Consider the following 57,671-nt stretch of genomic DNA (forward strand, 5'->3'; position numbering starts at 1 on the left):
TTTGCGTACGCGTACCAGTTGCTTATGGATTGGTCGTCATCGACTCTGAAACAAACCCCGCCGATCTTCTGATCGTCCGGTACAGGATACCCGCTTGCGGTGGATTGCCCATATGCACTGTCCAATGCAAAACCGCCCACCGTCAGCCCCCATACAACCGGTAAGAACGACAAAAACAAATTTTCTCTATCCATCAGACCCGCCATAATTCATCTCCTTCTCGATGCGTTGCCAAAATTTCAGCAGAGTATTTGAGAAACCCTCTGACAATCAGCCAACGCCTTCATCTTCTCAGGCCATCCAAACCTTCTACAGCAAATCGTCAAATTGTACTTATGCATCACTTAGACCCGACAGAGTGTGCCGGCCAAAGCATAGATGATAGAAAGATACCATCATGCCTTATTCTGCAACTAGGATGCCAAGAAAGTCCCCGAGTAGCTTCCTGGTTTCAACGAATTACGGCAGCTGCAATTACGGAAAGTTGGAACTTCGTGACATTCTACCTCAGCAGGTAGAATTAACGCAGTAAAGATTTTGATGCACTTAAAACCGTCCGTGAGATTTCACTACAACAAACCGGACATTTATTGCTTTTCCGCCGTTTACTCTCAAACGCGTGCCAACGAGGGGAGGGGTTCTTATTGTTGAAGAGAGTGAGAACTAAGATGAAAGTAAACCAGAAGTGCCGGGGAATTGTTTGCGAACGGTGGATATGTTGGACGTCTGCGTTCGAGAAGTGAAGCCTGCCCAATCTTCAATGCCGAGAGCGGGAATCGAACTCGTACGAGGGGTTAAGCCTCGTCCCGACTATGTCGGGATGCGTCTACCCGAACGTGTTCGGCATTTGTTCATCGCTTTCAATCACTATCTCGATCTCATCCAGGATCTCGCACTCGCAGATCATTTCTTCGGATCGTTGAGTTGGATGCAGAAAGCATTGCAAGTTTAGTGGCTGCAAACTGGATATTTCCCCCTGATCTTCAGTGCCGAGAGCGGGAATCGAACCCGCACGAGGGGTTAAGCCTCGCTGGATTTTGAGTCCAGTGCGTCTACCAGTTCCGCCATCTCGGCGCATCCATGCGCCAAAACGTTCTGACACTCAGGCGCGAGTGAAAATATAACACGTGGAGGCCATTTGTAAAAGAATGTTCCGGGGACTTTCCGGCTAAAGGGCTTATTTTCTTCTCAGCGCCATCATAGTAAGGTCGTCATGTATGTGAGACTGGCCTCTAAATGTCGCTAGATCTTTCAAACATGCGGAGATAATTTCTGTAATCGGTAGGGAGGATTTCTCTGCTAGGAGTTTTATGAGTCGGTCTTCGCCATATTGCTCGCTCGACCCGTTCGGGGTTTCCGAGAGCCCATCCGTGAAAAGCACAAGGCTCTCTCCGGATTCAAGCCTGGTCTTTTGTGAATCATACTGTCCACTGCAAAAAATTCCGAGCGGCAAATTCGAAGATGGAATTCTCTCCGTTTTGTGTTTATGAACAATTATTGGAGAGGGGTGGCCGGCATTACAGATTTCTATTTCACCCGAACTTTCTGCGAGCCCGCACACGAGTGTAGCAAAGTGAGTTATGAGGCTGCCTTCACAGAAAACCCTATTTGCGCGCGAAAGAATTTGAGCGAGCGGCATGCGTGTCGCAGTAAGAGTTCTGAATGTCGCATGAAGCTGCGACATCAACATCGACGCAGCCACACCTTTGCCGCTGACATCACCGACCATGAAGAAGAAGGAATCGCGGCTGTTTTCGGGTATGACGATATCACAATAATCGCCGCTGACAGGGCCTGCCGCTTCGTAATTATATGCGCTGTCCCACCCCGGAAGGGCCAGGTCCCTTTTCGGCAGCAATGCTGCTTGTATCTCATGGGCCAGATCGAGGTCGCGCTCAAGCGTTCTTTGCTCCATTTCCGTCAGATGAGCGAGACAGTTCCTCACCAAAGGATCGGCAATTAATCGATCGATTTCAATAGTGTCTCTGCAAGTCTCACAAAAGCCGTAAGTCCCGGCGCCGATTTTTTCGAGTGCGAGATCTACCTCACGTAAGAGATGCATAAGCTGTCGTGCGTCAGGAGATTCAGCTATCGCTTCCCTCAGCTTTTCCTTACGGTCCTGCAGCTGCTGCAGGATCATGCTTTCTATCGGGCTTGCCATTGGTATTCTCCTCTCTAACGCTTTCTCCGTTACCTGTCCGATTTATTTTTCTATTGCCTAGTACGAAACAGTGCCCCGAAAGGTACAGCAGAAAGTCGCTTTACTCGGATGCGAGAAGTTTTTTGATCTCTTGAACGAGATCGTTCCGCGGAATTTCTCTCTGAACCTCTCTGCTCTTCTTCAGCCATTCTTCGCGTTTTGCTGCATCTTTGCTTGCCTCTGCACCGGCGGTCAAGTCTTTAATCGTTACCGTTCCTTTTTCGAATTCGTTCGAGCCGATGATGATTGCAAATCCTGCTCCAACCTTGTCCGCGTATTGAAGCTGCTTTCTCAGACCTTTCTCTGTCCCTAGATATAAATCCGTTTTGATCCCTGCTTCCCGAAGTTCGTTCGCTATTCTGAGATAGTCCGTAAATCTATCCTGTTCCATGATGGTTATGACTACATCGACGAAGTTGTTGTCCGACTTATCGTCTATAGCGGTAAGAAGTCTGTCGATGCCGATCGAGAATCCTACGGCGGGTAAATCCACGTTCGTGAAACGTTTCACAAGGTTATCGTAACGTCCGCCTCCGGCTATGCTTCCAAACTGCGGCTTGTTTTTAAGGTTCACTTCGAATACGGGCCCGGTGTAATAATCAAGCCCACGGGCTATTGTCGGATCAAGCATAACAACTTCACTCCCGATGCCGAGCACGTTCAGAAAGTCGTCAAGACTTTGTAAGTCCTCACAGCTTTCTTTGCCGAGAAGCTCAGAGATTTTCGCGAGCACTTCCTTGCGATTACCCTTTGGGAGTGCCAGATAATTTTCTATCTTCTTCACATTTAAATTGGTCAGCCCGAGTCCCGGAATAAAATCACCGGATGAATCATATCTTCCTTTCGTCAGTTCGAGCTCGACGTTTTGCATGCCAATCTTATTCAGTTTATCAAGCACGCGGAAGATATCTTTCGCTTTTTTTCCGCCGGCAGGATCCCCGACCGACGAAATGCCGCTGTATGCGATCACTGCATTCAAGACCTTCCTGCTGTTGACACCTACGATGAACCCACCGACTCCGATTTCCCGGAGAGCCATAACTACAGCCGAGATGACCTCCGCTTCCGCAAGCTGACTGGAAGTCCCGACCACATCGATGTCGAATTGTGTAAACTCGCGAAAGCGTCCGGGATCGGGTTTGTCTGCCCGCCAGACCGAGCCCACCTGATAACGCTTGAAAGGTTTCGGCAAGTCGTTGTACTGTGCCACGATGCGGGCAAGCGGAACAGTCAGGTCGAACCGGAGGGCGGCTTCTTGTTCCTCGGGACTCTTCAATCTGAAAATTTGTTTCGTGTTCTCTTCACCGTATTCGCCCAGCAATATTTCCAAATATTCGAGTCCCGGTGTTTCGAGAGGTAAGAAACCGAAGCTCTCGTAAACCATCTTTATTATTGAGATGATTTCGTTTTTCTTCCGGGCATATCGCGGCATTAAATCGCGGAAGCCCTTGACATTTTGTGGTTCTATTTTTTCCATGATATGATTTTTAATGATGGTAAAAAGGGGTTCAATGAAATAAACCCACATCGCGTTTCTACTTAATTTACAAACAAAAGGTGAAAAATCTGAGATTGTTTCCTCCATCTAATGGGTTTGGATGGATGGTTTTCTATTTGACCTGCGGTTCAATTGGCAATGCCGATCTCGGTTCACTATCGGTGGGCCGGTGGCGAGGAAGGTCTACATTTCTTAGAAATGTTTCGTAATTTGTCATTTAAGCATGGAGGTTCATTTTCAAATGAAAAATAAAATGAAAGACGTGGTTTGCCTAACAATCGTTTTTCTTTTCTCTTTTCGCCCCAATGTTTTACCCCAAGGTTTCGATCATTTTCTCAACTATGTGAATTCTCTGCCAGATTCCAATCGTGCCTCCGTGGTGGATAGCTTTCTGTTGGTGACGAGATTGTTTCCTGTCATCGAAAATGACACGGTCGTCCACTTCATCTATTGCGGTTCGGCTGGCAAGGTTAATGTCCCTGGCGATATGAACGGCTGGCAGCCTAAAGCTTCGCCGATGACGCACGTCGGCGGAACGAACATGTGGTACCTCACTCAGTCTTATCCGCGAGATGCGAGATTGGAATACAAGTACATCATCAACGATACGAACTGGATTCTTGATCCACTGAACCCCCATCAGGCAATCGAAGGTCTGGGCCCAAACTCCGAACTAAGAATGCCCGGGTACGTTTCGCCGCCTGAGATAGAGTACTACTCTGATATTCCGCATGGCTCTGTGGTCGACACGATGTGGCACAGTACCAACTTGTCGAATTCGAGGAAGATCGTGATTTATCTTCCACACGGATATGGGACTTCGTCAGACAGTTTTCCGGCGGTCTACTTTCAGGACGGCGCGGAGGCTATCTCTTTGGAGAAAGCTGAAAACGTGATGGACTACCTGGCATTTCATAAAATAATACCTCCGGTAATCGCGGTGTTCGTTCCCTTCGTGAACCGTGCCCCGGAATACGCCGGAAAAGACGTCGAAGCATACATGAAATTTTTCGTGGAGGAACTCGTCCCGTTTGTAGATTCGAATTACCGTACGGTCAGGAAACCACAGGGAAGAGCAGTGATTGGGGCATCGTTCGGCGGAAATATTTCGCTCCGGCTCGGTTCCACTTATCCGGACATCTTCGGCAACGTCGGTGCGCAATCGAGCTACGTCGATTCTGTGAATTCATTGCGCTTCAGGTCGGGAAGCAAACTCGGTCTGAAGATTTATCTGGATCTAGGTACTTACGACATTCCGTATTTGATACCGATGGTTCATGATTTCGTTCGCGTCATGGAGGCGCGCGGATATGATTACGAATTTCACGAGTATCATGAAGGGCATAGCTGGGGAAGCTGGCGTGCACACCTGGGGAATGAGCTGAAATTCTTTCACGGAATCAAGACTGGAATGATAGAAAACTATTTGGATTCAGGTCGAACATGCACATTGGAGCAGCCGGGGCCATTTAAACCGTCTGGCAAGGTCGTTTTTTCATTGACAAAAGCACAGAAGGTCAGCGTCACACTGTTCAATGCTAATGGAAAGGAAGTGCGCTCTCTGTTTTCAGGATCACTTTCTGCCGGAGATCATGTGATCCAATTTTCCAAAGAGGAATTGCAGAGAGGTGTATATTTTTACCGCGTTCAGACGGAGGATGGAAATTTTACGAAGAAATTGATCATAGTTAAGTGAGATCTAACTTTTGAGTTGTCACTGCACTCTCGTGACAATAAAAGGCCATTCGCGCCTTTTGTATGCCCTCGCAAAGTAAATTGCCAACCCTGCCACGAAAATAATTAATGCATATCGGATTTCATTTGTGAAGTTTCTCCGCGAGATGAGGAGAAACAGAAATCCCGTTATTGAAATCAATGCGGGAACCGGATAGAGCCACATCTTGAACGGGCGAGGAGCTCCGGGATTTTTCCATCGCCACGCGATGAATCCGGCCGTCTGCGAAAGGAATTGAATCAGTATTCTGATGACGACGAGTGCTGCGATCACATCTGCAAGGCGGAGAAAACAAAATAACGCAGCAACAGCTCCGAGCGTTAGAAGCGAAACGTAAGGGAAGTCGTCTTTCTCGTGTATTTTTGCGAATGCTCCGAAGAAATTTCCATCTCGTGCAGCGGCAAACGGAATCCGCGAGTAGCCGAGCAGTAGTGAAAACACAGAAGCGAACGCCGTCCACATGATCAGGAAGGTTGCAGCCATTCCCGCCCAGCTTCCGTACAGCCGCTCCATCATGGCGGAGATGAGATAACGTCCTTCTCCGGTTCCTTTCACCAGTTCGCGCCACGGGACCACTCCGATGATACTTATGTTCATGACGATGTAGATAAATGCGACGAGGGCAATGGAGATTATGATTGTGCGGGGGATTGTCTTGGCCGGTTCCTTCACCTCATCCCCGAGGAAGCAGACGTTGTAATACCCCCAGTAATCGTAGACCGAAATGAGCATAGCCGAGCCGAGTCCGAGGAAGAATTCTTTGGAAAGAGAAAACGCTCCTTGTGGAAAGTCGAACGCGACGCGCCGGTCGAAGTGCGTGATGCCTGCAAATATGACCCACATTACCGCTGCCATCACAACTACCCATAGTAGCCGAGACAGCTTATTTATTACCGTGATCTTTCGGTAGAGAAGAAGAACTGCGAGAAGCAGAGCAGCAATTGCGATGATGGTGAACGCACGGATGTCAAAACTCGCCGTGAGCGTCCCGGCAAATGGGATGCTGATTACTTTATCAATGGAAAAGAAAACACGGTTTAACCCCGGCAAAAAGTAAGTGGAATACTCTGCGAGTCCGATGCACCCCGAGGCAATTGAGAGCGGCGCACTGAAGACGAGCTGCCAGATAAAGATGAAAGACATCATTCTCCCGAACTTCCCGTAGATTTCACTTAGGTATCGGTACGTTCCTCCAGAGCTCGGCATCGCAGCACCGAGTTCTGCCCATACCATCCCGTCGCACATCGCTAACAATGCGCCGAGAATCCATCCTAGCATTGCTTGTGGTCCACCCATCGCGGAAATGATGAGCGGTATAGTGATAAACGGTCCCACTCCGATCATATCGATCATGTTCAGGGAGATGGCGCCGGAAAGTGTCAGCCCTCTTAGGAGATGAGGATTTTCGATCTTTGCTTGGGACAAGTCAATTGTGGTTCAATTGTCAAAACTCAATAGTCAAAATACAATTCAATTATCAGAACCAAATTAAGCGGTTTAATGTCTATATCTGGGCGCCGTGCGCTTCCCGCCGATGCCTTTGACAAACACTAGTTGCCATTTCTAGGCTGCGATATTAGATTGAACAACAATTTCATCCCGCCCTCGTTTAATATTTTTACCTGTCTGTAAAGTGCAAGCGAGGTATAAGTATAAGTTCCCTTCCCATATTTTGCCTGGAGGAGAGAGGTTGACGGCACTGTTTCATCCTCGTCGCTCATCGCAAGAAGCCGTTCATATTTGCCGGAGGTTTTCGTCGTGTCTCCGTCGGGCAGATAAATATTTCTTTCCTGCACCCATCCGTTCCAATCGGAAGGGAGGATCTGGTTTGGCGAATGGAACAGTTTATTCGAGGGATCCAAAACTGTAACCGGCTGTGTCTCTTCGGTCACTCGCTCTTTCGTGATATTGATCGGATAAGGAGCAAAGGCGTGTCCGTTCCATTCGGGGGGTCTGTTGTAGAAGCACACGACATTCCCTCCATTGTTCACGTAGTCGAGAATCCTATCGTTGTATTCAACAAGGTCATGCCGATAGAGATATGCGCGTATGTCGAGGACTATCGACGTGAATTTGGTTAGGTTTTCTGCTGCCAGGCTGGAAGAGTCCAGGACTTGATATCTTATACCGAAGGCATCGAGAGTTTCCTGCAGAGTGTTGTCGTAAGTATTCACGAGCCCGATATTGTCCGAGGTGTCATATTTTGCTCTGACCCGTCTGAGGACGGCGACGTCCCTTTGGAACCTTAATCCGGACGACCTTCGTCTAGGATGAGGTAAGGCAGCAAAGATGAGTGAGTCGTCTGCCCTTTTGGTTTCAGGAAGTTTCAGTGTCACCTTAAGATGATATCTTTCCGAGTTAGGAAGGACAAAACGCTTTATCATTATGTTATGCCTGCCGAAGTAGACATATAGAGTTATCGGAAGCGGGGCGTTAGTGCGATTGAAGGTCTCCAAATCATACGACCTATTCCTGCCATGAGGATTGACGCTTGACAACAGAGAATATTTCGGTGAGACGTAAAAGGAAAACGGCTTCAGATCGGAAGTAAAAATGCTCGGAACCGGGAATGTTTTTCTTTCGGATGGCAGTATCCCTGAAAATAAATCGTGTGGATCGTACGGATATTTCTTATAACTGCGTACCAGCTCATAAACCGACTTTCTAAAGACCGTCGGCAGGTTGACAAAGTCCAATTGATCCATTCCTTGCGTGCGATGTTTCTTCAATGCATCCCACGCGACTTGTTGAATGGTCTCGTTGTCATATTTCGTATCGACAGGAATAGTCACAAGTGAATCTTTTTTCAGTTCGGTTTCTCTCAGCACACGGAAAAATAATTTTTTCACTTGCCAAACAGTTACTCCGTGCCGGAGTTGCTCCGGATGGTACGTCGGGTCAGCTGCTTTCTCGAAGGCTTCGTACGCAGTGATGCCGACGGCTTGATGGTTCCCGTGCTGCCGGTCCGGCAATGTCGTAATTGTATCGTGATTTGTTATAATCACATCCGGCCTCAATGAGCGTATCATGTAAACGATTCTGGAAAGCACGGAATCTTTCCCGCCCCACATGCGAAAAGTTTCCTTTGCCGTCTTTGAAAAACCGAAATCGGGGAAGTTCAAAAAATAAACCTGTGTTCCCAAGACTTTTGACGCGGCGAGAGTCTCTTCCGTACGCATTTCTGCGAGTTCTTTGTAAAGCTCGGAACCGATTACGTTTTGCCCGCCTTCACCGCGGGTGTAAAAGATGCTGTACGCCTTTACATTTTTGATGTGAGTGTAATATGCAAGAGTCGCACCATTTTCGTCGTCGGGATGAGCGGACAGGCACATGAGCACGAAGCCGGAACCTTGTTGTACGGGTTCTGATCGGTACGTAATCCCGGTCTTGCTTGTCGCAGAAGACGAAATGACTCCGGTGACAAGCAGGAACACAAAGTAACTGACTATTCGGTCGTCTTTGAAGAAATTCTTCGCTCTCATGCCGATTTCACGACTATTTCCAAATGTCCCATGAAATTTTTCTAAGTTAAGATATTGCACATGTGTTTCCAACATTTTTCTGCTTATAAAAGTTTTGCAGGGTACTTATATTTCATCTGTTATACAACTGATACTTGGTGTGCCACAAAGACGAGTAGGAAAAATGTCAAGATTCAAGCTGATGCCCCCAAAAATGGCGAACAAAATCTTTTTCTTTTTCTTGATGGCACTGGTGAGTCCTTCCCGTGCGCAGACCTATCTCGGGGACTTTAGATCTTTTGTCGTTTCAGGCCGAACCATCATGGTACAGGCGGATACTTCCGCCGTGAAGTTCATATTCTATAAGCCCAACATAGTTCGAGTCGATTTCATGCCGAGCCTGACGACTACATTTGATACTTCACTCGTAGTTATCGTGGATACTACCATACCAGCGAACTATTTTGTCGCAGATAGTGATTCAACCTTTACGATAAAGAGTTCTTCTTTACAAATCGTGTGTCGAAAATTTCCTCTTCGGGTTGGGTTTTATTCGGCAGGCGGAGAGTCTTTGGTCAAAGAACCAGCCTCAGGTGGAGCGGGTTCCTCTAAGTCAAAGAGGATTGCGAATTTTTTCGTGAAGCCATCCGAGCACTTTTATGGTACGGGCGAGCGGGGGATGAGCCTCGACCTTCGGGGCCAGGCATTCGACAATTACAATGAACAGCATGGTGGTTACGGGTCGCCGGTTCCCCCGACAATGAATGTGAACATCCCGTTTATGATTTCAAGCGGCAACTATGGGATTTATTTTGATGACACATATAGGGGACATTTCGACGTCGGCAATTCGAACCCAAATGTTTTTACGTATACTGCCGACGGCGGGGAACTTTCCTATTACTTCATCTGCGATTCCACAATGAAGGACGTGCTGGCCGATTACACATGGCTTACCGGTCGACCGCCGCTTCTTCCCAGATGGGCTTACGGCTACATCCAATCGAAGTACGGTTACAGGAATGATACGGATGCATCTCAGATGATCCAGCGAATGAGAAATGACAGCATTCCGTGCGACGCGATAGTGCTGGATTTATACTGGTTTCAAAACATGGGAGACTTATCATGGAACACCGGTTCGTGGCCAAATCCAAATCAAACAACTGAAAACTTCTTGTCCCAGGGGTTTAAAACTATTGTCATCACGGAGCCTTATATCACACAGCCTTCGTTGAATTTTTCAGAGGCAAATAATCTCGGCTACCTTGCAAAGAGTTCCGCCGATCAAAGCTACATTTTGGGCAACTGGTGGTCATGCGGCTGCAACGCGGGTCTGCTCGATATAACAAACCCCGCGGCCCGGGCTTGGTGGTGGGGAAAATACAACTCGATTTTTCAGACGGGAGTGTCCGGGCTCTGGACGGACCTTGGTGAACCCGAGAGAGATTATGGCGATATGAAATTTTACACCGGATCGGATTCCATGGTTCACAATATCTACGATTTTCTCTGGGCCAAGACTTTGTTTGAAGGGTTTAATAACTCATTTTCAAATCTGCGCATGTTCAATCTTACTCGTTCGGGATATGCCGGGATTCAGAGATTTGGTGTTGTAACATGGTCGGGCGATGTCTCAAAGACTTTCGGCGGGCTTGCTGTGCAGCTTCCGCTCCTCCTAAACATGGGCATGTCAGGAATTGTTTATCACAATTCGGACATCGGAGGATTTGATAACGGAAGTACGACTCCGGAGCTATATGCCCGCTGGATGGAATTCGGTGCCTTCTGTCCGGTGATGAGGGCGCACGGATACGATGGCGATAATGGTACAGAGCCATGGTCATTCGGAACCCAAACGGAAGAAATAGTTAGAAACATCATAAAGCTCCGCTATTGCCTTCTCCCCTATAACTACACCGCGGCGAATGAAGCCTACACGACGGGAATGCCGATGGCACGGCCGCTCGTTCTCGAGTATTCCAACGATCCGAATGTTTATAACGAAAGCTCTGCTTACTTATGGGGAGACGATTTTCTTGTTGCGCCTGTGGTTCAATCCGGACAAACAACACAGATGCTTTATTTGCCTCAAGGGAAATGGGTGGAGTACTGGACAGATAAAGTTTATAACGGGGGCACAACCGTCACAACAAGCGCTCCATTGAATGAAGTGCCGCTGTTTGTGAAAGCAGGAAGCATCATACCGATGCAGCCGGCGGTAAACTATGTTGATGAGTTTCCGTCCGACACCATGGATCTTGCGATTTACCCTGATCCTGATAACGCTTCAACATTCTCTCTCTACGAAGATGATGGGAAAACTCTGGCTTACCAAAAGGGTGCGTTTGCGACGACCCATTTCAGCGAAGCGATAACGGATGGCAGCCGCACCATGGAGATAACTGTAGGCAGTTCTATCGGGGACTACAATGGCAAGCCGGCAGATCGCGTTTATGTGTGCGCGATACACAAGGCATCTAATGTCCCTGCCGATGTGCGGTTCTTTAATGTGTCGTCTGGAGCGAATTACAGATTGGACCTGCTCGTCTCCAGAGGTTCTTTGGATGCCGTTCCTTCCGGGTATTTCTATGATACGTTGTCCCAGGTTTTATATGTGAAGATTCCTGCTAATGCCGACAGTACGTACTCTGTCTTAATCGACAGCGTCGACATAACCGGCATAAGGAAAAATCCGAGCCCAGCATCGGGCTATGAGCTTGAACAGAATTATCCTAATCCATTCAATCCTACTACGGCGATCGGGTACCAGATTTCATCAGCCGCGGGCGAACGTATTACTCTGAAAGTTTACGATGTGCTTGGAAGAGAAATAAAGACTCTTGTAAATGAAGTTGAGAAGAAGGGAAGATACGTTGTGGAGTTCGATGGTAGCGCGCTTTCGAGCGGAGTTTATTTTTACAGGCTGAGCGCGGAACACTTCGTCCGGACAAAAGCGATGGTTTTGTTGAAATAGAATCGTGTGATGCAAGCCACAGAATGAAACTTGCTTCTGCTATTTGGAGTCCATAACTTCTGGTGCCAATAGGTTCATTATTCAGTCGGCATGAATGATTTGGAGGCTTCGAGAAATGTGAGAATATTTTTTGCGTTGTTGTTCTTCGAGTCAATTCGTCAGGGAAAGGTGAGTGGTCCAACGCGGATTGATAAAATGTTTTACGTCTGATCTTTTGAAAGTCGAGAAATGTCAGGGCGGCAAAATATCCTTCTTCAAGTAGCCCTTCAGCATGTCGGCAGAGTTTTTATAGATCGCCGGCCTGTTATGGCCATTTGGGAACGTGTATACATAATCCATCAATAAGTTAGGAGATATGACAATGAAAAATCCATCCAAATATTTCTTTCTTTTCATCCTGTTCATAATACAGAATGGCTACGGGCAACAGAAACAAACCTTGCCGGTTGTCGGGAAGTCGATACCGACTGTTTCGTTTTTTGTCGCGGCGGACTATTTTGCTCCGAAATTTGAAGATGTGGATGCGGTATTCCGGACGATCGAGAGAAATTACGCGCTTCCTGCCGGAAGTGATTTCAAAGACTATTATTCCGTGCTTGCCGGAATCAGATTTGCTCCTGTCCCGCAACATTCGATCCAGTTGGAATTCGGTGGAAGTCTTTTCAGATCGAGTCCAAGCGGATCCCTTGGTGAAGGTCGCTCGGCAAGTTTCATACATATGTACTACGCCGGCGGAACCTATCTATACAGTTTTCCTGTCGGTGCTGTAGACATTCTTCTTGGTTGCGGCCTGGGTTACGTGGGTTTGAATGCCGAGCGAACTTATCAAGGCCAATCCGGGGTTGCACAGGTGAATGCCGGTTTGACTCAAGCGCACGCACAGGTGGAGGTCGAATACATTGACGCTTCCGGCTTCTCGGTGGCGTTGGACGGTGGCTATTCTTTTGCGACGACTCTGTTTCCACAGCGTGCAGAAATTGATTTTACAATCAAAGGAATATACGCAGGAGTAAAAATAGGCATTCCACTCATAAAAACATTCTGAGCACGACTTTTCATTTAATCGAATCACCAAAAATATTGGAGGCTATATCATGGTTAAGCATTATTTATCACTTTTAAAACTGATTGTTCTGATTGTGATTGTCTCGATGGCGGGATGCAGCAAGAATTCTTCTACGCCACTATCTCCATCCGGACAAACCACCCAGCCGAAGGGAACTATCACAGGTCTTATTCGGAACTGGGTTACAAATGAGCCGGTGCCTCTTGCAAAGGTGTCGATTGGATATGATGGTACGGTTCAATCAACCACCTCCGACAGTGCGGGACAATTTTCTTTTTCCGGTGTCCCGGCAGGACAGTATCAGGTCGCGGGCGCCGGGGCGATATTCTCCGGTTCTTATACCGTAACGATTTCGATGGCCAAATATAATTCTTCGCAGAAGGATTCGACAAAAAAATACCGGGATTATTACTATAGAACGGCAACAATTTCGTTTACCTCTCTTATAAAGGGCGACTCTTCAGCAGTAGATGATATGGTGGGAGCCATGCTGCTCAACATATCTTATCTGAATACGACGGTGAAAGGAGAGGTAGTGAATCAAAACATGGAGCCTGTCTCGGGTGCTTTGGTCTCATTGTGGGATGAAAGTGTGAATCCAGGAGTTGTCATGGCTCAAACCTCAACGGCTGCGGATGGATCATATCAATTCATAAATGTGGATAACGGCTTGACGGTTAACATAAAGTCGATCAGCTCAGACGGCTCTCTGCAGGGACAGCTTCCTGGCAATCTCACACTTCCTCCGAACGTAACGACCGATCCTCTTCGCGTCGAAGTTTCTGCGGAACGGATCATGCTCGTACCATCTGACGACACAAGTCCGTTCGTCATCGGAATAAGCCCGGAGAATAACTTTGATATTTCTCCGACTAATCTTCAGATTGTCTACACATTCTCGGAGCCGATCAAACAAACCGTGTATACGGAGGTTGACGCTTCAACTCCGATCGGCAACCATACGATGCTTGATGACATAGTGCTGAACTTCGTCGGGATGAAGAAAACAGATGCCGCAGTCAATTTTTCAATGCAGTGGGATCCGACACATAGCCAGCTCACGATTTCGCCTCAAGGCCTCGTTGGCTCGGCACGGTACAGTCTCGACATGACTACAGTATTTAACTCTGGAAAGATTACCGATGCCGCCGGTAATGTGCTGGTCAATAATCCGCAGATCATCGGCGATTTCGAGGTTCTTAACTTCACCACGAGCGGCGGTTCGCCTATGCCGGCTGTGCCGGCTGTCTCTCGTCGATACGTACCAGGTTATTTCGGTAATCTCGATTACGATGGAGGAGCCGTTGGCCTGGAGTGGAGCTATGATGTAAACGCAAGAAGCTATAACGTTTACAGGAGCGTAAATGGAAGTCCTTACCAGCTGGATGCAAATGACGTCTATGCAATTCAATTCTCGGAAAATATCGGTTCGCTCGTTGTGCCGCTTGGTGCGACCAACCCTCTGAGTGCAGGCTCGGTCAGTTATAAAGTGACCGCCGTCAGTAAAGATCTCGTTGAGACTCAGGCGAGCGCCGTCGTCACGGTTACTGATAATGTTAATCCGAGATTGCTCAACGCGACAGTTGCTCCTGCCGGCGGCACGAACAACTGGATTTACACGTTGAGCTTTTCGGAACCATTAGACGTCTCCGAGGCGGAAAAAGTCAGTAGTTATTCGATCGTGAATACAGGCACGGTTACTTTCACGAAGACTGCCGCGAACTACGTCGGTTATTCAGGCGGCAACTACGTTGTTGAGCTTTCCGTAACCACGAGCGCAGCACTACCGGTTGGTTATACCATAGATGCAGTGGGGGTGATAGATCTTGCTGGCAACGCTATGGACCAAACAGCACACAGTTATACATTCTGATCTAATCATGTATGAACCTTGCGAAGGTTTTGAACCTTCGCAAGGTTGCTTGAAATCCATGAGGCGGTACTCCTTCAATTGGTTGTATTGATTCTATTCCCGGGAGCTTTGCTTCAAGCAAGATACGGTTTGCTTTTTTTGCACAACGGGAGTTAGATTGCTGAAGAAGCTAAAGGGAGGTTGATATGAAAAAAGCAAAACGACTCCACATGGACGTGGCAGTTCATTTCGCTATTGGGCTTATTTGTATGCTTGCCTTTTTGTTCGCAGGCTGCTATGTCGCCGAACAGGTTGTCCAGTTGAACAATCTAAGTGTTGACGGACAGGTGCACCAGGTTCCGATTCGTGTTAATGATAACGATATGTCGGGGCATTTACGTCTAACTCCGGTCTTCGAGCTTATGCCTAAAAGAAACCTGGATGGTGTCCTGCAAATTGGAACGAACAAGGAAATCTCCAGTCTCCCTCAGTATGATACGACAACCAACCTTCGATGGAACTTCCCCTCTTACGTGGCGGGCCTGAGTGCTGACTACGGCCTGTCGAAAATTATCTCATTCTCCGCCGGAGGGAATTATTCCCAGGTTGACGGGAAACATTTTTTTGAGTGGGACCTCGGGCTTGGATTATGCTTCGATGGAGAAAATAGCGGCGGTCGACTTGAGGCGGGACTTCAGTGGGAAAATATCTGGTACCGAGCGACTTTCGACAAGTACGAAGTCGATCATTACATTTTCGGTGGAGAAGACAGTGTCAAGTATTTGTATTCCTTCAGCTCGAATGGCAACCGCTCGAATGTCAACTTTTACGTGAATCTTACTTTGAACACGAAGTTCCATAGCTCGCCCGTGAATGGATTTGTGAGAATAGGGTACGGCTCGACATCACTCGTTGATAACGATGTGCTTTCGGGGCAGGAGCAGGGAGATGTTTCGCAATCGGTAAGCTTCATCAGTCTTACGCCGGGTCTCTTTCTCGACATCGGAGAGTGGAACCGAATAGTGCTAGGATGCCAATTTATTTCTCCGAGTTCGTTGAATACATCCAATCCGGAATGGCTCATCTCTCCCATGATCCAACTTGATTTCACGTTCTGAAAATTCAGATTGGAGGATCGGAGGAAAATCCGGCCGCAGAAGAGTGCGAATAATGGCGGAGTGACCTCCGTTGCAATGCGGTCGAGCGGCTGCTGCCGTCTTGAGACTGTGGCTCAGTTTTGGAGTGATCCACAGTGCTAATTCTACATGAAGTTACTTCTGCACTCTCGCGTTGTGTTTTTCGCGATAGATATGGCGGCCGGCCCGATTCTGCATGCGATTCAGTTGCGCCTTATTTCTTGGAGTCAGTTTGCCGCCGTGTTCCGCTTTGTCCATTTGCTTTGTTCTCTGGATTCGGGCTTGTTGCCGCTCGAGGTTTCGAGTTTCGCCCTTTGTCAGCTGGCCACTTTTCACGCCCTGCCTGATCCGCTTTTGCTGATTGATTTGCCGTTGTGCCACCTTAGGTCTTACCGGTGGTTGAGTCGTTTGTTCCTGTGCCATGGAGATGCCGGAGATTGCCAATGCCACAAAAATGGCAGTGATGAGGGTTTTCATCGTCGTCATCCTTTCTTTACGTGTCGTATGAACAAGTTTTGATATATCGGGTTGAGCATCCATATTGTTTGGTCATAATTTTCGACAGCAACACTGTATGGTGAGTTTAAGCTTGAAATGCCTTTATGTAGAAATAAATTTTTATTAACCTTTCATTCACAAAGACAAAGAGCTGCAAAACGTTGATATTTGAAACTTGTAAATGAATACCGTTAATTTTATAATTTATTGATGAATCTCCTTTCAATCGAAACATCCTGCGACGAGTGTTCAGCAGCCGTCTTGGTCGATAGTGCACTTAAGTCGGTTATAATATCGTCACAGCTTGTTCACAACGAATACGGCGGCGTCGTGCCTGAGCTTGCTTCGCGCGCTCACATTGAAATGATTGTTCCAGTTGTCGAGGAAGCGTTGAAGAAATCTTCCATTTCCAAGAATGAGATCGATGCAGTCGCGGTAACTTACGGCCCCGGGCTCGCCGGCTCGCTCATCGTCGGACTGAGTTTTGCGAAATCGTTTGCTGCATCTCGGGGAATTCCCGTCGTCGGCGTGAATCATATAGAAGGACATTTGTACTCAAGTTTCCTCGAAAATGATAAACCGCAATTTCCGTTTCTGGCTTTGATTGTCAGCGGTGGTCACACGATGCTGGTACACGTGAAGGAGCCATACTCACACGAGCTTCTCGGACAAACGCGGGATGATGCGGCGGGCGAAGCCTATGATAAAGTGGCAAAACTCCTTGGACTCGGATATCCCGGTGGACCTGTTATAGATAAACTCGCTAAGGAGGGGAATCCAGAGGCGTTCAAGTTTCCCCGCGCTTTTATTAACGATGACTCTTTCGAGTTCAGCTTCTCCGGCCTTAAGACGAGCGTCCTTTATCTCCTTCGAGATTCTCAGAATGCATCCCGTCCGGAGAAGTATAAGCAGACCCGAAGGACAGTCGGAGGCGACGGTGCTGATGAGAGGTTCATTCGAGACATTTGTGCTTCGTTTCAACGCGCCGTCGTCGATGTCCTTGTCGAGAAGGCCATCGCAGCCGCCGTAAAATTTTCAGTGAGGTCGATAACTGTCGCCGGCGGGGTTGCGGCAAACAGTGAGCTTCGCGGGACGATGGCAGAGCGTGCGCACTCGATCGGAGCGAAAGTTTTTTTCCCGCGCCCTTTGTACTGCACGGACAATGCCGCCATGATTGGGATTGCAGCGCACTTTAAGTACAAGAAGTTTGGAATTATTTCAGACTTTATGTTGAAGCCCGTGCCAAATCTTACATTTTCGTCCGAGTTATCCCTTTAAGAAAGTTGTTGAGTTGAATAGAATAAAGAAGGTTATTGGATTCATTGCACAGGACGGAAAACATAAGAAAATTCTCAGCGCATACGTCATGCCCGGATTTCCGACTCGCGATTCAACTGCTGAAGTCTTGAGATCGGCGGAGAAAGCCGGCGTTGATTTTGTCGAGATTGGTGTTCCGTTCAGCGATCCCCTTGCCGACGGTCCGGTAATACAGAAGGCTTCCCAAGCTGCAATCGAGAACGGAATGTCGCCTGAAAAAATCGTCGATTTCGTAAGGACTTTTAGAAAAGAATCCGAACTTCCTCTGATTCTGATGGGATACGTGAATTCTTTCCTGAACGGCATCGGAAGGAGTTTCCCGGAAAAGCTGAAGTCTGCCGGAATCGACGGCGTTATCATCCCCGATCTTTCCCTGGAAGAATCCGACATGGTGAGGAAAGATATTGAGGATGCCGGACTGAGTCTCGTTTTGCTGGCCGCACCGACATCGACGGACGAGAGAATTGTGAAGATCAGCGAGGCATCGACGGATTTTGTCTATTGCGTCTCGGTCACGGGAGTGACGGGGGCAAGAAAGAATCTTGTGAGCAGCGATGTTACGGATTTCTTGAAACGCGTTCGGAAATTTTCTCGGAAGCCTTTCGTGGTCGGATTCGGCATATCGACTCCCGATACTGCAAGGGACATATCGAAATATTCTGACGGCATCGTGGTCGGTTCTGCGTTGCTGCAGAAAATTTCCTCGTCGTCTCAGTGCGGGGAAACAGCTTATGAGTTTCTAAAAAGTCTGCGGACGGCGATTGACGAAGAATGAATGACATGAAATCGCTTCGGGAGAAGATCGATCGACTCGACAAGCGGATCGTCAAGCTTCTCAACAGACGAGCTAAATACGCGGACGAGATCGGAAAGGTAAAGGAGAAATTGGGCCTTGAGGTATATTCTCCTGAAAGAGAAAAGCAGGTAATCGAAAATGTAAGCATCGAAAACCCGGGTCCACTTACCGATGAGGCCATCAAGCGTGTTTATGAGAGAATCATAGACGAGTCCCGTCGACTGGAGCGCGAAAGTGCCGGGGAACGGCGGATTTCCCTGCAGACAAATAATTCAAGGAGATTTTTTTTATGGTCCATGTTCCACCGTGAAAAGCCTTGATCTGACAGAAAGAAGCAAATTATTCGCATTCGCCGCGACTATGGTCGCTGCCTTTGTCATGGTATGGATAATAATCTTCGTAATGCCGTACCACCATGAGCGTGGAAGGGGGACGATCATAACGATCGAGAGGGGCATGAGCGCAGACAGAGTCTACACAAAGCTTGTTCAATCCAGCACAATTACGAATAAATTTGTCTTCAAAATTGTAGCTAAGATTTTTGCCGTGGAACACAGGATCAAGGCCGGCAAGTATCTCTTCGTCGGTTTTTTTTCCGACTATGACGTCATGAAGATAATCGCATCGGGCAAGAGCAACCTCCTTGTGACAGTGACGATCCCGGAAGGACTTACGATACGTCAGATTGCATCCGTTTACCAGCGTGAGATTGGAATTGATTCGACCGCTTTTGCGGATCTGGCTCTTGACGACTCTTCTTCCTCGGCATTGGGTATCCCGTCGAAAACCTTAGAGGGTTATCTCTTTCCGCAGACTTATGACTTCTACTATGACACCGACCCGAAGGAAATACTGGAACGGATGGTCGACGAGTTCGATATTTTTTTCGACGACTCTTTGAGAGAGAGGGCGGCTCAAATGGGATTGAGAATCTCGGAAGTGATGAAGATGGCATCGATAATCGAAGATGAGGCGCGCGTCGATTCTGAAAGGGCAATCATAGCAAGCGTGTATTATAATCGTTTAAAGAAGCATATACCGCTGGAAGCCGATCCGACGATCCAGTACGCTCTCGGGGAACGGAAGAGAGTTTATTACAAGGATTTGAAAATAAATTCGCCCTACAACTCCTATGAAAAAATCGGCTTGCCGCCGACGCCGATATGCAACCCCGGACAAAAATCTATTATCGCGGCGCTATATCCAGCGCGGACGGATTATCTATACTTCGTTTCGAACGGACACGGCGGCCATAAGTTCAGCAGTACATACGATCAGCATCTCCGGGCAGTGCGGGCATACAAAAGAATTCGAGCACACTAGCTACCGCCATAAAATGCCGCTCTCAGTTTTGAAACTGCGATTAAAACAGGTAATCGGGTCATTTCGAGCCCCCTCGGTTTTGAAATTCCTCGCTCCTGATTTCCTCATAGGAGTTTTTATGGCAGTATCAAATTGGAATTATCCGGACAAGAGTTTTATGCTGAAGGTCGGGGCCGTTGCCTGTTCGATTGCCTTGTTTACCTTGACGGCTGTGACGAAGAAATTGTTTTTCACCGGCGGCGACGTAGAGAATTTTTATTTTGTTTTGCCGACAACCGCATCCAGGTTTGCTTCCCTTTCATCTGTTATTCTCCTCAATCTCGTTGTGGTCCTTTCCGTCATAGTTCTCCCGGTGCTTCTTGTTTTTCATCCGTTGAATTTTCTTGGCGATGCAATTCTTATCGGGATATCTTCTTCATGTTACTCCGCCACATTTTATTTTGTTGTTTTATTCGTAGTGGCACTGCTCCCGAGAAGGATTGCCGATCCGGCGTTGATGATTTTCCAGGTATTGATGGCATTGATTCTTTTGGCGGTGTTCCAGCTTCCCATCTATGACGTCCTATTTAGTACTACAAACTTCTTGTCTCTGACTCCTTGCATCTTGTTCCTGGTTTCTTGTCTCCTGTTTCTTCTTTTCCCGTTGCAGGAGAAACTAATCTCTAATTTGAAGGAATATGAATCCGATTCGGGCATGAATCTGCCGGCGATTGTTGAAAGACTCAGAAACGCACTTTTCATTAGGAGTTCGGAAGAGGAGGCAGGTTTTCTTTTTTTTCTCTCCAACATCGTAAGAGGTCAGTCATTTAGACTTTCGACGATTGCAACGGCCGCCACACCGGTGATGGTCGCGATCTTCTGGGTGCTTCGTGGTTTTCGTTTTGTAAATTTCGGGGAGCCGACCGGGTTCTTGACGCCGGAATATGCCGCGCCAATAGCTTCTCTTGTCGGTTCCGGCATCGTGGTGCATTATTTTCTGTCGCAGAATTTATTGAGCTCAAAAGACCACGACGCCGCTTGGCTTTTTAAAGTAAATCCGTTGTTCTGCAGCGGCAAGTTTGTGCTGGGAGTCCGTAAATCGTATCTAACCATCGTCCACGTCCCGATGAGCATCGGAATTTTCCTGGTAATTATTCAGGGAAATTCGTTTCTGGAGTCCGCAGTTGTCGCGCTGACATTTTATTTTTTGACTCATATAGCCGCAACCGTTTTTTCAATCACGCAGAAGAATCTGCCGTTCACGCTGCCATTCACTCGGATCAGCTCGGAGAGTATAGCCGATCTGATTTTCATGCTTCTTTATTCGACTCTCGTGACGTTTATTCTGCTTGTTTCTTACGAAAAAATCGGGAATCTTTTGATGCTGAATCTTTTTGCGTTTATCTTAGTAAGTGTCATTGAGTTTTCATCGGTGAGATTCACCAATAGCAGAGTTGAGCTTGTCTAAAAACAAATCGAATGTCCCGTTCGCAGGGAAGAAAATGATCGTGGGCGTAACGGGAGCAAGCGGTGCAATCTATGCTCTTCATACACTCCGTGCGCTCCTTACAAAAGGAATCGAAGTACACATCGTCTTTTCCGACTACGGAGCCTACGTCATTGAGAGCGAAACGGATTTTTCACTGAAGACGGGGGACATGCTTGAATCCTTCAGGGCAAAATACGGCGATGAGGTAATGAGCGGCAGCATTGTGAAATACAGCAACAAGGATCTTGCCGCGACAATTTCGAGCGGTTCGTTCAAGACAGATGGAATGGTTGTTGTGCCGTGTTCCATGAAGACTCTGGCGGGAGTTGCGCAGGGTGTCGCAGGAAACCTGATCGAGCGTGCAGCCGATGTCACTTTGAAAGAGGGCAGGAAACTCGTGCTTGTTCCCCGCGAGACTCCGTTGAACAAGATTCACCTGAAAAACATGTTAGCCGCAGCAGATGCAGGAGCGCATATACTTCCCGCAATGCCTGCATTTTACCAGAAACCGACCTCGATAGAAGAACTCGCAGATTTCATAGCGGCCAGGATTCTTGCGTTGTTTGATATTGAAACGGAACTTTTCGAGCCTTGGCAAAAGTAAATCGATCTACCAATCTCTCGTCAGCCGTTCTCTATGGATTCTCGATTTCTTTTTTTCTCATCATCCTCGCGGGTTGCGCAGGTCAGATCGGCCCCTCCGGCGGCCCGATAGACAAAACGCCGCCACAAATTGTTTATTCATCGCCTTCGCAAAAACAATTGAACTTCAATTCGGACGAATTAGAAATTCGTTTTGATAAATATATGTCCGAACGGGCAGTGGAGAATGCAATCTATTTTCCTCCGTTCAGCTCGAAAGAGATCGACTTTGACTGGTCGGGCAAAGAATTGACGATCAAACTCCGCAAGCCGCTGGAAAAGGACCGAACATATATTTTAACGATTGGCGCCGGAGCACAGGACACCAGAAATAATTCTATTGGCAAGGCGGTCAACCTTGTGTTCTCCACAGGCTCAAAGGTTGACACCGGCATCATAAGCGGCACCGTTTTTTTTACAGGTAAAGCTCAAGCGTACACCGTCGCGGCGTTCTCAGTCACCGACAGCATCGACACACTCAGACCTTCCATGAATCTGGCAAAATACGTCACGCAGTCCGACGACAGCGGAAGATACATCATGCAAGGTCTGGCCGCCGGTAAGTATCGGTTGGTATGTTTCGACGACCAAATGAGAAACTTTACCTACGCAATTCAAATGGATAATTACGCGTCGGCGACTCACGACATCGAAATGACAGATAGCCTCCAGAGTATCACCGACATGAATTTCATGCCTGCGACTGAGGATACATCTCGTCCTCAGTTGTATAGCGCCGACCTCGCGAAAGACGGAACACTGTTATTGAAGTTCAGCGAGATGTTGGACTCTTCCTCTATATCACCGCGGTATTTCTACGTGCGCGACTCCGTCACTGCTGAAGATTTCCCGGTTGATTACGCGGCCCGGCGAGAAGATAACAAGCTCAATGTCACTCTCGGTCTGGCAAAGCCGCTTCCTCTAAAACGCACCTATCTTGTAACGGCCACCGAAAACATAAGAGATCTTCAATCGAACAAAATCTCACCGGAGAACAACCCAGTCGTTCTGAAACCCGACAGTGCAACGGTCAGGGTGCCGCAATATTACTTCAATTTTTCCGATTCCGTTCGAGATGTCAATCCTCATGATACCCTGTTCTGCCAGATCATGTCGCCCGCAATTTCTCATTCCACTTCTGATACTCCTTTTGTGTCGCTGGTTGATAGTACGGGAAGTTTAGTTCCCGCCGGAATTTTCCGCCAATCCGAATCGGTCTTTAAAATTTCGCTCCAGGATCTCAAGTCTCTTGGATGGTACAGCGCGGAGATAAGGTATCGTTTCGCCGGATCGGAGAAAGACTCCGTAATGGCACGCAGTTTCAGGATGATAGATTTTGCGACACTTGGCGACATAGAAGGAGAAATCATCCCGGCAGGGAAAAAGGTTGTCGTCCTTGCCGCAAGCGCCGATGGAAAGAAGTATGTGACTCTCGCTGGACCGGACGGTAAATTCCATATCGGTGAAGTTCCCGCGGCAACTTTTACGTTGGGCGCGTACGTTCAGCACAATAATGGAATCGATTATTACAGCGGTAAAAGTTTCCCGTACAAATTTGCAGAGCCGTTCGGTGTCTATCCTGATCCGGTCAAAGTCAGAGCGAGGTGGACATCCGAGGGTGTGAAAATTAGGTTGTTTTAGCTCGGGCCAAGGGCGATTGATTTTCAAGCGTTTGAGCCGTAAATTTATTCAAAGTTGAGGTGACGATTTGTTTACGTTATTAGTTGTTTTGGAAATTTTCATTGCCGTCCTTTTAATGGCTGTTGTGTTGATGCAGGCTAGCAAAGGAGGAGGGTTGGCCGGCGGTTTCGGAGGTGCGAGCGCTGGTTTTGGAAACATGTTTGGAGTACGCAAGACAGCAGACGTTTTGTCAAGGATGACCACGATACTTGGTACCGTCTTCATCGTTCTTGCCCTCTTCATAAACTTGTTTTTCCTGCCGAACAAAGTTTCAAATCAGCAAAAGAGTTTCCTGCAGACTCAAGGACAACGGAGCTTACCTCCCGCGCAGCAGGTGCCGCAAGTTCCAGTCGAATCAGCTCCACAGCCGCAAAAGTGATTTTACTCCTCCTGAACGCGTCCTGAGGATAAGATATGCCCGATTCTCCTCTTATATTGCTTGTCGATGACGAGCAGGCAAATTTGGAATTATTCTCGACAATACTCACTGAAGAGGGTTACCGGGTATTGTCCGCTGCCAGAGGGGATGACGCTCTTCATCTCTTGGAAACCAGCAAACCTGATCTCATAATAAGCGACATCTACATGCCCGAGATGGGCGGATTCGAGTTTTATGAAAAGGTGCAGAAGGTACAGGAGCTTAGATCGGTTCCATTCATTTTCCTCAGCGCACTCTCCGATTGGCAGCATGTTCGTGAAGGAAAAGAATTGGGTGCAGATGATTATCTGACGAAACCCGTTGACATCGACGAGCTTGTAACGACCGTAAAGGGAAAGCTCAAACGCGCCGCTTCTCTTCGAAGTGCCATGCAGAGCGAGTTTGAAACCTTGAAGGAGCAGATTCTATCTACGTTGTCTCACGAATTGAATACACCGCTCACATATATCATCGGCTTTTCAGAGATCATAGGCAACAGCGAGTCGCCGATCCCCATGGACGAATTAAAGGAGTTTGCCGGCCTGATTCGACAGGGTGGCGACAGGTTGAAAAATTTTGTCGATGATTTTCTTGAGGCGGTTCAAATCGATTCGGGCAAGACGGCAGAATATTATTCAAGAAGCAAGAAAGAATTCAACCTCTCGGAATCTATTACGCTCCTTTCCAGGGAATACGCGATGGTCGCCACTGAAAAAAACGTTCAGTTCCAATCCGATGTGCCGGATGAGCTTCGCGTGATGGGGTCCGAGACTCTGATCCGTGATGCAATCGGCCGCATACTTTCCAATGCGGTAAAGTTCACATCTGAAGGCAATGTCAAGGTGTGTGCCCGCCCGGACGGAAACATTGTTCAGCTCGAGATTGCCGATACGGGAGTGGGAATTCCTGAAAAGGAATTGCCCAGAGTTTGCGAGAAATTTTATCAAGTCAACAAGGACAAGCAGCAGCAGCAGGGTGCGGGACTCGGCCTCTATATCGCCAACAACCTCGCGAAGATAAATCATTGCGAATTGGCCATTTCGTCGATTGAAGGCGTGGGAACCAAGGTTACCTTAGACATCCCGGCCCGGTAATCATGGCACGGTCGTGGTTCCTCATCACGAGCCTTTTTTTCCTTGTACCATCATTTAATATTTGCGCTTCCGTAATATCTGATGAACCTGATTCAACCTCCCCTTTCATAGTCAATAGAATTATCATCGAAGGAAACACGTTAACAAAGTCCTACGTCATTTTAAGGGAACTGCCTTTCAAAGAAGGGGACTCCGTGACTGCCGCCGATCTTGATTTTGCTAGGGAGCGAATTTACAGTACGGGACTCTTTACGAGAGTTCTCACGCAGCCGGAACCAGTTTCGAAAGACCACACCGACCTGCTGATCTACGTCGAAGAAAGGTGGTATGTCTGGCCGTATCCGATTGTCGGATTTCGCGACCAGGTTATAAGCTGGAATAAATTGTACGCCGGTCTCGGAGTGGTCGATCTCAATTTTCGCGGGATGGCGGAAAGACTTGAAGGAATGTTTGCGCTGGGCTACGATCCGTTCGCCGCAATTACTTACAGCAGCCCATCGATGGGCCGGGACAAAGAATATCTGCTGTGGCTGGGGGCAAGCTACTCTCATGGGAGAAACATCGGCCTCGGGTCGTCCTATTCCGCGGGACAATTTGATGATTCATTCGGAGATTTCTACATCGGGGTCGGAAAGCGACTCGATCTTTATTCAATCTTGTCCGTCGGGGTTGCGTATAACTATGTTGCAAGAAATACCGATGATTCAAACAGTGTGGCTCTCTCGCTGAACGGGAAGGACGTTTTTGCGTCTATCCAGTTCGAATACTATTACGATTCCCGTGATCTCAAAACTTACGCATCGCAGGGAACCTACGTTGATGTGACTTTCGAGAAATACGGATTAGGCGAGAGCATCGTGAATTTCGGCAGAGTCTCTTTTGACGTCCGCCAGTATCTCCCACTTTCTGACTTTCTGACCCTGGCAGCAAGAGTACACTCGAGTTTGGCCGAAGGGGCGGACATTCCGAGATACAATCATGTTTTTTTCGGTTATGGCGAAAGGATTCGGGGGATGTTCAACTCAGTCATGGAAGGTGAAAGCATTTTGGGAAGTAATCTGGAAGTGCGAATTCCTATCGTGAAGAAAACGTATATCGAGCTTTCGTGGCTTCCCATCAGAGAATTTGCATCGAATAGGATCGCTCTTTATTGGAATTTTCTTGCCGATGCAGGGGAGACTTCTGACAAACATTTGAACATGGGATGGAATAATGCGGTATATGGCTACGGCGTCGGCTTAACACTTCTGCTGCCGTACGATACGATTTTCCAGGTTGATTTTGCCAGGGGCAGCGACCGGCATCTCGAATGGATATTCGCATTTGGAGAAACCATTTAATGGAGCAATATATTTTTGAAACAAGAAATCGGGCCAGAAATCCGGATGGTGATGATATCATCACCATGATTGGAGACGAACATTTCCACCTTTCCCGAGTGCTGCGTGCGAGGGCCGGCGAAACAATTTTAGCTACCGATGGTGAAGGAACCACATGCCTTTGCGTTATTCAGCAAATCGGGAAAGTCAGCTCAATATGCAAAGTGATTGAAGAACATCGCAATTTCAATTTATCCGCACGCGAATTCTATATCGGAATCGCTGCATTGAAGCCTGTTTCTAAATTGGAGCTTGCAGTTGAAAAATGCACGGAACTTGGCTCGCGAGGTTTCTTGTTATTTAATTCTGAGCGAAGCGAGAAAGTAAATCTCCGTCGCGAAAGAATGGCGGCCATTGTAAAAGCGGCAGTCAAGCAGTCACTTCAGAGTAAAATCCCTGAGTTGGCGATCGTAAGAAATTTGGAAGAAGCTGCGTCGCAATGCCATGTTCATAGAGAGAAATTTGTTCTCCACGAAAAATCGGACAAAATGATGACCGAATATTTGCCGGAGGTCAAGAAAGGCCGCTCGGTAATCGTGCTTGTCGGACCGGAAGGTGGATTCTCAGAAAAAGAGATCGGTTTTTTGACCGAAAATGGTTTTAAAAGTTTTTCGCTTGGTAAATCGCGCTTGAGATCCGAAACTGCCGCGATAAAGGCAGCCTCTCTCCTTGCCGTGTATTAGTGAAGATCATAGATTAAGGTTTAAAATGAAATTACCGTGCTTTGAGTTTTTTTCCTTCGGTCTTTATGCATATTACACGCCTTTGGTTCTCGGACCTCTTCGGCAAAAATTGATTTTGAGAGATGACACAGGAACTGATTCATAATCGGCAGGATATAAAGGATCCGAGCTCCCACGAAAGAGATATTCTCGACGCGCCGCTTCATCGCGACATCCGCGAGCTTGGTGCAATCCTCGGCAAAGTATTGATCGAGCAGGAAGGGAAAGACTTCTTCGATCTCGAGGAGCGGCTTCGTTTACTTACAAAGTCTCTTCGTTCCGAGTATCTGCCGGACACGAAGTGCGAGATCGATGCGCTCATAGACTCGCTTGATCTGGACAAGGCCGGCAAGATCGTGCGTGCATTCCTCTATTATTTCCTCTTGAGCAACACGGCCGACGAGATTCACCGCATCAGGAGACAGCGGGTGCATGCTATCACGGACGGGACTCCCCAGCGCGGCTCGATGGAAGAGGCGATCATGGAGTTAAGAAATTCCGGTTGCTCGATCTATTTTGTGCGCGAGATTCTCGATTCGATGAATGTTATTCCCGTCTTCACCGCACACCCTACCGAGGCTACACGCCAGACAATTCTGAGGAAAATTCTAAACATAAGCGATCTCCTTCTGCGGCGGGAAACATCAACCTTGACTCCGGACGAGCTTGCCGAATTGCGGAAACAGCTGCATGCGGAGATAACGATGCTCTGGCAGACCAACGAAATACGGATGAACAAGGTTACGGTGAACGACGAGATAAGGCGCGGCTTGTTTTTCTTCAGAGAAATTTTATATGACACGACGCCGGTTTTTTATGACAGACTGAATCAAATTCTGAAAAAAGCATTCGATGCCGAAATCACTTCTCCCGTCATACTGAAATTTGGATCATGGATTGGCGGCGACAGAGACGGGCATCCTTATGTAACCTCGGAAGTCACAAGGAATGCCTTCGAAATGCAGAAGAAGCAGATACTTTCACTCTACATGAAGGATATCGACCGGCTGTTCGACACGATGAGCACCTCGACGCGTCTCGTCGGGGCTTCGGAGGAGATGATTAGATCGTTCAACAATGATAAGGAAATCCTTTCTGACCAGGTACGCGAAGAAGACCTGAGAGACCAGTCTGAAATTTATCGTGTAAAAGCTTTCTTGATTTATCACAAGTTGAATAATACTCTGGAAGGAAGAAACAAAGGATATAATTCTGTAAGCGAATTCATCCGCGATCTCGAGGTGATGTACGAAAGTCTTTTGTCCAATAAGGGAGAGGTAATTGCCGGGTCGAAGGTATTGCCGATTATTTATAAGGCCAAAACCTTTGGATTTCACCTTGCCACGCTCGACATTAGGCAGAACGCTCACGTTCTCTTCAAAGCCGTGTCCGAATTGTTTGCTGCTTCGGAAGTGGCGCGTGAATTTGCGAATCTGAATGAAGCGAGCCGCTCGAAAATTCTTACCAGAGAAATATTGAATGCAAGGCCTATCGTAAATTCCAACCTGGCGCTGAGCGCAGACACGAAAGAGGTGTTCGCGGAATTTGAGTCCATGGGATTCGGTAAGGATTGCGCCGGCGATGAAGCGTGCACGGACTATATTGTGAGCATGAGTTCTTCGGTCAGTGACGTTCTGACTCCGCTTCTTTTTGCAAAAGAAGGCGGTCTCGTTAAGGTGCGGGACGGGAAAGTGGTACAGTCCCGCATCGACCTCCTTCCATTATTTGAAACGATCGACGATTTGAAATCTGCTCATATTGTTCTCGCGGAGCTGTTTAAGAACGAAGCTTACAGACAGCACGTCGCGCTTCGCGGTATGGTGCAGAAAATCATGATCGGCTATTCTGACAGTAACAAAGACGGCGGCATAGTTACTTCCAATTTTGAATTAATAAAAGCGCAGATAAACTTGAAGAAGGTTTGCGATAGGTATGGAATCAAGCTTGTCCTTTTCCATGGACGCGGGGGGAGTGTCTCACGAGGCGGAGGTCCGTTGAATCAGGCAATACTATCACAACCTATTGGCACGATTGAAGGAGAAATCAAGATTACCGAACAGGGCGAGATGATTTTCGTAAAATACGCCATGCCTGAGATTGCATTGCGGCACATCGAGTTGACAACCTCCGCGGTTCTTCTTTCGACGGCAAAGTATAAGTCCGGAGTGCACAATTCCAGCAAGAAATATGTGTCTGTCTTTGAAACAATTTCAGAAATCGCGATCAGGCATTACCGTGAGCTGATCACTGACCCGGGATTCCCGGAATACTTTCGACAGGCAACACCCATTGATGTTATCGAGCGCATTGAAATCGGCTCGCGTCCACCTTCGCGGGACGACAGCGCGGATTTGAAAAATCTTCGCGCGATTCCGTGGGTATTTGCATGGACACAGAACAGGCACCTTATCTCAGGATGGTACGGTTTTGGGCATGCACTTGAAAAGGCCGTCCAAGATGGTACAACCAGCTGGGATGCGTTGAGCAAGATGTACAACGAGTGGGAATTCTTCAAAGCATTAACCGACAACGTTGAGATGGTCTTGATGAAATCGGATATGATTATCAGCAGGGAATATATTCGTCTTTGCGGGAACAAGGAAACTGCCGAGAAGCTTTTCGGATTGATAAGTGAAGAGTACAAGAGATCAGTGAGAGCAGTTCTCAATATTACGGGCGAGGAAAACCTTCTGGATTCTAATCCATCACTTCAGAGATCTCTCAGGCTTAGAGATGCCTATATCGACCCGATAAGTTTGGTACAGATAAAATTCTTAAAGATGTTCCGCGAAGAAAAATCAGAAGGAAGAAACCGTCAGGAAATACTCGACCTGCTCAGGTCAACGGTGAATGGGATCGCAGCCGGGATGAGGAATACGGGGTAAGGAAGTAAACCTTGCGAAGGTCACAAAACCTTCGCAAGGTTAGATATTTATTTCGTGCCTGTATCGCTCTCCAGGGGTTCCACTTTATCAACAGCCAAAAGATCCATTCCACCCTTCTTGAAGACCGTTCCGGTGACCTTCACTTGCTTCGCAGCATACTGAACCAATGATGAGTTTGCGCTCTTATGGTTAGACATCATGCAGAGGTAAACATGGCCGCTTTTGTCCAGTATCCCGACCGGCAGGCCACTGTTGATGCACATCTGCGCACAGTCGGCATGATCGGCACCGTGCTGGCCTTTGGTCATGTAACATGCCATGTCGACCACTTCACCTTGGATGGTGGTTGTTGCATTGGCACCCTTGTCTTTTTCTGTCGACATTCCCTTCATGTCTTTCATGTTGTCCTGCGCAAAGCTTAACGTAGCCGTTGCGAGAATTGCACTGAAGACGAAGGCAGCGATTTTTATGTATCTCATTGTTCTCCCTCCATACTATTTATTGTTATTCGATTTCGTTTCATCTCTTGAATCTCCGGCGAATGAATGTTTGCAAAATGCTTCAGCGTCAAAAGAGCGTTTAGTGCTGCGCTTTATCGAAGCGCGACGAAGCTTCTTTCCAGTTGATATTTTTCATGAACGCCGTGATGTAGTCGCCGCGTTTCAAACCATAATCAATCATGTAAGCGTGTTCAAACACATCAAGCACAACTATAGGGGTACAGCCTGCAAGGTGGCCCATGTCGTGTTCGTTTATCCAATCATTGTAAAGGGACCCGTTTGATCCGTCTAAATAGAGCAATGTCCAACCTATTCCTCTCATGCTCCCGGCAGCTTTGAAGTCGACCTCCCAATTGGCGAAGCTCCCGAACTGTTTTTCGATCACGCCGTGAAGCGAAGTCTTGTTCCCGAGCGCTTCTTTGCCGCCGAGGTTGTCGAAATAAAATTCATGTAGTCTCATGCCGTTGAATTCCCAACCAAACCTTCTTTTCAACTCTGCATACTCCGGCGTCCCTGTCTTGCCATCCTTGAGCATTTGCGAAAGAGTGTCAGCCAGCTTGTTTGTGTTTGTAACGTACCCTTGATAAAGCGTGAAGTGGTTCTCAAGCAGCTGCTTCGAGAAACCCTCCATGCCGATTAAGTGACTATAAGTCTTAGCCTGATACGGCATTTGTTACTCCTTTCCTGTGAAGTAGTGTTCCATGATATGAAATATTGAAGGGTAAGAAATGAAAAATGAATTCACCTTTTGCTCCACCATATTTTTCGCCTCGGATGAATGCATCTGCCTGCGGCGAAAAGTAGCTTAAGCGTTGAATGAATGTCCGCAGCCACAGCTCCGTGTCGCGTTCGGGTTGTCGAATGTGAATCCTTTGCCTGTCAGGCCTTCCTGGTAATCGAGGAGGATACCCGAAAGGTACGGGAGGCTTCGTTCATCCACGAATACTCTTACCCCGTTGGCATCGAAGACGCGATCAGTCTCCGACGCTTTCTCGTCGAATCCGAGAACATATGTAAATCCGCTGCACCCTCCGCCTTTGACACCCATTCTCAAACCGAAAGTGTCAGGGATTTTGTTTTCCGTCATGACTTTTTTTATTTCGCCCGCGGCTTTGTCTGAGATTCTTATTTCCTGTTGAAGAGTTTCTACGTCGACCATTTCATTTCTCCTGTTCCGAAGGAGTCCTTCGGAAAATCTATTTGTAAACGAAAATTTTACTGCTGTAGAAAAGGTTTTCCCGGCGTCTTTGCTCGAAATTCGGGATAATTTAAAGTCCAAGTTCCGTTCGAGATATATTTAAAAAGGCCGTCCAAAACCATCTCATTAATTAACGTTTCGGCAAGGGTTTCAAGTTCCACATCGGCGACCTTGAAGTGATTCTCTACCAGATAGTATTTCAGCGCGTATTTTATATCGAGATAGAAAACGTTGGAAAGATGAAATATTGGGAATTTTGACCGGAAAAATTGCAGGAATCCCCTCCTGTTCATTTTCACGAATTCAAGTGCTGTCATGGAACCTCTCTTGCTAAAGATAAATTCTCCCCGTTTGGAAATCCAGTGAAAGCTCCTTGAAAATTTCTTGCCAACCATCTAATGTGTCCCAACATGCGCCGACGGGTTATTCAAACCATGGAACAGAATATCGTGAAATCAATTCGACGGACACTATGTAAGATTCAAGATTTTGTCGTATTCTCTTTTCCAAATCAATGTCCGCGGAAGGTGGACTCCTTCAAAGAAAGGGATGTATCATGAGACGGAAGAAAATTGTGATACTGGGTGCCGCAGGAAGGGACTTCCACAACTTCAATACTGTTTTCAGAGACGAAGAGGAATATGAGGTCGTTGCGTTCACGGCGACACAGATTCCGAATATTGCCGGCCGCAAGTACCCGGCGGAGCTTGCGGGAAAGTTGTATCCCGGGGGTATCCCGATCTTCCCGGAATCTCAGCTGCCTCTTCTGATAAAAGATAACGGAGTCGAACAGGCCGTTTTTTCTTACTCGGATGTCTCATTTGATTATGTTATGTCCAAGGCATCGGAAGTCATGTCGTTCGGTGCCGACTTTAGACTCCTTGGCGTAAGAGAAACAATGCTCGAAAGCAAAGTACCCGTAGTTGCTGTTGTCGCGGTCAGAACCGGCGCAGGCAAAAGCCAGACGTCTCGAAAAGTCTGTGCCATCTTGAGAGAGAACGGACTTCGTGTCGTTGCGGTTCGCCATCCAATGCCTTACGGGAACTTAGTTAAGCAGAGAGTTCAACGTTACGCGAAGATTGCCGATCTGAAAAAGTTTGAATGTACCATCGAAGAGATGGAAGAATACGAGCCGCACATCATGAACGGGACCATCATATATGCGGGAGTTGATTACGAAGCGATTCTCCATGATGCTGAAAAGGAGGCAGATGTCCTCGTCTGGGACGGCGGCAACAACGACACCTCATTTTATCGCCCCGACTTGACGATAACCGTTGCCGACCCGCATCGGCCCGGTCATGAGCTGACTTATTATGCGGGCATGACGAATATTTTGTTGTCAGACGTCGTGGTAATAAACAAGGTCGAGTCCGCATCGAGAGAAAATGTAGACACGGTAAGGCGGAATGTGCACAGTGTTAACCCTGATGCGGCAATAATCGAAGCTGCGTCTCCGGTCGCCGTCGATGACCAATCTCTAATTCGAGGGAAAAAAGTGCTCGTCGTTGAAGATGGCCCGACGCTTACTCACGGCGGGATGTCATACGGTGCAGGTGTCATTGCTGCGCAGAAGTTCGGAGCGAAGGAACTGGTGGATCCTCGTCCTTGGGCTGTCGGCACAATCTCGGAGACATTCAAGAAATATCCGCAAACCGGAACACTTCTTCCTGCGATGGGTTATGGGGAAAAACAGATAAAAGATTTGGAGGCGACGATAAACAAAGTTGATTGTGACACCGTCGTTATCGGCACGCCGATAGATTTGAGAAGAGTTGTGAAAATAAAAAAGCCTTCTGTGAGAGTGAGATACGAGTTGGCTGAGATAACCAAGCCGGGCCTCGAAGAGATTTTGGAAGGATTTTTGAAGAGACATGGGTTATCTTAGATTTTCAGAAACAAAGGTTGCTGTACACACAAGAGGAGGAGTTGAATGAAAAAAGATTTTCTGAGTATCGCCGACTGGTCATCGCAAGAATTGAAAAAACTGTTAGAGCTGGCGGCTAAGATGAAGTCTCGTCCTGAAAAGTACAAAGATTCGATAAGGGGGAAATCGATCGCGTTGATATTTGAGAAACAATCACTGAGGACTCACGTTACGTTCGACGTAGGAATCCATCAACTCGGCGGCCATTCTGTTTATCTTACTCAATCGGATATCAATCTGGGCAAACGTGAGAGCGTCTACGATGTGTCGAAAAATCTTGAGAGGTGGATGTCGGCGGTAGTAGTTAGGACTTACGCGCATCAAAGCTGTGTCGACATGGCGCGGTATACGAAAATCCCTGTGGTCAACGCACTGACAGATTATGAGCACCCGTGCCAGGCAATTGGAGATTTCTTGACTATAGTGGAGCACCTTGGAACGCTGAAGAAGCAAAAATTCGCATTCATAGGAGACGGCAACAATGTCTGCAATTCTCTCATGATAATGGCTGCTAAAATGGGAATGGACTTCGTCGCCGCTACGCCCGAAGGATACGAACCACCATTGGAAGTCATGAGAGTATCAATGAATGCGGCGAAAGAAAATCGCGCTGCCGTAGAAATTGTACACGATCCCAGGAGTGCGCTGGGCCAGGCCGATGTCGTTTACACTGACGTTTGGGTAAGCATGGGACAGGAAGCGGAGAAGGAGGCGAGGCTGAATACTTTCCGCAATTACCAGGTGAACAAAGAATTAATGAAACTCGCGAAGAAGTCGGCGATCTTCATGCATTGCCTCCCTGCGCACCGCGGCGAAGAGGTGACGGATGATGTGATTGACTCGAAACAGTCCGTCGTCTGGGACGAGTCGGAAAACAGGCTGCATTCACAGAAAGCCATCATCTATACGCTGTTAACCAGGAAACAATAGTTCGTCAAATCCATAGTCTCTTCTTCGCGTTATGCCTTGCTAACATTGCCACCGATTCATAACTTACATCATGGATTGCGATTTATTGATAATATCTGGAATGTAATTGAAGATCACTCTTTGTAAATCGAAAATTCACCGTGCGACTGTAACGCAAGCTGAACTTTATTACGAGGGGAGTCTGACGGTCGACACGGATCTCCTTAAAGCGTCGGAGATTCTGCCGTATGAAAAAGTGCAGGTTGTGAATGTAAACAACGGCGAACGGTTCGAGACCTACATAATTCCAGGCAAGGTACGCTCGGGAATAATTTGTTTGAACGGTCCCGCGGCACGGTTGGGTTCAGTTGGCGATGAGGTGATAATTATTTCTTATGCCGAATTTGACCAGGCGGAAGCAGAAAAGCATGAGCCGACCGTGGTGCTGGTCGACAGGGAAAATAAAATCAAAAAGACCATTAAAGGACACCTGGACGAACCGGATAGCTTGAAGTAAGCAAGATGGGGAAAAGAGAATTTGTTACGGTGGTACTCGCCGCGGGCAAAGGGAAGAGGATGAAAGACCCGAATTTGCCGAAGGTGATGTATAAAGTCAACGGTAAACCGATGGTTCATTATGTTGTTGATCTCGCGAAGCGGATCGGAAGTGAATCGGTTATTGTGGTAGTCGGAAACAAGCGCGAAATAGTGATGAAGTATCTCGAAGCAGCATTCGGAGACGGTGTCGTTTTCGCACTTCAACAAGAGCAGCTGGGAACCGGGCACGCCGTACTGCAGACAGAAGATATGCTTTCGACCTTTGATGGTGAAGTGCTCGTCCTTTCAGGCGATGTGCCAATTCTTACGGAAAAAACCATTCGCCGGCTTATTGATGCTCATTATCAAAATCATTCAATTGCGACGGTCTTGACGGCGATGGTAGACGATCCAACCGGCTACGGAAGAATTCTCAGGCTCTCAGACGGCTCAGTCGATCGGATAGTCGAAGAGAAGGATTCAAGTGCTCAACAGAAGAAAATCAAAGAGATAAATTCGGGAATTTATTTGTTTAGCCGTAAAGAACTTTTTGAGGCGTTACATCACATAAACTCGGACAATGCCCAGCACGAGTATTACCTGACTGACGTTCTTGGATATTTTGCAGAACGGAAGATTAAGATAAGTGCGGTGGCTGCCGATGATTTCAATGAAATAAGGGGGGTCAATACTCCGGAGCAGCTGGATGAACTTGAGAAAATTGTCCGGAATGAATGCAGGGTTTCAGGAGGCTGAGATGTCGAGCACAGAACAGAAGAAAATGATCGAAGCGCTGAGGTACAAAACCTCAAAGATGCTGCCGAGGGATAAGTATGACTTTGACATGTTTGTAAAGCGGGATAAGGACGATGAAGAGCTTGATGTGTTGTCCATGAGTCGGCTCAGGGAATTGTTCGAAAAATACTCGAGCAAAAAGTAATTCCACACGCGCCGCAAAACGGTGTTTTTCTTTTCCCTTGTGTTCCCAAGCAAGGCGTGGCATGGATGGATGTTCGATAGGGTATTCACCGGGCTTTACGACCTCTCTTTTTCAGCTTTCCGAAGGTAATTCGATTTTTCGTTTTCCAACGAGGACAATTCTTGATCTCTGCATACGGCGAAATTCGCTGAATTTAGATGGCTCATGTGATGCATGTCAATTTAAACCAAAAAAATGTTTGGGAAAATCAAAGAAACCAGTTATTATACTAATACAGAGTGAACCATTGGATAGAGAGTGTTGTTAAGTAGATAGATTCCACGGGAGAGGTACGGAGAGAGGTCTGGCATATATGTACCTCAATACATAAGAAAAGCTATGTTTTTCGAATAACAAGTCGAATTAATAATGGAGGATGGATGAAAAGGCCTCACATTCGTGGTCTGTTCATTAGAATAGTCATATTTGTGATTATAGGCGCAGCAATCGTCTTGACCGGTGAAATAGATGCTGCTCGCTACACATATGATAGTACTGTCGTTCCGGAATCGTCAATACCGAAACTTGATCGCAAGACGTACATTTTCCTCAGCGAGTACGGAAAGCAGCTCCAAAAAATATCTTATGAGTACGGAGTTGACTGGCGGCTTGCGCTGGCAGTTCTCAGGGCTGAATCAGGTTTCGATCCTGAGGCAACTTCATATAAGGGCGCATCTGGATTCATGCAGTTAATGCCGGTCACAGGGCTTCAATTGGCTTCCTCGCATAACGTCGATGATCTCTCAGACCCGGTTGACAACATCCTGCTGGGAGTAATTCAACTCAGGGATATGCTGAGAAACTACTCCGACTGCGATGGGGATGACAGGCTGGAACTTGCAGTTGCTGCTTACAACTGCGGACTGGGAAGAATTCAGGATGCACAATCGGTTGCAGAGTTCCTCGGTGACAAACCCACATTGTGGCTGTCCGTCAAGTCCGCACTTCCTCTTTTGTCGGTGAGATATTCTCCGCTGCATGAACATATTTGGCAAAATGGGAAACCGTCCTTCGGGACTTTCGGGAGCTATGAGGAAACCCTGACCTATGTTGAAAATGTGATGCACTATTATAATATTTACCGAAACGTTTTGCATGAATGAGAAATAGATTTTGTTTGCCCACCCGTCATGCAATCTGTGTGACGGGTTTTTTTTGTCTCTTTTTCACGGCAACATCCTTCAATTCGATAGCCCAGCCCAAGTGGGACGTAGACGTCTTCAGAAGCATTAACAATTCACGCTCCAATTTTCAAGATGCGACCGTCGGTGCAAACGATTACTCCGTCTTGCCGATTGCAGTTGCAACGCCTCTCATTTTCGGTAGTGTCGGTCTAGCGGAAAAAGACGGTTATACTTTTGACACAGGTGTCATGGTTGGAGTGACCGAGGTGTCGGCATACGCGATTTATTACATTCTGAAGAATGTGGTCGTGAAAAGAGATCGCCCTTATGGAACGCTCTCCGATGTTCACACGATGCACCTCGACACTGCAGACAAATATTCCATGCCATCGGGGCACACTACCGCCGCATTTGCGATTGCGACGGCGTTGACCTTTCGCTACCCGAAACCTTACGTTTATATTCCTGCGTATGCTTGGGCGGTGTTCGTCGGGTACGGGAGAATTTATATGGGTTTGCATTATCCGAGTGATGTTTTGGCCGGTGCAATTTTGGGAAGTGCATCTGCATTCGCAATTCATCTCATCAGTCCGCAATTGACTAAGTGGCGCCAGAGAATCCTCGGTGACGATCTCGGTGTGCAGTTAACTGCTTCGCCGGTACCGACTCTCGTCAACTTGAAAGTCAGCTTCTAAGAGTTATGCTATACTCCCGTGATGGCACGCTTCGAGCAATACCGCTCGGCATTAAAATCATGTTCGGTTACATTTTGATATGTCTTATTTGGGGAACGACTTGGCTTGCGATAAAATTTGCGATTTTTTCACTGCCGCCGTTCCTCAGCGCCGGAATCAGGTTCGCAATTGCCTCACTTCTGATTTTTCTAATTTTGAAAATTCGAAAGTACAAGTTTCGCTTCAATTTCAGGCAGACGATTTTTCTAATGTTAGTGGGCCTCGGTTCGTTCAGCGTGCCTTATGGCTTGGTTTACTGGGCAGAAGAAAGAATAACTTCAGGTTTAACCGCGACGACGTTTGCAGTGATGCCCTTTTTTGCGGCCATCCTGTCCAGGATTTTCCTAAAGACCGATGATCTTTCTTTTTGGAAGATCTTTGGGATCATCCTCGGATTTGCCGGTCTGTCCATAATATTTTGGGGAGACCTGAGGTTGGGTTCAATTGAATCTGCGGAGGGGATTCTCGCGGTGGTTGTAAGCGCGTTTGCAAACGCTTCGGTGGCGGTCGGCGTGAAAAAGTTCGGCAGGGAAATAGACCCGCTGTTCATCAATTTGATACCCATGACGTTGGGAGCGGTTACGCTTTTGCTCACGAGCGTTTTTGTCGAGAACTGGCAGGATTTAAGATTCGATGCATCGACCGTCGCATCGATTTTTTATTTGGCAATATTCGGTTCGATAATTGCGTTCACCATTTATTTTTATCTGCTGAAGCACATCAGTGTTGTACTGCTATCGGTGACGTCATTCATAACTCCTGTTCTCGCGTTAACCGCGGGCGCAATCGTCCTTGATGAAAAATTTCCACCGGGAATACTTCTTGGCGCTGCGTTGATTTTGTCAGGAGTACTCGTCTTAAACTTGATCGGTGAGGGAAGGCGTGGGCGTGAAGAAATTCGACGCGAGAGAAAAGAAGTGCCGACGGAATGAGATTGAGGGTTTCACCGGGAATTTACCATGCCGTCTGCACCTTGTTATTGATTTTCTCCGGCGGCTTGAATTGTTTCGCCCAAAATAGACGGCCCGTTTACACAGCAAATTACTCAAGCCATCACTCTTATGATATGATAGAATATAAGCTCTTCATGGACTGGTACGGTATTATCTCCGGTTCCTCCGATTCATATTTTGGGGTCATGCAGGTCACATTTCGCCCAGATCTTGTCACTCCGCTTAACAAAATGGACATTGACAATGATACCACTTATTTGCGTGTCGATTCCGTTGTTGCGAGTGGCAGAGCGCTTCAGCTCAATAGCGTCGGTTCCAAGTTGAACATAACATTGGATAAAAATTACAATGCAGGAGACACCGGAGTCGTTGAGCTGTACTACCACGTCGTGGAGCAATCCCCGAACTCACAGAAAGGTTTTTATTATTATTACGGCGGCGAACAACTTACCGCAAGTTACACTGTTCCGCACACACTTGCTTACACGATGAGCGAGCCGGCCGACGCGCATGACTGGATGCCGTGTTACGACGATCCATCTGACAAAGCGATGTGTGAAATATCCGTTCGTGTCCCGAGCGGTTACACCGCCGCATCAAACGGGACTCTTGTCGATGAAATCGACAACCATGATGGAAGCTTGACTTTCGATTGGAAGGAGAACTACCCTATCGCAACATATCTCATGTGTGTGACGGCGGCACGGTTTGCTGTGATCGAGAGAAGTTACACGAAAAGTGACGGCAGCACTATCCCAATTAGGTATTATGTTTATCCCGAAGATTCATCAGGCGCCCTTTCGAACTCTGATTGCAGCATCGACACAGTCGCTTCGATGATAAAATTCTACGAATCGCTTTACGGCGCATTTCCTTTCGACAAATACTGTATGACCGGAATTGAGCCTTTCGGCTATGGCGGCATGGAGCATCAAACCATCACGACGCTGCTGCGCAAATACGAATTTAGACGCGACGTTGTAGCCCACGAGCTTGCTCATCAATGGTGGGGTGACATGGTCACGCTCGGGACATGGAACGATATTTGGCTGAATGAAAGCTTTGCCACATATTCGGAAGCAATGCAGCTGGAGCATCTAAGCCAGTCGAGTTTTGAGAACGAGATGCAGAACTATGAAAATGAATACTTCAACGAGTACAGCCAAATCCAGTATGCTATCTATGCGCCGCCGCCGGGTTATGTTTTCGGTCTTGCTGAATACTACAAAGGCGCATGGGTGCTCAACATGTTGAGGTACATTGTCGGCGATTCAACCTTCTTCGCAATTTTCAGGACCTATCGTTCCGATTTCCAATTCGGAAATGCGGTGACTTTGGACTTTGAGAATGTTGTCGGTGAGGATACTCACTCAGACATGAGCTGGTTTTTTGATGAATGGATTTTCCAGCCCGGGTATCCTGTGTATTCGTACACTTACAGGAGAGAAGGAAGCTCGCTTGTATTTTATTTGAAGCAAGTGCAGACAAGTCCTCGAACCTTCAAAATGCCTGTTGAGTTTGCAGCTTATTTCCAGGGAGGGAAAACCATAGGAAGTTTTGTCGATTCCAGCATAACACAGACGTTCACTATTCCGCTACCGGTTCAACCTGATTCAGTCGTTTTTGACCCCGCTGACAAAATCATGAAGAGGGTTGTGCCATGGAGCGATACCACCTTGCCGTATTCATCATTATTGTTGAGCAGTTTCCCAAATCCGTTCACGCTGGAAACGCAGCTCGGATACACAATGCCCGCTGGAACGAAAGTCAGCTTTGAAATCTATGACGTGGTCGGGAGGAAGGTAAGAAATATCGATAAAGGTTACCAGGAAGCGGGTACTTATACAGTCAACTTCAACGGAAGTGGTCTTGCGAGCGGAGTTTATTTTTGCAGAATGTCGACAGATCTCGGAAATCGAACGATAAAGCTTTTGTTAGAGAAATGAGGATGGAAGAACCAGGAATGGTAATTTTGCTTGCTGAGAGCTGGTGGAAGGAAGTCACATCCTCAAAATAATTGCCCGATTTACATTATTTGCGCATAAAGGTTTGTTTTTTCCTGCCGCGTCTTATAGTTTATGCACTTGTGTGACTCAGTTGTTCAAGATTGTGAATGTGCGATCATCGCGAAGCGGGATCCTGACATACAAGATTTTTGGCGGGACGTGACTCAAGACGTACCATAAACGGGATTAAATGAAACAAGAATATATCGAAGTTCCTGAAGATTCAGGGAGCATCGATTTTAAAAAAGTCAAAGTTGTAGTCATAACAACCGTCATGCTGTCGTTCATTTCGTACTGGCGTGCGGCGGCGGTGGTTGTATCAGATCTCGGCTCGAGTGCGTTTTACGCGCTCGGGATAGCGGAGAAGGCTGTCGGTCCATCTGCACCATGGTTCATACTCTTCGTAATGCTGTTCTCTTACGGTATCCGTGCCGTCTATATCGAATCTTCGAGCATGTTCGTACGAGGCGGAGTCTACAGAGTTGTCCACGAAGCACTCGGTGCGACCGCGGCGAAATTTTCTGTCTCGGCACTGATATTTGATTACCTGATCACTGCTCCGATCAGCGCCGTGTCCGCCGGGCAATACATTGCCGGATTGATAAACTCAATATTTTTTATGTCGGGCATCAAGGTTGCCCTGTCGCCGGCTTGGGCTTCAGTTATCACCGCGGTACTCATCGAATTATATTTCTGGCGCAAGAACGTAATCGGCATTGAGGAATCGAGCGAAAAGGCGCTGAGGATCTTTCAGGTTACGCTTGCCCTGGCTATTCTATTATTGATTTGGTCGGTCGCCACGATTGTAGTTAAGGGAGGAAAACTTCCGGCGTTCTCGATCAATCTGTCCGATGATTCGCTCGGATGGCTCAAACATTTTGGATGGTTGAAGACGATAGGTATTGTCGGAGTGTTGGTCGGAATGGGACATTCCATTCTGGCCGTGAGCGGAGAAGAGACGCTTGCACAAGTTTATCGAGAGATAGAAGCACCTAAGCTGAAGAACCTGCTCCGGACGGGACTCATTATTTTTATCTTCAGTTTCGTTTTTACAGGCGTCAATTCGCTCTTCGCGTCGATGCTGGTTCCGGAGAAGGAATTGATGGGCGTCTACAACGACAACGCCTTGAGCGGCCTCGCGATGCATCTGATGGGTCCTCAGACTATTCTTCTCGCTGTTCAGGCATTCGTCGTAATTGTCGGATTCCTTATACTCGCCGGAGCAGTGAACACTGCTCTCATTGGTGCAAACAGTGTTTTGAACAGGGTGGCTGAAGATGGAGTTTTGCATGAATGGTTTAGGAAACCTCACCCGAGATTTGGAACGTCGTACAGAATAATAAACACTCTGGCGATCTTCCAATTGATTGTAATCGTACTGAGCCGGGGCGACGTTTTCCTGCTCGGCGAAGCATACGCGTTCGGAGTGGTATGGAGCTTTATAATGATAGCTTTCTCGATGATCGTCCTTCGTTACAGAGTAAAGACTCCGCGAGAGTGGAGTGTTCCACCGAACGTGAAAATTTGGAACTATGAAATCCCGATTGGACTGGGGTTTGTGTTTATCATTTTGTTCTCGCTCGGTTTTGTTAATCTTTTCACGAAACCGTTCGCCACTGAAGGTGGGGTCGCGTTTACTATCTTTTTATATACGATTTTTGTTTTTTCGGAACGTGCGAACACAAAATTGACAGCCGCAAGAGATTCGCAGCTGGAAAAGTTCAATGTCTATGCGCAAAATAGTCTTACTGCCAAAGCCGTCGGATGCAGACATCCGCAAAGGAAATTGGTTGCAGTGCGTGCACCGTATCGACTCCAGCATTTGGAGAGATGTCTCGAAGAAAATGATCCGGACAGTGTCGATATAGTTGTCATGACGGCGAAGGTAATTCCCGGGCAGAGCACGACGGTTCAACAGACGATCGATCTGCCCGAACAAACTCTCTTCAGCGAGGTCATTAAGCTGGCAGAAAAAGAGGGAAAGACGATCCTCCCGATTGTGGTACCGACGAATAATGCGGCGTATGCGGTCGCGCATACGGCAGTCGAGGTTGGCGCCGATGAAGTGTTTCTCGGCGCATCGGAGCGATACCCTGCGGAATATCAGATGCAGCAGTTCGCGTTATATTGGGGAATGGTTGAGGCTGATGAAAACCACCACGTTGCAATTCGAACGATCGGCCGTACAAGTGATGTAAGGCTTGAGATCTAATAGACCTGAAGCCACCAGGTGAGTAGCGAAAAACTCTAAACGCCGCGTTCTGGGTTATTAATCTTCCTCACTCATTCCGAGTTGCCTGGTTTGCATTTGTCTGGTTGATTTGTGATATTTTAAACGAAGGTCTCCTCCCGGGATTGGAGAGACGGGACGAACTAATCACTTATTAAGTTCATTGAAGATTGTGTTTCAGATCATAGCCTTATTCCGTTGTCGGAATGTTATATAAGGCGGATCTGGACGCATAGACTGAAACCATTTGTCGACAAAAAAAATTCGCCGATACATTACCGCGAGCCTGTGATTTCGATTAGGAGAAAAGTCAATTGACCGAGAAAGAAAAAATTAGGAAAACTATTTTGCAGCTGCGCGAGGAGTTGTCCGAGGATGAGGCTCTTCAACGGAGCAAACTCGTTCTGACGCAGCTGGAGAATCTGCCGGAATATAGGAATGCCGGACTTGTTCATACCTACGCTTCTTCCAAGCCGAATGAAGTCGATACAATCATGCTTATCGCACGGTCTTTTGCACGTGGAAAGAGGATAGCACTTCCCGTCATAGTGGACAAGAAAGAGCGGACGTTAGACTCGTCCGAGCTCATGAACATCGGTGATTTGACCGACGGCCCTTTCGGGATCAAAGAGCCGAAAGTCTTTTCCAGCATCGCAATTGAAGAAGTGGATATGTTTGTTGTGCCGGTCGTCGCGGTCGATAGGACGGGCAACAGGATCGGATGGGGATTCGGATATTATGATGGGCTGCTGCGAGCGCAAAATAAACCCAAGGTAGCTCTCGCATATAAATTCCAAATTGTTGATTCGATTGAACCGACGGAAGAAGATGTCAAGGTTGACTATATCGTTACGGAAGACGAGATCATAAAAGTAAAAAAATAGAGTCTGTCTGAAATATTCCGCGATGGATGAGCAACGATCCTCACATAGTCAAGGCGCGAGGAAGCTGTACAAATCAAATTCCGATAGAATGATCGACGGGGTGTGTGCCGGTTTTGCCGAACACTTTGGGGTCGACCCGTCAGTTGTGCGACTCGCTCTTATTGCATTAACGATTCTGAATTTTGCAGCGGGGATGATTTTCTATATTGTCTCTATGGTAATCATGCCGATTAAATCCTCAGCTTTGTCCGGTCCATCTGAGTATCAAAAAGAAACGTCAAGGAAGAAAAATTCTGAGGCGGCAGCTATAGTTGGAATAGTTATCGTCGTTATTGGAGTCATACTGCTGTTCCACTACGAAAGGATTTTCTCGACGATATTTGTCCCTCGGTTGGGGATATTGAGCCTGCATTCTGTCGGGAATTTATTGCTGCCGATCATTCTCATTTTGACGGGAAGCATATTTCTGATGGCGCGAAGAAACGAATCGCATCAGGAAACGCTTGAGAACGAAGGCTCTCAAGTGACTTCTCATGGCCAAAGCGCCTTTGATAACACAAATCGTCTTTTCCGGTCGTCCTATGATAAGAAAGTCGCCGGGGTATGCGGAGGAATAGCTGAATATCTAAAGATAGACTCGACATTAGTAAGGCTGGCATTTGTCTTGGCGGCGGTCGCCTCGTTCGGAATGGCTCTGATTCTTTATTTTGTCTGTGCTTTAGTTATTCCGATGGAGAAGATATGATGGAACGCGCAGCGGACAAAAGAGGAAGTGTCGGTACGTTTCTTGTGGGAGTGCTTCTCCTCGGGCTGGGTGTGCTCCTTTTAATGAGCCGGGCGGGGGTTCTCAGTTTAGATTTTGAACGGATCATTGCCTTCATGGTTCTCCTGTCGGGTGGATATGAGGCGATCACTGCGTTCGCGTCCTCCAACCACGGCAGATTATTTTGGGGATCAGCGTTGTTTTTGGCGGGACTCCTCGTGCTTCTCGTCGCCTATGATCTTGTTCCCGGTGCATGGAATCAGATATGGCCTTCGGTTCTTATCATCCCGGGTTTGTCGTTCTTGATGTTGTTTTTTTCCAACGTCAAAGAGTATCGCCTTCTAGTGATCGCGGTGCTGTTTGTCGCATTCGGGTGGATAGGGATGATGATTGCGAAGGGCGACTTCAATTTCAGCGATCGTTTGTTCGGTTTGCTGCGTTTCATCGTTTCAGCGGCAATAGTTCTAGCGGGTTTCTATTTAGTCTGGAAGAATTTTTTCAGAAGAAAATATTGATTCGATAAGGGCGGAATCGAGCAGGGAGATATTCCACAGATTGCCTGCGCACTTTGGATAATTGAGTGGCGATATTTAGTCCTGGGACACCTCGTAACTTGAAAATACTTCGGAGAGGAACTACATTTTGATTGTAGTGATGTGGGTATGAAAGGCGGCCAAGTTTGTTTTGAGTAAGTTTTGTATCAAAGGGAGGCTAACGTGGACAGAATCAAACTCGTATGCAGCGTAGTATTTACTCTACTCATTGTTAAGGTGGCTTTCTCCCAGGAAAAACAAATCAATCCGGACTATCTTGACTCACTTCTGATCGCCGGTGATTTCAAGACATTCATTGTAAGTTGGGAGGAGTTCTCTCAGAATTTTGCAGTGCGCGGAATCCCTTCGGAAGAAGCAGAGGATTATGATACACTTACCCAAAGGCTTCGCCAATTGCCGATAGCAAATGCGGGACGGCTCCAGGAGCTTTCCGGAATTTTTGAAGCATCTTATCTGGATTTGATAACATGTCCTCGCGGCGAAAAGGCAAGTCTCGAATGTCAGAAGTTTGTAGACGCCGCGGCAAACCAGCAGTACTTTGTTGCATTGGAAGATTTCTACGCTGCGCTTTGCTTTATGAATAAGTATGTTCAATCCGGAAAGAAACGCCTTCGGGATGACTATGCCATGGCAGAGGAATTATATCTTGGCGGCAAGTACGACGAAGCGTTGCGGTTGATAGAGACTTTTGAGGATGAGAGTCCGTCGAATCCCGCTTTCGTCATTCTTAAAGATTCATTGTCGTTTCCTTATTCGGAACTTAGAAGGAAAATAGAAACGAAGAAAGCGGAATTAGAATTCGTTTCAGAGAACAACTACGATAGAAAAAACTTTACTCTAAGTGTTGATCTGGACATGACGGCATACCAGAAACCCGCCGATGATCCCGGGATGATCTTGAGGTACAAGGGGAGTCCTAGTCCTAGTAATTATGACATTTATCTTAGAGATCTGCCTGTGGGCATCGAGGGCAGCTTTGATTTGCAGGCTGAGTACAATTTAAGCAGGTCGCTTTCTTTCGGTGCACGGTGCGCAATTGGAACAATTCAGAATGCCGACTTAGAAACCTTGGAGGGCACGGTGCATCTGTCTGAGAAATTCTATTCAGCCGGGATCGTTGGGACGTATTTCCCAGCATGGTCCTCGTTTGTAAAACCTTACTTTCGATTGGAGTCAGGTGTCATCCAAGTGGTGAGGGGGGAAATGCAGCTTGATCCTTCCAGCGCCTGGTACTCGGAATACTTTCCTGTATCCGAAATTACGAAAACTTATCCGGAAATTTTGGGAGAAATAGGAGGCGAATATCAGATTAAAGGCAGCAATCTATTCTGTTTTGGCGCCCATTTGTTAGTCTCTGATGTTTTTGGAAACACAAGTCTCATTGAGCATTTTAGTTTCGGCGGCGGGATACAAGTCGGAGTGAATCTCTTTTAAAGATAATCGATATATCTCCTCTCTCTTGACGTAACGACTGCTTTGATAAGTAGCTTGGCGGGCACTAAATTTCATCGAAACATCACTGGTATGCTTATGCGAATGGATAAGAAGTTCGTCGCCTCAATTGTTAGTATGTACTCTCGCGGTCCGTTTCCCATTTTCCTATTTGGCGTACTGACGGTTGTTGCTCTCGTAGTTGCGATGCAGCAATTCTATATCATCAACTACAACACAGTAACGAGATATGACCTTATCTGGCACGTTCCGTTCAATCTATTCTATTTCTGGTACTGGTTCACCATTTTGCCAATCATGTATTGGATCATCATTGATTTCAAACCCAGAAGATACAACGCATTGTATTGGACCTTTTTATATTTCCTCATGCCCATCGGGATTGTACTCATTCATCAGGTGATAGCTTCGGTTACGATAAATCTGTTCCTCGGGTATTCCGACTTTTTTACTCTCGTATATAAACGAGTGGTGCGTAATCCGTGGGTGGGAATGGATCTGACCCTCTATTTTGCGATCATGATAGCGATAAACATTGTTGAGTATCAACAGAAGAACAAAGCGGACGAATTGAGGTTGGCGCAACTTCAAGCGCAGCTTGTGCAATCCCAGCTGAGCGCACTCGAAAGTCAGCTGCATCCGCATTTCCTCTTCAATACCCTGAACGCTGTTTCGACTCTCATATTAAAAAGGGAAAATCGAGAAGCGGAGAGAATGCTTCGCTTGCTTCATGAATTCTTGAAATCGACTATATATCAAAATGAAAGACACGAAATCACCTTTAGGGAAGAAGTCCGATTCATCCGGCAATATTTGGAAATTGAAAAAGTGCGATACAAAGACCGGATGGAAATCGAATTAGATATTGGAGAAGAGACTTTGGATGTGTTTGTTCCAAATTTACTTTTGCAGCCGGTACTTGAGAATGCGATACGTTATGCAGTTGCAGCGAGAAAATCCAAAGGGATTGTCAAGATCACGTCGAAGCTGGAAGACGGCCGTCTGAAAATAATGGTCGAGGACAACGGGCCCGGTTTGGTTGTCCCGCCGGAGAAAAAATCGAGAGAAGGGCTGGGACTGAAAATAACTAAAGAGCGGCTGGCCCATTTTTGCGGAGATAAATATCTCTTTGAGCTGGAACCCTCTTCTCTCGGGGGATTGAAGGTTAGAATGGAGATCCCGTTCGTGAAACGCGAAGAAAATTCTTATGGCTCGCTGGTTTACAGTCCTGCATGAAGATATTTCTAAACATGCTCGTTTTCACGCCGATGAATCTCAAAGCGGGGAGATGGTGAAGCGCAAAGAATATGAGCTGAACGTTCTGGCTCCCCTTTTTGTGGTGTTGACTTTAGTGGCCGTCGTTAACACTCTGCAAGCGTATTATGTCTTCTTCAATGGCGATCGCTCGTTTTCCAACTTCATGCGGTTCCTGACCTCAAACACAATCTATTGCTGGTACTTTCTAATTCCTGCCTTGATAGTAAGATGGCTCTCCAGGAGAATTTCGCTGAGGAGGGAGTTGCTGTTCGGTTGGGTGCTGGTGCATCTGACAACGCTCTTTCTCTCGCTGGTCGTTCACCAGATAATTTCTTTGGAGGTTGACACAGCTCTTTTGCTGAGGAACGGCGCAACCTTATTCGGTGCGTTGCTTAACAATCCGTCGGTGTGGGAAGATGTTGTGGTTTATGTCTTGTACGTCTTGGGCTTTTATATGATCGAGTACAAAAGGATCGGCCGCGGAAATGAAATTCGACAAATGCAGCTCGAAATAAAAATTTCGAAGGCGAGGCTGCTTGAGCTGAAGGGGAAAGTGCACCCGCAGTTCTTATTTAGCACGCTGGAAACAATTACGGAGCTTGTAAGAAAGAAGAAAAACAGGGAGGCGGACAAAGCGCTGTCATTGCTTGGCGATTTCTTGAGAGCATCGGTGTACAACAGAGAACAAGAAGAAATTACATTGGGAGAAGAGATTCACCTGCTCAACCAATACCTGGCTATAAAAAAAATCAAGAGGAAAATCAAAATTACCGAGAACATCGACGCCGAATTGATGAATACATGGGTTCCCAATTTTATCCTCCAGCCGATCGTGGAACACCTCATAACGCGCAATGAGGATTCCAATGATATTATGCTCGGGATTGGAGTCAGCGCATCCAGAGAGAATGACGAGCTAACTATAGCCGTAAACACTGAGAACGCAACTTCTGACAATGCATCAGAAGGCGCCGGCGACATCGAAACGATTATGGACGTTACAAAAAGAAGACTCAATCAATTGTACGCCCATCGCTGCGAGGTGAGGCATGAAGTGAATGGTGAAAACAAAGAGTTTATCGTGGTGCGGATACCCTTCCGTAACAGTTTGTACGACAAAAAAATATCCATCGTGGAGCAGAAACGTTGAATGTGCGTGCGGTCATAGTCGACGATGAGCCTCATGCCAGAGAAGGCATAAGAATCCGCCTTGAAAAATATAGAGACATCAAGGTCGTGGGAGAATGTGCCTCCGGTTCAGAAGCCGTCGAAGTAATAAATGAATTGGAACCGGATCTTCTGTTCCTTGACATACAGATGCCCGGAATAAACGGGTTCGAAGTTCTGCAGAGGATAAAGGTCGATACATTACCGGTAATCGTTTTCATCACCGCCTACGACAAGTACGCAGTGAAAGCTTTCGAGTACCATGCGCTCGATTATCTTTTGAAACCGATCAACGAGGAGCATTTCGATGAGATGATCCGAATTGCCGTCTCACAGATCAGCCGCCGCAATTTTGAATCATATGCCGATAAACTGGAATTGCTTGTAAAAGATTATCTGAAACTTGCAAAGGGAGAATACGTTGTGCCGCAGGTTCGGTCAGGCGATTCTGCTAAAGAGTTTCTTAGCTGTCTGACGATCAAATCTAAGGGGCAAATTTCATTGGTACCGGTTCAGGAAATCGACTGGATAGAGTCGGCTGGTGATTATGTATACATTCATTCGAATGGACGTAAACAAATCGCACGCGAGACGCTTGTCTCGCTTGAGCGGAGAATGGATCCGCGAAAATTCGTGAGAATACATCGTTCAGCAATTGTAAATCTTGAGAAGATCAAAACCCTCAAACCGAATGAGCATGGTGATTATGAAATCTGTCTTCAGAACGGAGATCGCCTGAAGTTGAGCCGATCTTATCGAGGACATTTTCAAAAAGTGATCGGCAGTTCAATCTAAGTAACCGTTAACTTGTAACTCCGTTTCGTCCCTCCCCTTCTCCTTTTCGCCGAAGCATTATCCAACTAATCCCATTTTTGTTTAATAAGAGGCGCGCAAAAGCGAACTTGTCGCCGAGCTTCAAGGATGAGCGTTGGCCCTGTTCTTGGTGAACAAAGAGATCCGCTTTGGGAGTAGCCTTAGAGGCCACGAAAGCATCATGACGATCGGGGGGCCGCAAGAAAGTTATCGATTCTAAAAACGTAGGGAGAAAAGATGAAACGAAAGATACTCTTTCAGAGTTTGGCGATTGCATCACTAATAGTGTTGATGGTGTTCGATGGTAAACTGGTTGCCCAGTCGGCGGGCGATTTTAGGTCGCACCAGACAGGTAATTGGAGCAACGACACCACGTGGGAACAGTATAATGGTACAACATGGGTCACGCCGGCTCCAAGTACGCCGACAGGAACCGAGAACATCACGATCCAATCAGGCCACACGGTTACGATCGATGTGACCCTTTCAATCACTGGCTACTTGAAAAATCAGGGGACCATTTCCGGTGCAACTGCATCAAACTTAGCGTTTGGGTCGGGCGGAACCTACGAACATGCAGAGATCGGAGGCAGCCTTCCTACCGCTACGTGGGGAACAGGATCGACCTGTCTTGTAACGGGTTCCACATCTGCACAACCCGGTAATACCGTTCAAAATTTATATAACTTCACATGGAATTGTCCAAGTCAGAGTGCAAACGTGAATTTAGGATGGGACAACGTCGTAATCGGTGGAAACGTAACTGTCACTTCATGCAATGGCATAAGTTATCAGTTAAGGTTAACGAGTGCTGCAACTACCAGAACAATTAGGATATTAGGAAATGTCATAGTTAATGGTGGCTATCTCACTGTAAGCGGCTCAAGCAGCAGTGCGCAATACAACACTACTGTGATGGGCAACATTGATATTCGAAGCGGGAAATTCAGCCTTTGCACCGTAGGCACGTCATACACTGCAAACGGCACATGGTGGCTTTGTGGTGACAGTCTCGTAGTTTCCAGTGGAGCCAATTTTGGCGCTCCGTCGAATCCCATTATTGGCACGCGATTAATATTCGCGAAGAAAAATGGCACACAATATTATTTGAACAATGGCGGTACGAACGGAAACTTGAACTATGGCATTGACAGCAACGCCACGGTACAACTGAATTCGCCGCTGACAGTGGGAAATAGTACGACAGGTTTCCTGGTCATGACCAGCGGGAAATTTGTCACTACTTCTACGAACTTGATGACTTTGGCCGTCGGCGCAAGTGTGACAACTGGCAGCGGTTATGTCAGCGGACCACTAGCTACGATAGTTAATATCTCGTCTTCAAAAGCACTCACTTTGCCAGTGGGAAAAGATTCAGTTTATCGTCCTGTGATCCTGACTCTTACTCAAGATGCGGCCACCTCGACAACGTATACCACAGAACTCATCAACTCCACGCCTGCATCAAACACGTTGCCATCCACCCTCGATGCTGTTTCTACAGCAAGATATTTTCACATAGTGAAAGGCACAGGCGCCAATGTATCGAGCGCAACAATCCAGTTGAATTATGATACCAACGATGGAGTTGATGTAAGCAACAAAGATTATATAAGAATTGCGAAGGATGATGGTGCAGGCAATTGGATAAACCTTGGTGGAAGCGGGACGGCGAATAATACCGGCAGCATACTCTCTAATACGTTCGGCACATCAACTTCTCTTGGAACCCTAACGACAAATGATTTTGTCATCGCCCATGTAAATCCTGCTTCTGTTCCTGTCCCTCCCACGTTGACGACAGACTCTCTCATCAATATATCTACCACCTTTGCGACAAGCGGCGGTGTTATTTCTAATGATGGTAACGCCGCGATCACGGCAAAAGGAGTTTGCTGGAACACGACCGGAACTCCAACGACATCTGACAATTTTACGAACGATGGAACGACCTCAACTCCTTATACGAGCTCGATAACGGGTCTCAGCGCCGGTACCACGTATTACGTTCGAGCTTATGCGACAAACAGCGCCGGCACCGGTTACGGTAATCAGGACACTCTTGTTACGTTGGCAGTTCTCTCTGCACCCACTGTAACTACCAGTGCGGTGACTAATATCGTGAACACCACTGCAACAGGGAACGGAAATGTTACTGCGTGGGGCGGTTCTACTGTGACTGATCGAGGAGTTTGCTGGAGCACGTCCCACAATCCTACTTTGGCGAATGATTACAACAGTGGTGGTACAGGGACAGGCGCATTCACCGCTCCTATCGGCGGACTCACGCTCGGCACGACATACTACGTACGCGCTTACGCCACCAATAGTACCGGAACAGCTTATGGCAATGAGGTATCATTTGCTACCCCGGCACCTCAACCCGACGTTTATAAGATTGTGGCGAAAGATGGAAGTGGAGACTACACAACTATAACAGATGCGTTCAACGCTGTTACCAGCAATTATACCGGACACTGGTTCATCGGTGTCAAGAACGGAACGTATTATGAAAAGCCCTTGCTTGCCTCGGGAAAAATAAACGTCGTTTTGATCGGTCAGAATAGAGACAGTACGATCATAACTTATGACGATTACGCCGGAGACAATCGGACGACAAATGGTGTCACGAGCAGCGGCACAAGCACTTCTTATACATGCGCCATCGATGCTAATGATTTTCAGGCGCAGAATATTACCTTTCAAAATACCTCGAATGCCTATGCTCCAGGCTCTACGTCAGCTCAGGCAGTTGCGCTCCGAACGCACGGTGATCGACAGGCGTATTACAATTGCAAAATGACTGGTTACCAAGATACGTATTACACATGGGGTGGATCCGGCCCAGGACGTATTTACAACAAAAATTGCTACATCGAGGGAGCGGTAGATTTCATTTTTGGAGAAGATGTTGCCTTGTTCGATAGTTGCACGATTTATTGCAATCGCGCGGGAGGCACATTGACTGCTGCGGCAACCTATTCCGGCTATTCGTACGGCTATGTGTTTTCGAACTGCACCATTGCGTCCATTGCTGCCGGAGATACTGGATGTGACAACAAACCAATGACTTCTTTCTACCTGGGGAGACCCTGGCAGAATTCACCTGAAACGGTTTTCATCAATTGCTATGAGCCGGGAACTGTTAACTCGGCCGGTTGGACGACGATGGGTCCTGCACCATCTCTGTATTCCGAGCATGGATGCTACGGACCCGGTTCAGCTTTAAGCAGGGCCGTGATATGGACTGCTACGAGCCAGCCGTCAGCGATAACCGATTCACAGGCGGCGTTATACACTGTTGCGAACATATTTTCCAAGAGCAATGCGGGCTCGGGCTTTTCGTATGCGGCAAACTGGACCCCGTCGATGATTGTCGCTAACTCTGCTGATTTGCCGCTTCCTGTCGAAATGGTGTCATTCACTGCCAGCTACGCTGAAAATGGAGTTACACTGAATTGGTCGATGTCTTCTGAACTGAACAACTCCGGCTGGGATGTTGAAAGAGCAGTAGTGAAAAGCGGCGCCCAACCTGAGTGGCAGAAAATTGGCCATGTTAACGGGACGACGAACAGCACAGAGTTGACGAAATACAGCTTCGTAGATAGAAAAGCGTTGAGCGGCATTTTCAATTACAGGTTGAAACAAATGGACATCAACGGGAACTATAAATATAGCAACCCGATACAGGTAAAAATAAATATACCGACGAAGATAGGCCTGTGGAATTATCCGAATCCGTTTAATCCGACCGCGACCTTGCGATATGCAGTGCCGAAGGAAGGCAAGGTAACTTTGAAAGTCTACAACGCGGTCGGGCAATTGGTCGCAACTCTCGTGGATGAAAACAAAGATCCCGGGATGTATGAGATCCCGTTTGAAGGATCCGCATTTTCGAGCGGCGTGTACTTTGCCCGATTGAACGTAAACGATCAAGTGATGATCACTAAAATGTTGATGATCAAATAGGACATCGACCGCTGCTTGAGTCGAGTTAGGTTAACTTCAAACCCCGACCGTTTCTCCTCGGTCGGGGTTTTCTTTTGATTCTCTGAAAGATCCTGCGGACAAATCTTGAAAGAGACTCGTCATAGGTTTATATTTTACAGAGGTTTACAATGGTTCTATCCGATCCCGCGAATACGATTTTTGATCCGCAGGATACCGCTGGCAATATTTCTGATCAGTTGACCGAAGAAAAGCCTCTCACGATTGAAGATGAAGAGATCACGTCGGGCGAACAAAACCCGGCGAGAGTCATTCTGTTCAATGATGCATGGCACACATTTGAGGAAGTCATAGGACAGATCATAAAGGCAACCGGATGTGATACGAAAAGAGCTGAACAGATCACTATGGAAGTTCATACGAAAGGAAAAGCGGTAGTCTTTGAAGGCGAAATGACCGAATGTCTTCGTGTCAACTCTGTATTGGAAGAGATTTCTTTGCATACACAAATTGAAGTATGATTGATGAATTCAAATGAAGTAAGAAATAGTTTTGTAACGTTCTTCGAGAATCACGGTCACAGGTTTGTTCCGAGCTCTCCGGTAGTTCCTTACGATGACCCGACACTGCTTTTTACAAATGCCGGCATGAATCAGTTCAAGGATGTGTTCCTTGGAAAAGGGAAGAGAGACTACACCCGGGCCGTCGATTACCAGAAATGCATCCGCGTGAGCGGGAAGCATAACGACCTTGAAGAAGTCGGCCATGATACGTACCATCATACTTTTTTTGAAATGCTAGGCAACTGGTCCTTTGGAGACTATTATAAGAAAGAAGCGATCGCGTGGGGGTGGGAGCTGCTGACCGGAGAATGGAATCTGCCGAAAGAGAAATTGTATGCGACAATTTTTGAAAATGACGACGAAGCATTTGAGATTTGGAAAAAAGTAACGGACATCGGCCATTCGAGAATTTCCAGATTCGGCGCAAAAGACAATTTCTGGGAAATGGGGGAAACCGGTCCTTGTGGTCCGTGTTCGGAGATCCACATAGATTTGGGCGATGGGATTTGCACAAAGAGCCACAAGCATGGCGTGAATGTCAGCGGCTGCGCTCGATTTATAGAGATATGGAATCTCGTTTTTATTCAATATAACCGGAATGAGTCCGGCAGCCTTGAGCCGCTTCCGGCAAAACACGTCGACACGGGAATGGGATTTGAAAGAGTTGTCTCGGTCCTGCAGGGGAAAAAATCGAATTACGATACGGATGTGTTCACTCCGATAATTTCCGGGATTCAGGAACTGACGGGGAAAAAATATGAAGGCGAGCGGAATCAAATAGCGATGCGCGTGATTGCAGATCACGTCCGTGCGCTGACTTTTGCAATCGCCGATAATGCAAACCCATCGAACGAAGGGCGAGGCTATGTCTTGCGGCGGATATTGCGTCGAGCCTCTCGTTACGCTCGCAATCTGGATGCTCACGATCCGTTCATTTACAACCTAGTCGACGTTCTTGTAAAAAATATGGGCACAGCATATCCGGAGATTTCTTCATCGCGCGAGAGGATCAAGGAAGTGATAAAGTCCGAAGAGGAAAATTTCAACGAGACTCTCGACCGCGGTCTGGAGATATTCGAGGACGTCGCGAAAAGGGCGGAGAAATTGGGAAAGAAAATCATTCCGGGCGAAGATGCCTTCAAGCTTTACGATACTTACGGATTTCCGGCAGATCTCACGAACTTGATCGCGCAGGAACGCGGACTCCAGATCGATATGGCAGGCTTTGATAAGTTGATGGCTCAGCAACAGGATAGGTCGCGTGAGGCGACTAAGAAAACTTTCAATGTCAACCTCGGCGATACGGGACAGCTTGATGATTTATTAAGCAAGACAAAGAGCGAGTTTACCGGTTACGATACCACGGAAAATCCTGCAAAGGTTGTTGGGACCAAGCATATCGGCAATGAAGACTATATCCTTCTGGACAAGACGCCGTTTTACGCGGAGTCTGGCGGACAAGTGGATGACACCGGCATAATCAGCGTAGATGAATCGAAGCTTCCTGTCCTCGATCTAGTGAAGGTCGACGACAAAATTGTCCACATTCTGGAGGGGGGTACGGACAGCGTCCTTCAGATTGGGAAAGATGTCGTTGCACGGATTGATAGCAAGCGTCGCCTGGAAATCATGCGCAATCATAGCGCCACGCATCTGTTCCATGCGGCTTTGAGGAAGACGCTGGGCGCTCACGTCCAGCAGGCGGGTTCACTCGTCGATCCGGAACATATGCGATTCGATTTCACTCATCACAAAAAAGTATCACCGGAAGAAATCCGCGATATCGAAGCTATGGTGAATGAAAAAATCCTGGAGCGGATCGAGTTGACTCATCACAGAAATATTCCATTTGAGCAAGCAAGGAAGATGGGTGCGCTGGCGTTTTTTGGCGATAAATACGGCGACAGAGTGAATGTGGTGCAGTTCGGCGATTTCTCCATGGAGTTCTGCGGGGGAACTCACGTTCGAAACACGAGCGAGATCGGGTTCTTCAAAGTCATGAGTGAATCGAGCATTGCGAGCGGCGTGCGAAGGGTCGAGGCCGTCACCGGCAGCGGAGTCGAAAAGCTGATTGAGAATTTGACTGCACGCGCGGACGAGAAAGAGAAAGAAAAGGAAGAACTTGCTGAGCGCATCAAAAATCTCGAAAAAGAATTGAGCGGTTATCGCGTGCGAACGGCCATGACTACAGCGGATGAGCTTTTCAACCATGCCGATGGAAATGCTGATGTTGGAGGAGTAAGAGTGATTTCCGGCTTGATTGAAGTTGAATCCGATGACGAATTGAAGCAGGTCGCGGATCATCTGAAAAGCAGAGTTGAGAGCGGCGTGATAGTGCTCGGGAGCAAGGTCCAGGATAAGGCATTGTTTGTCGCTTCGGTTTCTTCCGATTTAATTTCAGAAAAGCATCTACATGCCGGGAAAATTGTCAACGAAATTGCGAGGAAAGTCGGAGGCGGAGGCGGAGGAAAACCGAACTTCGCTACCGCGGGCGGAAAGGACCATGAAAAAATAAATGAAGCCATTTCCGGCGCTTCGGAAGTTGTCAGGAAATTCTTAAATTGAACAACAATGGGTTTGATTTTCGAAAAACAGTTTGTTGCAGTCGTATGTTCTATATTTCTAATGATGAAATTATGTTTGGAGGCTAATGAAAACTTTCGAATATCTTCTTGAAGTACGCGAGAAGAAGGGGGCCGGGTTTTTGCTCCTGTTGGACCCTGATAAACTCGCACATGAAAACTTGAGGGACGTTGTTCAACATGCACAGGAATCGGGTGTGGATGCGTTCCTTGTAGGCAGCAGTCTGATGACTCGTGACATTTTCGAAGATGCGCTCAAGCAGATAAAGCGAGATGCCAAAATTCCGGTAGTGATTTTTCCCGGGAGCCTTTTCCAAATATCGAGTCATGCAGATGCAATATTGTTTCTTTCGGTGCTCGCATCTAGAAACATCGACTTGATAGTCGGAAATCATGTTCATGCGGCGCCGCTTATCCGTCAGCATAGATTAGAGACTATCTCGA

Annotated in this window: 49 protein-coding genes and 1 tRNA gene (1 of these 50 running past the window's edge); 39 read left to right on the top strand and 11 right to left on the bottom strand. The window is 47.2% G+C overall.

Annotated elements, in window-relative coordinates; translation table 11 throughout:
* The coding region (locus VLX91_12315; protein ID HUI30990.1) for a hypothetical protein at positions 1–206 on the bottom strand (206 nt) is incomplete at its 3' end.
* Positions 207–685: 479 nt separating this feature from the next.
* Here VLX91_12315 and VLX91_12320 point away from each other — a divergent pair.
* A complete protein-coding gene (locus VLX91_12320; GenBank protein ID HUI30991.1) occupies positions 686–952 on the top strand; it encodes a hypothetical protein in 267 nt (88 codons plus the stop codon).
* Positions 953–987: 35 nt separating this feature from the next.
* Here VLX91_12320 and VLX91_12325 read toward each other — a convergent pair.
* The 3 genes from VLX91_12325 to hisS form a co-directional block, all read right to left on the bottom strand.
* Positions 988–1,074 (bottom strand) — tRNA-Leu (locus VLX91_12325).
* 103 nt (positions 1,075–1,177) lie between these two features.
* The gene (locus tag VLX91_12330; GenBank protein HUI30992.1) at positions 1,178–2,161 is read right to left on the bottom strand and encodes a SpoIIE family protein phosphatase; all 984 of its coding nucleotides are present in this window, start codon (positions 2,159–2,161) and stop codon (positions 1,178–1,180) included.
* A 100-nt stretch (positions 2,162–2,261) separates the two neighbouring features.
* Positions 2,262–3,677 (bottom strand): histidine--tRNA ligase, encoded by a 1,416-nt coding sequence (gene hisS / locus VLX91_12335; GenBank protein HUI30993.1) that lies wholly within the window; start codon positions 3,675–3,677, stop codon positions 2,262–2,264.
* A 262-nt stretch (positions 3,678–3,939) separates the two neighbouring features.
* On the opposite strand from hisS, the gene VLX91_12340 reads away from it, so the two are divergent.
* Entirely contained in the window at positions 3,940–5,394 is a 1,455-nt protein-coding gene (locus VLX91_12340; protein HUI30994.1) for an alpha/beta hydrolase-fold protein, read from the top strand.
* Between the two features lie 18 nt (positions 5,395–5,412).
* On the opposite strand, the gene VLX91_12345 is transcribed toward VLX91_12340, so the two are convergent.
* Both VLX91_12345 and VLX91_12350 read right to left on the bottom strand, forming a co-directional pair.
* Entirely contained in the window at positions 5,413–6,858 is a 1,446-nt protein-coding gene (locus tag VLX91_12345; GenBank protein ID HUI30995.1) for an APC family permease, read from the bottom strand.
* 125 nt (positions 6,859–6,983) lie between these two features.
* Positions 6,984–8,915, bottom strand: coding sequence for a PIG-L family deacetylase (locus VLX91_12350; GenBank protein ID HUI30996.1), 1,932 nt, complete (start codon positions 8,913–8,915; stop codon positions 6,984–6,986).
* Positions 8,916–9,078: 163 nt separating this feature from the next.
* Between VLX91_12350 and VLX91_12355 the strand changes: the two genes are divergently transcribed.
* From VLX91_12355 to VLX91_12370, 4 genes are all read left to right on the top strand, one after another.
* Positions 9,079–11,871: a TIM-barrel domain-containing protein gene (locus VLX91_12355; GenBank protein ID HUI30997.1), complete on the top strand. Its 2,793-nt coding sequence runs from the start codon at positions 9,079–9,081 to the stop codon at positions 11,869–11,871.
* A 361-nt stretch (positions 11,872–12,232) separates the two neighbouring features.
* Positions 12,233–12,916, top strand: coding sequence for a hypothetical protein (locus tag VLX91_12360; protein ID HUI30998.1), 684 nt, complete (start codon positions 12,233–12,235; stop codon positions 12,914–12,916).
* A gap of 49 nt (positions 12,917–12,965) precedes the next feature.
* Positions 12,966–14,810 (top strand): carboxypeptidase regulatory-like domain-containing protein, encoded by a 1,845-nt coding sequence (locus VLX91_12365; GenBank protein HUI30999.1) that lies wholly within the window; start codon positions 12,966–12,968, stop codon positions 14,808–14,810.
* A gap of 185 nt (positions 14,811–14,995) precedes the next feature.
* The gene (locus VLX91_12370; GenBank protein HUI31000.1) at positions 14,996–15,907 is read left to right on the top strand and encodes a hypothetical protein; all 912 of its coding nucleotides are present in this window, start codon (positions 14,996–14,998) and stop codon (positions 15,905–15,907) included.
* Between the two features lie 153 nt (positions 15,908–16,060).
* On the opposite strand, the gene VLX91_12375 is transcribed toward VLX91_12370, so the two are convergent.
* Positions 16,061–16,402, bottom strand: coding sequence for a hypothetical protein (locus VLX91_12375; protein ID HUI31001.1), 342 nt, complete (start codon positions 16,400–16,402; stop codon positions 16,061–16,063).
* A gap of 231 nt (positions 16,403–16,633) precedes the next feature.
* Here VLX91_12375 and tsaD point away from each other — a divergent pair, with 231 nt between their 5' ends.
* From tsaD to ppc, 12 genes are all read left to right on the top strand, one after another.
* Entirely contained in the window at positions 16,634–17,701 is a 1,068-nt protein-coding gene (gene tsaD / locus VLX91_12380; protein HUI31002.1) for a tRNA (adenosine(37)-N6)-threonylcarbamoyltransferase complex transferase subunit TsaD, read from the top strand.
* Between the two features lie 13 nt (positions 17,702–17,714).
* A complete protein-coding gene (gene trpA, locus VLX91_12385) occupies positions 17,715–18,515 on the top strand; it encodes a tryptophan synthase subunit alpha (protein ID HUI31003.1) in 801 nt (266 codons plus the stop codon).
* Entirely contained in the window at positions 18,512–18,856 is a 345-nt protein-coding gene (gene pheA / locus VLX91_12390; protein ID HUI31004.1) for a chorismate mutase, read from the top strand. The genes trpA and pheA overlap by 4 nt, the downstream gene beginning before the upstream one ends.
* Positions 18,843–19,859: an endolytic transglycosylase MltG gene (gene mltG / locus VLX91_12395; GenBank protein ID HUI31005.1), complete on the top strand. Its 1,017-nt coding sequence runs from the start codon at positions 18,843–18,845 to the stop codon at positions 19,857–19,859. Before pheA ends, mltG begins: the two co-directional genes overlap by 14 nt.
* Before the next feature lie 118 nt (positions 19,860–19,977).
* The gene (locus VLX91_12400) at positions 19,978–21,306 is read left to right on the top strand and encodes a hypothetical protein (GenBank protein HUI31006.1); all 1,329 of its coding nucleotides are present in this window, start codon (positions 19,978–19,980) and stop codon (positions 21,304–21,306) included.
* A complete protein-coding gene (locus VLX91_12405; protein HUI31007.1) occupies positions 21,299–21,931 on the top strand; it encodes a flavin prenyltransferase UbiX in 633 nt (210 codons plus the stop codon). Before VLX91_12400 ends, VLX91_12405 begins: the two co-directional genes overlap by 8 nt.
* Positions 21,919–23,610 (top strand): Ig-like domain-containing protein, encoded by a 1,692-nt coding sequence (locus tag VLX91_12410; GenBank protein HUI31008.1) that lies wholly within the window; start codon positions 21,919–21,921, stop codon positions 23,608–23,610. Before VLX91_12405 ends, VLX91_12410 begins: the two co-directional genes overlap by 13 nt.
* Before the next feature lie 67 nt (positions 23,611–23,677).
* Entirely contained in the window at positions 23,678–24,028 is a 351-nt protein-coding gene (gene secG, locus VLX91_12415) for a preprotein translocase subunit SecG (protein HUI31009.1), read from the top strand.
* 35 nt (positions 24,029–24,063) lie between these two features.
* Positions 24,064–25,161 (top strand): response regulator, encoded by a 1,098-nt coding sequence (locus tag VLX91_12420; protein ID HUI31010.1) that lies wholly within the window; start codon positions 24,064–24,066, stop codon positions 25,159–25,161.
* A 2-nt stretch (positions 25,162–25,163) separates the two neighbouring features.
* The gene (locus VLX91_12425) at positions 25,164–26,501 is read left to right on the top strand and encodes a BamA/TamA family outer membrane protein (protein ID HUI31011.1); all 1,338 of its coding nucleotides are present in this window, start codon (positions 25,164–25,166) and stop codon (positions 26,499–26,501) included.
* Complete coding sequence (locus VLX91_12430) at positions 26,501–27,223, top strand: RsmE family RNA methyltransferase (protein HUI31012.1); 723 nt, start codon at positions 26,501–26,503, stop codon at positions 27,221–27,223. The genes VLX91_12425 and VLX91_12430 overlap by 1 nt, the downstream gene beginning before the upstream one ends.
* Positions 27,224–27,345: 122 nt before the next feature.
* Positions 27,346–30,147 (top strand): phosphoenolpyruvate carboxylase, encoded by a 2,802-nt coding sequence (ppc, locus tag VLX91_12435; protein HUI31013.1) that lies wholly within the window; start codon positions 27,346–27,348, stop codon positions 30,145–30,147.
* Between the two features lie 47 nt (positions 30,148–30,194).
* On the opposite strand, the gene VLX91_12440 is transcribed toward ppc, so the two are convergent.
* The 4 genes from VLX91_12440 to VLX91_12455 all read right to left on the bottom strand — a co-directional run bounded on the left by VLX91_12440 (position 30,195) and on the right by VLX91_12455 (position 32,162).
* The gene (locus VLX91_12440; GenBank protein ID HUI31014.1) at positions 30,195–30,626 is read right to left on the bottom strand and encodes a hypothetical protein; all 432 of its coding nucleotides are present in this window, start codon (positions 30,624–30,626) and stop codon (positions 30,195–30,197) included.
* Positions 30,627–30,726: 100 nt separating this feature from the next.
* The gene (locus VLX91_12445) at positions 30,727–31,317 is read right to left on the bottom strand and encodes a superoxide dismutase (GenBank protein ID HUI31015.1); all 591 of its coding nucleotides are present in this window, start codon (positions 31,315–31,317) and stop codon (positions 30,727–30,729) included.
* 135 nt (positions 31,318–31,452) lie between these two features.
* Positions 31,453–31,806: an iron-sulfur cluster assembly accessory protein gene (locus VLX91_12450; protein ID HUI31016.1), complete on the bottom strand. Its 354-nt coding sequence runs from the start codon at positions 31,804–31,806 to the stop codon at positions 31,453–31,455.
* A gap of 56 nt (positions 31,807–31,862) precedes the next feature.
* Positions 31,863–32,162 (bottom strand): hypothetical protein, encoded by a 300-nt coding sequence (locus tag VLX91_12455; protein HUI31017.1) that lies wholly within the window; start codon positions 32,160–32,162, stop codon positions 31,863–31,865.
* Between the two features lie 239 nt (positions 32,163–32,401).
* Here VLX91_12455 and VLX91_12460 point away from each other — a divergent pair, with 239 nt between their 5' ends.
* The 21 genes from VLX91_12460 to VLX91_12560 all read left to right on the top strand — a co-directional run.
* The gene (locus VLX91_12460) at positions 32,402–33,733 is read left to right on the top strand and encodes a cyclic 2,3-diphosphoglycerate synthase (protein ID HUI31018.1); all 1,332 of its coding nucleotides are present in this window, start codon (positions 32,402–32,404) and stop codon (positions 33,731–33,733) included.
* A 45-nt stretch (positions 33,734–33,778) separates the two neighbouring features.
* Entirely contained in the window at positions 33,779–34,702 is a 924-nt protein-coding gene (gene argF, locus VLX91_12465; protein ID HUI31019.1) for an ornithine carbamoyltransferase, read from the top strand.
* Positions 34,703–34,808: 106 nt separating this feature from the next.
* Positions 34,809–35,198 (top strand): aspartate 1-decarboxylase, encoded by a 390-nt coding sequence (panD, locus tag VLX91_12470; protein HUI31020.1) that lies wholly within the window; start codon positions 34,809–34,811, stop codon positions 35,196–35,198.
* Between the two features lie 5 nt (positions 35,199–35,203).
* Positions 35,204–35,974, top strand: coding sequence for a sugar phosphate nucleotidyltransferase (locus VLX91_12475; GenBank protein HUI31021.1), 771 nt, complete (start codon positions 35,204–35,206; stop codon positions 35,972–35,974).
* Between the two features lies 1 nt (position 35,975).
* Entirely contained in the window at positions 35,976–36,158 is a 183-nt protein-coding gene (locus VLX91_12480; protein ID HUI31022.1) for a hypothetical protein, read from the top strand.
* Positions 36,159–36,577: 419 nt separating this feature from the next.
* On the top strand, positions 36,578–37,300 hold the full coding sequence (locus tag VLX91_12485; protein HUI31023.1) for a transglycosylase SLT domain-containing protein: 723 nt from the start codon (positions 36,578–36,580) through the stop codon (positions 37,298–37,300).
* Positions 37,297–38,016, top strand: a complete 720-nt coding sequence (locus VLX91_12490) for a phosphatase PAP2 family protein (protein HUI31024.1) — start codon at positions 37,297–37,299, stop codon at positions 38,014–38,016. Before VLX91_12485 ends, VLX91_12490 begins: the two co-directional genes overlap by 4 nt.
* 5 nt (positions 38,017–38,021) lie before the next feature.
* Positions 38,022–38,987, top strand: coding sequence for an EamA family transporter (locus VLX91_12495; protein HUI31025.1), 966 nt, complete (start codon positions 38,022–38,024; stop codon positions 38,985–38,987).
* 134 nt (positions 38,988–39,121) lie between these two features.
* Entirely contained in the window at positions 39,122–40,954 is a 1,833-nt protein-coding gene (locus VLX91_12500; GenBank protein HUI31026.1) for a M1 family aminopeptidase, read from the top strand.
* Positions 40,955–41,204: 250 nt separating this feature from the next.
* Complete coding sequence (locus tag VLX91_12505) at positions 41,205–43,226, top strand: APC family permease (GenBank protein HUI31027.1); 2,022 nt, start codon at positions 41,205–41,207, stop codon at positions 43,224–43,226.
* A gap of 332 nt (positions 43,227–43,558) precedes the next feature.
* Entirely contained in the window at positions 43,559–44,128 is a 570-nt protein-coding gene (locus tag VLX91_12510; GenBank protein ID HUI31028.1) for a 5-formyltetrahydrofolate cyclo-ligase, read from the top strand.
* Positions 44,129–44,150: 22 nt separating this feature from the next.
* Entirely contained in the window at positions 44,151–44,873 is a 723-nt protein-coding gene (locus tag VLX91_12515) for a PspC domain-containing protein (protein HUI31029.1), read from the top strand.
* Positions 44,873–45,406, top strand: a complete 534-nt coding sequence (locus VLX91_12520) for a hypothetical protein (protein ID HUI31030.1) — start codon at positions 44,873–44,875, stop codon at positions 45,404–45,406. Before VLX91_12515 ends, VLX91_12520 begins: the two co-directional genes overlap by 1 nt.
* Before the next feature lie 201 nt (positions 45,407–45,607).
* The gene (locus VLX91_12525; GenBank protein ID HUI31031.1) at positions 45,608–46,879 is read left to right on the top strand and encodes a hypothetical protein; all 1,272 of its coding nucleotides are present in this window, start codon (positions 45,608–45,610) and stop codon (positions 46,877–46,879) included.
* A gap of 102 nt (positions 46,880–46,981) precedes the next feature.
* A complete protein-coding gene (locus tag VLX91_12530) occupies positions 46,982–48,133 on the top strand; it encodes a histidine kinase (protein HUI31032.1) in 1,152 nt (383 codons plus the stop codon).
* Entirely contained in the window at positions 48,105–49,304 is a 1,200-nt protein-coding gene (locus VLX91_12535) for a histidine kinase (GenBank protein ID HUI31033.1), read from the top strand. Before VLX91_12530 ends, VLX91_12535 begins: the two co-directional genes overlap by 29 nt.
* A gap of 2 nt (positions 49,305–49,306) precedes the next feature.
* On the top strand, positions 49,307–50,116 hold the full coding sequence (locus VLX91_12540; protein HUI31034.1) for a response regulator: 810 nt from the start codon (positions 49,307–49,309) through the stop codon (positions 50,114–50,116).
* Positions 50,117–50,371: 255 nt separating this feature from the next.
* The gene (locus VLX91_12545) at positions 50,372–54,103 is read left to right on the top strand and encodes a pectinesterase family protein (GenBank protein HUI31035.1); all 3,732 of its coding nucleotides are present in this window, start codon (positions 50,372–50,374) and stop codon (positions 54,101–54,103) included.
* A 149-nt stretch (positions 54,104–54,252) separates the two neighbouring features.
* Entirely contained in the window at positions 54,253–54,603 is a 351-nt protein-coding gene (locus VLX91_12550; protein ID HUI31036.1) for an ATP-dependent Clp protease adaptor ClpS, read from the top strand.
* A 3-nt stretch (positions 54,604–54,606) separates the two neighbouring features.
* Positions 54,607–57,210 (top strand): alanine--tRNA ligase, encoded by a 2,604-nt coding sequence (gene alaS, locus VLX91_12555; protein ID HUI31037.1) that lies wholly within the window; start codon positions 54,607–54,609, stop codon positions 57,208–57,210.
* 85 nt (positions 57,211–57,295) lie between these two features.
* On the top strand, positions 57,296–57,671 hold the start of the coding sequence (locus VLX91_12560) for a geranylgeranylglyceryl/heptaprenylglyceryl phosphate synthase (GenBank protein ID HUI31038.1). 389 nt of this gene lie beyond the right edge of the window; only the first 376 of its 765 coding nucleotides appear in the window; it begins with the start codon at positions 57,296–57,298; its stop codon lies off the right edge, out of view.

It is taken from the genome of Candidatus Acidiferrales bacterium, from assembly GCA_035515795.1.
Taxonomy (GTDB): Bacteria; Bacteroidota; Ignavibacteria; order Kryptoniales; family JAKASW01; genus JAKASW01.

Coding starts and splice junctions, on each gene's coding strand:
- ppc (HUI31013.1), top strand. CDS start 27,346: ATGACACAGGAACTGATTCATAATCGGCAGGATATAAAGGATCCGAGC.
- VLX91_12550 (HUI31036.1), top strand. CDS start 54,253: ATGGTTCTATCCGATCCCGCGAATACGATTTTTGATCCGCAGGATACC.
- VLX91_12400 (HUI31006.1), top strand. CDS start 19,978: ATGGCAGTATCAAATTGGAATTATCCGGACAAGAGTTTTATGCTGAAG.
- VLX91_12330 (HUI30992.1), bottom strand. CDS start 2,161: ATGGCAAGCCCGATAGAAAGCATGATCCTGCAGCAGCTGCAGGACCGT.
- VLX91_12460 (HUI31018.1), top strand. CDS start 32,402: ATGAGACGGAAGAAAATTGTGATACTGGGTGCCGCAGGAAGGGACTTC.
- VLX91_12500 (HUI31026.1), top strand. CDS start 39,122: ATGATAGAATATAAGCTCTTCATGGACTGGTACGGTATTATCTCCGGT.
- VLX91_12365 (HUI30999.1), top strand. CDS start 12,966: ATGGTTAAGCATTATTTATCACTTTTAAAACTGATTGTTCTGATTGTG.
- VLX91_12495 (HUI31025.1), top strand. CDS start 38,022: ATGCTATACTCCCGTGATGGCACGCTTCGAGCAATACCGCTCGGCATT.
- VLX91_12485 (HUI31023.1), top strand. CDS start 36,578: ATGAAAAGGCCTCACATTCGTGGTCTGTTCATTAGAATAGTCATATTT.
- hisS (HUI30993.1), bottom strand. CDS start 3,677: ATGGAAAAAATAGAACCACAAAATGTCAAGGGCTTCCGCGATTTAATG.
- VLX91_12430 (HUI31012.1), top strand. CDS start 26,501: ATGGAGCAATATATTTTTGAAACAAGAAATCGGGCCAGAAATCCGGAT.
- VLX91_12445 (HUI31015.1), bottom strand. CDS start 31,317: ATGCCGTATCAGGCTAAGACTTATAGTCACTTAATCGGCATGGAGGGT.
- VLX91_12545 (HUI31035.1), top strand. CDS start 50,372: ATGAAACGAAAGATACTCTTTCAGAGTTTGGCGATTGCATCACTAATA.
- VLX91_12520 (HUI31030.1), top strand. CDS start 44,873: ATGGAACGCGCAGCGGACAAAAGAGGAAGTGTCGGTACGTTTCTTGTG.
- VLX91_12420 (HUI31010.1), top strand. CDS start 24,064: ATGCCCGATTCTCCTCTTATATTGCTTGTCGATGACGAGCAGGCAAAT.
- argF (HUI31019.1), top strand. CDS start 33,779: ATGAAAAAAGATTTTCTGAGTATCGCCGACTGGTCATCGCAAGAATTG.
- VLX91_12440 (HUI31014.1), bottom strand. CDS start 30,626: ATGAGATACATAAAAATCGCTGCCTTCGTCTTCAGTGCAATTCTCGCA.
- VLX91_12450 (HUI31016.1), bottom strand. CDS start 31,806: ATGGTCGACGTAGAAACTCTTCAACAGGAAATAAGAATCTCAGACAAA.
- VLX91_12475 (HUI31021.1), top strand. CDS start 35,204: ATGGGGAAAAGAGAATTTGTTACGGTGGTACTCGCCGCGGGCAAAGGG.
- VLX91_12375 (HUI31001.1), bottom strand. CDS start 16,402: ATGAAAACCCTCATCACTGCCATTTTTGTGGCATTGGCAATCTCCGGC.
- VLX91_12340 (HUI30994.1), top strand. CDS start 3,940: ATGAAAAATAAAATGAAAGACGTGGTTTGCCTAACAATCGTTTTTCTT.
- VLX91_12480 (HUI31022.1), top strand. CDS start 35,976: ATGTCGAGCACAGAACAGAAGAAAATGATCGAAGCGCTGAGGTACAAA.
- VLX91_12505 (HUI31027.1), top strand. CDS start 41,205: ATGAAACAAGAATATATCGAAGTTCCTGAAGATTCAGGGAGCATCGAT.
- pheA (HUI31004.1), top strand. CDS start 18,512: ATGAATGACATGAAATCGCTTCGGGAGAAGATCGATCGACTCGACAAG.
- VLX91_12355 (HUI30997.1), top strand. CDS start 9,079: ATGTCAAGATTCAAGCTGATGCCCCCAAAAATGGCGAACAAAATCTTT.
- VLX91_12360 (HUI30998.1), top strand. CDS start 12,233: ATGAAAAATCCATCCAAATATTTCTTTCTTTTCATCCTGTTCATAATA.
- VLX91_12370 (HUI31000.1), top strand. CDS start 14,996: ATGAAAAAAGCAAAACGACTCCACATGGACGTGGCAGTTCATTTCGCT.
- VLX91_12530 (HUI31032.1), top strand. CDS start 46,982: ATGGATAAGAAGTTCGTCGCCTCAATTGTTAGTATGTACTCTCGCGGT.
- VLX91_12455 (HUI31017.1), bottom strand. CDS start 32,162: ATGACAGCACTTGAATTCGTGAAAATGAACAGGAGGGGATTCCTGCAA.
- tsaD (HUI31002.1), top strand. CDS start 16,634: ATGAATCTCCTTTCAATCGAAACATCCTGCGACGAGTGTTCAGCAGCC.
- VLX91_12515 (HUI31029.1), top strand. CDS start 44,151: ATGGATGAGCAACGATCCTCACATAGTCAAGGCGCGAGGAAGCTGTAC.
- alaS (HUI31037.1), top strand. CDS start 54,607: ATGAATTCAAATGAAGTAAGAAATAGTTTTGTAACGTTCTTCGAGAAT.
- VLX91_12350 (HUI30996.1), bottom strand. CDS start 8,915: ATGAGAGCGAAGAATTTCTTCAAAGACGACCGAATAGTCAGTTACTTT.
- VLX91_12535 (HUI31033.1), top strand. CDS start 48,105: ATGGCTCGCTGGTTTACAGTCCTGCATGAAGATATTTCTAAACATGCT.
- VLX91_12425 (HUI31011.1), top strand. CDS start 25,164: ATGGCACGGTCGTGGTTCCTCATCACGAGCCTTTTTTTCCTTGTACCA.
- VLX91_12490 (HUI31024.1), top strand. CDS start 37,297: ATGAGAAATAGATTTTGTTTGCCCACCCGTCATGCAATCTGTGTGACG.